The sequence below is a fragment of the Mycobacterium sp. 2YAF39 genome (assembly GCF_052114565.1).
Classification (GTDB): Bacteria; Actinomycetota; Actinomycetes; order Mycobacteriales; family Mycobacteriaceae; genus Mycobacterium.
Genome location: NZ_JBFREZ010000002.1, coordinates 57,059 through 112,322, shown reverse-complemented (window position 1 = coordinate 112,322; position 55,264 = coordinate 57,059). Strand labels below are relative to the sequence as shown.

60 protein-coding genes (2 of these 60 cut by a window edge) are annotated in these 55,264 nt (G+C 66.2%); 33 read left to right on the top strand and 27 right to left on the bottom strand.

Going from position 1 to position 55,264, the window contains the following annotated elements:
* On the bottom strand, positions 1–976 hold the 5' portion of the coding sequence (locus AB4Z42_RS06025) for an ABC transporter permease (protein WP_442008843.1). The gene continues 599 nt to the left of window position 1, outside the view; only the first 976 of its 1,575 coding nucleotides appear in the window; its start codon is at positions 974–976; the stop codon falls past the left edge of the window.
* 3 nt (positions 977–979) lie between these two features.
* Positions 980–1,996, bottom strand: coding sequence for an iron ABC transporter substrate-binding protein (locus AB4Z42_RS06020; protein WP_442008239.1), 1,017 nt, complete (start codon positions 1,994–1,996; stop codon positions 980–982).
* A 196-nt stretch (positions 1,997–2,192) separates the two neighbouring features.
* Here AB4Z42_RS06020 and AB4Z42_RS06015 point away from each other — a divergent pair, with 196 nt between their 5' ends.
* A complete protein-coding gene (locus AB4Z42_RS06015) occupies positions 2,193–2,582 on the top strand; it encodes a heme-binding protein (RefSeq protein WP_442008238.1) in 390 nt (129 codons plus the stop codon).
* An 18-nt stretch (positions 2,583–2,600) separates the two neighbouring features.
* Here the strand turns inward: AB4Z42_RS06015 and AB4Z42_RS06010 are convergent, their stop codons facing one another.
* Positions 2,601–3,419, bottom strand: a complete 819-nt coding sequence (locus AB4Z42_RS06010) for a DUF1206 domain-containing protein (protein ID WP_442008237.1) — start codon at positions 3,417–3,419, stop codon at positions 2,601–2,603.
* A gap of 120 nt (positions 3,420–3,539) precedes the next feature.
* Here AB4Z42_RS06010 and AB4Z42_RS06005 point away from each other — a divergent pair, with 120 nt between their 5' ends.
* From AB4Z42_RS06005 to AB4Z42_RS05980, 6 genes are all read left to right on the top strand, one after another.
* On the top strand, positions 3,540–3,920 hold the full coding sequence (locus AB4Z42_RS06005) for a YraN family protein (protein WP_442008236.1): 381 nt from the start codon (positions 3,540–3,542) through the stop codon (positions 3,918–3,920).
* Entirely contained in the window at positions 3,920–5,431 is a 1,512-nt protein-coding gene (locus AB4Z42_RS06000; protein ID WP_442008235.1) for a YifB family Mg chelatase-like AAA ATPase, read from the top strand. Before AB4Z42_RS06005 ends, AB4Z42_RS06000 begins: the two co-directional genes overlap by 1 nt.
* The gene (gene dprA, locus AB4Z42_RS05995; protein ID WP_442008234.1) at positions 5,428–6,555 is read left to right on the top strand and encodes a DNA-processing protein DprA; all 1,128 of its coding nucleotides are present in this window, start codon (positions 5,428–5,430) and stop codon (positions 6,553–6,555) included. Before AB4Z42_RS06000 ends, dprA begins: the two co-directional genes overlap by 4 nt.
* 67 nt (positions 6,556–6,622) lie before the next feature.
* The gene (locus AB4Z42_RS05990) at positions 6,623–7,474 is read left to right on the top strand and encodes a siderophore-interacting protein (protein WP_442008233.1); all 852 of its coding nucleotides are present in this window, start codon (positions 6,623–6,625) and stop codon (positions 7,472–7,474) included.
* A 24-nt stretch (positions 7,475–7,498) separates the two neighbouring features.
* Positions 7,499–8,659 carry an alpha-hydroxy-acid oxidizing protein gene (locus tag AB4Z42_RS05985; protein ID WP_442008232.1) on the top strand — a complete coding sequence of 387 codons (1,161 nt, stop codon included), beginning with the start codon at positions 7,499–7,501 and terminating at the stop codon, positions 8,657–8,659.
* A gap of 92 nt (positions 8,660–8,751) precedes the next feature.
* Entirely contained in the window at positions 8,752–9,654 is a 903-nt protein-coding gene (locus tag AB4Z42_RS05980) for a tyrosine recombinase XerC (protein WP_442008842.1), read from the top strand.
* Between the two features lie 61 nt (positions 9,655–9,715).
* Here AB4Z42_RS05980 and AB4Z42_RS05975 read toward each other — a convergent pair whose 3' ends face one another.
* Entirely contained in the window at positions 9,716–10,201 is a 486-nt protein-coding gene (locus tag AB4Z42_RS05975) for a M23 family metallopeptidase (RefSeq protein WP_442008231.1), read from the bottom strand.
* A 287-nt stretch (positions 10,202–10,488) separates the two neighbouring features.
* On the opposite strand from AB4Z42_RS05975, the gene rpsB reads away from it, so the two are divergent.
* From rpsB to AB4Z42_RS05955, 4 genes are all read left to right on the top strand, one after another.
* Positions 10,489–11,334: a 30S ribosomal protein S2 gene (gene rpsB / locus AB4Z42_RS05970; RefSeq protein ID WP_442008230.1), complete on the top strand. Its 846-nt coding sequence runs from the start codon at positions 10,489–10,491 to the stop codon at positions 11,332–11,334.
* Between the two features lie 12 nt (positions 11,335–11,346).
* Positions 11,347–12,162: a translation elongation factor Ts gene (gene tsf, locus AB4Z42_RS05965; protein WP_442008229.1), complete on the top strand. Its 816-nt coding sequence runs from the start codon at positions 11,347–11,349 to the stop codon at positions 12,160–12,162.
* 91 nt (positions 12,163–12,253) lie between these two features.
* Positions 12,254–13,696, top strand: a complete 1,443-nt coding sequence (locus tag AB4Z42_RS05960) for an amidase (RefSeq protein WP_442008228.1) — start codon at positions 12,254–12,256, stop codon at positions 13,694–13,696.
* A gap of 104 nt (positions 13,697–13,800) precedes the next feature.
* Positions 13,801–14,580, top strand: a complete 780-nt coding sequence (locus AB4Z42_RS05955) for a methyltransferase domain-containing protein (RefSeq protein WP_442008227.1) — start codon at positions 13,801–13,803, stop codon at positions 14,578–14,580.
* Positions 14,581–14,583: 3 nt separating this feature from the next.
* On the opposite strand, the gene AB4Z42_RS05950 is transcribed toward AB4Z42_RS05955, so the two are convergent.
* Entirely contained in the window at positions 14,584–15,711 is a 1,128-nt protein-coding gene (locus tag AB4Z42_RS05950; RefSeq protein WP_442008226.1) for a glycerate kinase, read from the bottom strand.
* A gap of 19 nt (positions 15,712–15,730) precedes the next feature.
* A complete protein-coding gene (locus AB4Z42_RS05945; protein WP_442008225.1) occupies positions 15,731–16,165 on the bottom strand; it encodes a MarR family winged helix-turn-helix transcriptional regulator in 435 nt (144 codons plus the stop codon).
* Between the two features lie 36 nt (positions 16,166–16,201).
* Here AB4Z42_RS05945 and AB4Z42_RS05940 point away from each other — a divergent pair, with 36 nt between their 5' ends.
* The 4 genes from AB4Z42_RS05940 to AB4Z42_RS05925 all read left to right on the top strand — a co-directional run bounded on the left by AB4Z42_RS05940 (position 16,202) and on the right by AB4Z42_RS05925 (position 19,243).
* Positions 16,202–16,879 (top strand): class I SAM-dependent methyltransferase, encoded by a 678-nt coding sequence (locus AB4Z42_RS05940; protein WP_442008224.1) that lies wholly within the window; start codon positions 16,202–16,204, stop codon positions 16,877–16,879.
* Between the two features lie 87 nt (positions 16,880–16,966).
* Positions 16,967–17,764: a UMP kinase gene (gene pyrH / locus AB4Z42_RS05935; RefSeq protein ID WP_442008223.1), complete on the top strand. Its 798-nt coding sequence runs from the start codon at positions 16,967–16,969 to the stop codon at positions 17,762–17,764.
* Positions 17,765–17,807: 43 nt separating this feature from the next.
* The gene (frr, locus tag AB4Z42_RS05930; RefSeq protein WP_442008222.1) at positions 17,808–18,365 is read left to right on the top strand and encodes a ribosome recycling factor; all 558 of its coding nucleotides are present in this window, start codon (positions 17,808–17,810) and stop codon (positions 18,363–18,365) included.
* Complete coding sequence (locus tag AB4Z42_RS05925; RefSeq protein ID WP_442008221.1) at positions 18,365–19,243, top strand: phosphatidate cytidylyltransferase; 879 nt, start codon at positions 18,365–18,367, stop codon at positions 19,241–19,243. The genes frr and AB4Z42_RS05925 overlap by 1 nt, the downstream gene beginning before the upstream one ends.
* Here AB4Z42_RS05925 and AB4Z42_RS05920 read toward each other — a convergent pair.
* Positions 19,227–20,150 (bottom strand): DMT family transporter, encoded by a 924-nt coding sequence (locus AB4Z42_RS05920; RefSeq protein WP_442008220.1) that lies wholly within the window; start codon positions 20,148–20,150, stop codon positions 19,227–19,229. The two genes, AB4Z42_RS05925 and AB4Z42_RS05920, sit on opposite strands and share 17 nt — an antisense overlap.
* Before the next feature lie 69 nt (positions 20,151–20,219).
* Between AB4Z42_RS05920 and rlmN the strand changes: the two genes are divergently transcribed.
* The gene (gene rlmN / locus AB4Z42_RS05915; protein WP_442008219.1) at positions 20,220–21,344 is read left to right on the top strand and encodes a 23S rRNA (adenine(2503)-C(2))-methyltransferase RlmN; all 1,125 of its coding nucleotides are present in this window, start codon (positions 20,220–20,222) and stop codon (positions 21,342–21,344) included.
* 7 nt (positions 21,345–21,351) lie between these two features.
* Here rlmN and AB4Z42_RS05910 read toward each other — a convergent pair whose 3' ends face one another.
* Genes AB4Z42_RS05910 through AB4Z42_RS05890 form a run of 5 tightly spaced genes read right to left on the bottom strand, consistent with a single transcriptional unit; the run spans position 21,352 to position 25,597 of the window.
* Positions 21,352–21,951 (bottom strand): hypothetical protein, encoded by a 600-nt coding sequence (locus AB4Z42_RS05910; protein ID WP_442008218.1) that lies wholly within the window; start codon positions 21,949–21,951, stop codon positions 21,352–21,354.
* Positions 21,948–22,361, bottom strand: coding sequence for a nuclear transport factor 2 family protein (locus AB4Z42_RS05905; protein ID WP_442008217.1), 414 nt, complete (start codon positions 22,359–22,361; stop codon positions 21,948–21,950). The genes AB4Z42_RS05910 and AB4Z42_RS05905 overlap by 4 nt, the downstream gene beginning before the upstream one ends.
* The gene (locus AB4Z42_RS05900) at positions 22,358–23,842 is read right to left on the bottom strand and encodes an aldehyde dehydrogenase family protein (protein ID WP_442008216.1); all 1,485 of its coding nucleotides are present in this window, start codon (positions 23,840–23,842) and stop codon (positions 22,358–22,360) included. The genes AB4Z42_RS05905 and AB4Z42_RS05900 overlap by 4 nt, the downstream gene beginning before the upstream one ends.
* 57 nt (positions 23,843–23,899) lie before the next feature.
* Positions 23,900–24,448, bottom strand: a complete 549-nt coding sequence (locus AB4Z42_RS05895) for a TetR/AcrR family transcriptional regulator (protein ID WP_442008215.1) — start codon at positions 24,446–24,448, stop codon at positions 23,900–23,902.
* Between the two features lie 45 nt (positions 24,449–24,493).
* Positions 24,494–25,597: a phosphotransferase gene (locus tag AB4Z42_RS05890; RefSeq protein ID WP_442008214.1), complete on the bottom strand. Its 1,104-nt coding sequence runs from the start codon at positions 25,595–25,597 to the stop codon at positions 24,494–24,496.
* Positions 25,598–25,652: 55 nt separating this feature from the next.
* Between AB4Z42_RS05890 and AB4Z42_RS05885 the strand changes: the two genes are divergently transcribed.
* Positions 25,653–26,834 carry a CaiB/BaiF CoA transferase family protein gene (locus tag AB4Z42_RS05885; RefSeq protein ID WP_442008213.1) on the top strand — a complete coding sequence of 394 codons (1,182 nt, stop codon included), beginning with the start codon at positions 25,653–25,655 and terminating at the stop codon, positions 26,832–26,834.
* 73 nt (positions 26,835–26,907) lie between these two features.
* Here AB4Z42_RS05885 and AB4Z42_RS05880 read toward each other — a convergent pair whose 3' ends face one another.
* Positions 26,908–27,462: a TetR/AcrR family transcriptional regulator gene (locus AB4Z42_RS05880; RefSeq protein ID WP_442008212.1), complete on the bottom strand. Its 555-nt coding sequence runs from the start codon at positions 27,460–27,462 to the stop codon at positions 26,908–26,910.
* Positions 27,463–27,515: 53 nt separating this feature from the next.
* On the opposite strand from AB4Z42_RS05880, the gene AB4Z42_RS05875 reads away from it, so the two are divergent.
* Genes AB4Z42_RS05875 through AB4Z42_RS05865 form a run of 3 tightly spaced genes read left to right on the top strand, consistent with a single transcriptional unit; the run spans position 27,516 to position 29,768 of the window.
* Complete coding sequence (locus AB4Z42_RS05875) at positions 27,516–28,754, top strand: cytochrome P450 (protein ID WP_442008841.1); 1,239 nt, start codon at positions 27,516–27,518, stop codon at positions 28,752–28,754.
* Positions 28,755–28,762: 8 nt separating this feature from the next.
* The gene (locus AB4Z42_RS05870; RefSeq protein WP_442008211.1) at positions 28,763–28,954 is read left to right on the top strand and encodes a ferredoxin; all 192 of its coding nucleotides are present in this window, start codon (positions 28,763–28,765) and stop codon (positions 28,952–28,954) included.
* Positions 28,955–28,997: 43 nt separating this feature from the next.
* Positions 28,998–29,768: a MarP family serine protease gene (locus tag AB4Z42_RS05865; RefSeq protein WP_442008210.1), complete on the top strand. Its 771-nt coding sequence runs from the start codon at positions 28,998–29,000 to the stop codon at positions 29,766–29,768.
* A gap of 4 nt (positions 29,769–29,772) precedes the next feature.
* Here the strand turns inward: AB4Z42_RS05865 and AB4Z42_RS05860 are convergent, their stop codons facing one another.
* Both AB4Z42_RS05860 and AB4Z42_RS05855 read right to left on the bottom strand, forming a co-directional pair.
* Complete coding sequence (locus tag AB4Z42_RS05860) at positions 29,773–30,588, bottom strand: thioesterase family protein (RefSeq protein WP_442008209.1); 816 nt, start codon at positions 30,586–30,588, stop codon at positions 29,773–29,775.
* Entirely contained in the window at positions 30,585–31,421 is an 837-nt protein-coding gene (locus tag AB4Z42_RS05855; RefSeq protein ID WP_442008208.1) for an SMP-30/gluconolactonase/LRE family protein, read from the bottom strand. Before AB4Z42_RS05855 ends, AB4Z42_RS05860 begins: the two co-directional genes overlap by 4 nt.
* A 49-nt stretch (positions 31,422–31,470) precedes the next feature.
* Between AB4Z42_RS05855 and AB4Z42_RS05850 the strand changes: the two genes are divergently transcribed.
* Genes AB4Z42_RS05850 through AB4Z42_RS05820 form a run of 7 tightly spaced genes read left to right on the top strand, consistent with a single transcriptional unit; the run spans position 31,471 to position 38,263 of the window.
* On the top strand, positions 31,471–32,175 hold the full coding sequence (locus tag AB4Z42_RS05850) for an NIPSNAP family protein (protein WP_442008840.1): 705 nt from the start codon (positions 31,471–31,473) through the stop codon (positions 32,173–32,175).
* 17 nt (positions 32,176–32,192) lie between these two features.
* Positions 32,193–33,407: a cytochrome P450 gene (locus tag AB4Z42_RS05845; protein WP_442008207.1), complete on the top strand. Its 1,215-nt coding sequence runs from the start codon at positions 32,193–32,195 to the stop codon at positions 33,405–33,407.
* Between the two features lies 1 nt (position 33,408).
* Positions 33,409–34,377, top strand: a complete 969-nt coding sequence (locus AB4Z42_RS05840) for a zinc-binding dehydrogenase (RefSeq protein ID WP_442008206.1) — start codon at positions 33,409–33,411, stop codon at positions 34,375–34,377.
* Positions 34,374–35,117: an HpcH/HpaI aldolase family protein gene (locus AB4Z42_RS05835; RefSeq protein ID WP_442008205.1), complete on the top strand. Its 744-nt coding sequence runs from the start codon at positions 34,374–34,376 to the stop codon at positions 35,115–35,117. Before AB4Z42_RS05840 ends, AB4Z42_RS05835 begins: the two co-directional genes overlap by 4 nt.
* Positions 35,114–35,833 carry an SDR family NAD(P)-dependent oxidoreductase gene (locus tag AB4Z42_RS05830; RefSeq protein WP_442008204.1) on the top strand — a complete coding sequence of 240 codons (720 nt, stop codon included), beginning with the start codon at positions 35,114–35,116 and terminating at the stop codon, positions 35,831–35,833. Before AB4Z42_RS05835 ends, AB4Z42_RS05830 begins: the two co-directional genes overlap by 4 nt.
* Complete coding sequence (locus AB4Z42_RS05825; RefSeq protein WP_442008203.1) at positions 35,815–37,332, top strand: flavin-containing monooxygenase; 1,518 nt, start codon at positions 35,815–35,817, stop codon at positions 37,330–37,332. Before AB4Z42_RS05830 ends, AB4Z42_RS05825 begins: the two co-directional genes overlap by 19 nt.
* A gap of 4 nt (positions 37,333–37,336) precedes the next feature.
* Positions 37,337–38,263, top strand: coding sequence for an alpha/beta hydrolase (locus tag AB4Z42_RS05820; RefSeq protein ID WP_442008202.1), 927 nt, complete (start codon positions 37,337–37,339; stop codon positions 38,261–38,263).
* A gap of 9 nt (positions 38,264–38,272) precedes the next feature.
* Here AB4Z42_RS05820 and AB4Z42_RS05815 read toward each other — a convergent pair whose 3' ends face one another.
* Together AB4Z42_RS05815 and AB4Z42_RS05810 are read right to left on the bottom strand one after the other, a co-directional pair.
* Complete coding sequence (locus tag AB4Z42_RS05815) at positions 38,273–38,752, bottom strand: SRPBCC family protein (protein ID WP_442008201.1); 480 nt, start codon at positions 38,750–38,752, stop codon at positions 38,273–38,275.
* A 17-nt stretch (positions 38,753–38,769) separates the two neighbouring features.
* The gene (locus AB4Z42_RS05810; RefSeq protein WP_442008200.1) at positions 38,770–39,423 is read right to left on the bottom strand and encodes a GAP family protein; all 654 of its coding nucleotides are present in this window, start codon (positions 39,421–39,423) and stop codon (positions 38,770–38,772) included.
* Positions 39,424–39,468: 45 nt separating this feature from the next.
* Between AB4Z42_RS05810 and AB4Z42_RS05805 the strand changes: the two genes are divergently transcribed.
* The gene (locus tag AB4Z42_RS05805) at positions 39,469–40,632 is read left to right on the top strand and encodes an acyl-CoA dehydrogenase family protein (protein ID WP_442008199.1); all 1,164 of its coding nucleotides are present in this window, start codon (positions 39,469–39,471) and stop codon (positions 40,630–40,632) included.
* On the opposite strand, the gene AB4Z42_RS05800 is transcribed toward AB4Z42_RS05805, so the two are convergent.
* Positions 40,629–41,561 (bottom strand): LLM class flavin-dependent oxidoreductase, encoded by a 933-nt coding sequence (locus AB4Z42_RS05800; RefSeq protein WP_442008198.1) that lies wholly within the window; start codon positions 41,559–41,561, stop codon positions 40,629–40,631. The genes AB4Z42_RS05805 and AB4Z42_RS05800 overlap by 4 nt on opposite strands.
* The gene (locus AB4Z42_RS05795) at positions 41,558–42,469 is read right to left on the bottom strand and encodes a MaoC/PaaZ C-terminal domain-containing protein (RefSeq protein ID WP_442008197.1); all 912 of its coding nucleotides are present in this window, start codon (positions 42,467–42,469) and stop codon (positions 41,558–41,560) included. Before AB4Z42_RS05795 ends, AB4Z42_RS05800 begins: the two co-directional genes overlap by 4 nt.
* 78 nt (positions 42,470–42,547) lie before the next feature.
* Between AB4Z42_RS05795 and AB4Z42_RS05790 the strand changes: the two genes are divergently transcribed.
* Positions 42,548–43,468 carry an LLM class F420-dependent oxidoreductase gene (locus AB4Z42_RS05790; RefSeq protein ID WP_442008196.1) on the top strand — a complete coding sequence of 307 codons (921 nt, stop codon included), beginning with the start codon at positions 42,548–42,550 and terminating at the stop codon, positions 43,466–43,468.
* A 14-nt stretch (positions 43,469–43,482) separates the two neighbouring features.
* On the opposite strand, the gene AB4Z42_RS05785 is transcribed toward AB4Z42_RS05790, so the two are convergent.
* Genes AB4Z42_RS05785 through AB4Z42_RS05770 form a run of 4 tightly spaced genes read right to left on the bottom strand, consistent with a single transcriptional unit; the run spans position 43,483 to position 48,269 of the window.
* Positions 43,483–44,673 carry a cytochrome P450 gene (locus tag AB4Z42_RS05785; RefSeq protein WP_442008195.1) on the bottom strand — a complete coding sequence of 397 codons (1,191 nt, stop codon included), beginning with the start codon at positions 44,671–44,673 and terminating at the stop codon, positions 43,483–43,485.
* Positions 44,666–46,207 (bottom strand): bifunctional 3-(3-hydroxy-phenyl)propionate/3-hydroxycinnamic acid hydroxylase MhpA, encoded by a 1,542-nt coding sequence (gene mhpA, locus AB4Z42_RS05780; protein WP_442008194.1) that lies wholly within the window; start codon positions 46,205–46,207, stop codon positions 44,666–44,668. Before mhpA ends, AB4Z42_RS05785 begins: the two co-directional genes overlap by 8 nt.
* On the bottom strand, positions 46,204–47,142 hold the full coding sequence (locus tag AB4Z42_RS05775) for a fumarylacetoacetate hydrolase family protein (RefSeq protein WP_442008193.1): 939 nt from the start codon (positions 47,140–47,142) through the stop codon (positions 46,204–46,206). The genes mhpA and AB4Z42_RS05775 overlap by 4 nt, the downstream gene beginning before the upstream one ends.
* Positions 47,139–48,269, bottom strand: a complete 1,131-nt coding sequence (locus tag AB4Z42_RS05770) for a VOC family protein (RefSeq protein WP_442008192.1) — start codon at positions 48,267–48,269, stop codon at positions 47,139–47,141. Before AB4Z42_RS05770 ends, AB4Z42_RS05775 begins: the two co-directional genes overlap by 4 nt.
* Positions 48,270–48,374: 105 nt before the next feature.
* Between AB4Z42_RS05770 and AB4Z42_RS05765 the strand changes: the two genes are divergently transcribed.
* Positions 48,375–49,037 (top strand): TetR/AcrR family transcriptional regulator, encoded by a 663-nt coding sequence (locus AB4Z42_RS05765; RefSeq protein WP_442008191.1) that lies wholly within the window; start codon positions 48,375–48,377, stop codon positions 49,035–49,037.
* 2 nt (positions 49,038–49,039) lie between these two features.
* Here AB4Z42_RS05765 and AB4Z42_RS05760 read toward each other — a convergent pair whose 3' ends face one another.
* Entirely contained in the window at positions 49,040–50,872 is a 1,833-nt protein-coding gene (locus tag AB4Z42_RS05760; protein ID WP_442008190.1) for an acyl-CoA dehydrogenase, read from the bottom strand.
* Positions 50,873–51,008: 136 nt separating this feature from the next.
* Positions 51,009–51,686, bottom strand: coding sequence for a DUF427 domain-containing protein (locus tag AB4Z42_RS05755; protein WP_442008189.1), 678 nt, complete (start codon positions 51,684–51,686; stop codon positions 51,009–51,011).
* Positions 51,687–51,801: 115 nt separating this feature from the next.
* Between AB4Z42_RS05755 and AB4Z42_RS05750 the strand changes: the two genes are divergently transcribed.
* Positions 51,802–53,232 (top strand): WS/DGAT/MGAT family O-acyltransferase, encoded by a 1,431-nt coding sequence (locus tag AB4Z42_RS05750; protein ID WP_442008188.1) that lies wholly within the window; start codon positions 51,802–51,804, stop codon positions 53,230–53,232.
* An 86-nt stretch (positions 53,233–53,318) separates the two neighbouring features.
* Positions 53,319–53,852, top strand: coding sequence for a hypothetical protein (locus AB4Z42_RS05745; RefSeq protein WP_442008187.1), 534 nt, complete (start codon positions 53,319–53,321; stop codon positions 53,850–53,852).
* Here the strand turns inward: AB4Z42_RS05745 and AB4Z42_RS05740 are convergent.
* On the bottom strand, positions 53,849–54,112 hold the full coding sequence (locus AB4Z42_RS05740; protein WP_442008186.1) for a DUF2631 domain-containing protein: 264 nt from the start codon (positions 54,110–54,112) through the stop codon (positions 53,849–53,851). The genes AB4Z42_RS05745 and AB4Z42_RS05740 overlap by 4 nt on opposite strands.
* An 89-nt stretch (positions 54,113–54,201) precedes the next feature.
* Between AB4Z42_RS05740 and AB4Z42_RS05735 the strand changes: the two genes are divergently transcribed.
* Positions 54,202–55,035: a mycofactocin-coupled SDR family oxidoreductase gene (locus AB4Z42_RS05735; RefSeq protein WP_442008185.1), complete on the top strand. Its 834-nt coding sequence runs from the start codon at positions 54,202–54,204 to the stop codon at positions 55,033–55,035.
* Here AB4Z42_RS05735 and AB4Z42_RS05730 read toward each other — a convergent pair.
* Positions 55,028–55,264, bottom strand: the 3' portion of a protein-coding gene (locus AB4Z42_RS05730; RefSeq protein WP_442008184.1) for a cryptochrome/photolyase family protein. It continues 1,056 nt past the right edge of the window; 237 of the gene's 1,293 nt are visible here — the last part of the coding sequence; its start codon lies off the right edge, out of view — the gene reads right to left on this strand; its stop codon occupies positions 55,028–55,030. The two genes, AB4Z42_RS05735 and AB4Z42_RS05730, sit on opposite strands and share 8 nt — an antisense overlap.

Here is a 55,264-nt window from a genome sequence, read left to right as displayed (position 1 = left end):
GGGCGAGCGAGTGACCGAGCTCGGCGAAGTCCCACACCTCGGCGCCACCGATCCACAGCCAGCGCAGCAGCGTCCATACTGGAACACCAAGCGACAGGACCGCCAGCGCGGTGAGCGCCGTCAGCGCGGGGATTGTGCTGTAGCCCAGTCGGTTCGGGGTGGCAGCTCGCGGGGCACCCGAGCCGATTCTGGCGAATCGAATCTTGCCGCGCGCGGCAGCCTCCGCGGTCAGCAGCACCAGGCACAGAACGACAAGCACGCCCGCGAGCATGCTGCCTGCCGCACCGTCGAACGTGACCTGGAACTGCTGGAAGATCGCGACGGTGAACGTGTCGAAGCGGATCATGGCGAATGCGCCGAATTCGGAAAGCAGGTGGAGACCGACGAGCAGTCCGCCGCCGAGGATCGCCAGCCGCAGCTGCGGGAACACGACGCGAAAAAACACACCGACCGAATCCGAACCGAGCGCACGCGCGGATTCCTCGACGGCAGGGTCGAGCCGGCGCAGAGTCGCCGCGACGGGCAGATACATGAACGGGAAATACGAAAGCGCGGTGATGAGGACTCCCGCCCACAGTCCGTGGATCGACGGGACCACACCGACCCAGGCGTAGCTGTTGACGAACGCCGGAACAGCCAGCGGCGCAACGAACAGCGGACGCCAGAAACTCCGTCCCGGCAGGTCTGTGCGTTCCGTCAGCCAGGCCAGGCCGACGCCGATCAGCACACACAGCGGCACCGTGATGCAGACCAGTCCGACGGTGTTGATCAGGAGTTCGCCGACCCTCGGCCGGACCACCAACTCGTAGGCGCGCGTCCACCCGACCGACACCGTGCCCCACACCACATAGCCAAGCGGGATGCACGTGGCGGCGACCAGAATCGCGACCGTCGCCGAAACCAGAGGACCGGGCCGTGTGGCCGCCTCAGACTGCGAAGACTTCGCAGCGGGTACCGGAACGGTGGGAGACGCAATCACCTACAGCAAGCCCGCCTTCGTCATCAGGTCCGTCACCTGCTGGGAGTTCAGCGTCGACGGGTCCACCGCGGGCGCCTGCAGTGTGTCCAGCGGTGGCAACGCCGGATTGGAGGGCACGTCGCTGGCGACCGTGTACTCGAAAGAGGTGCCGTTCTCCAGCACCTCCTGACCCTTCTTGCTGGTGATGAACTTGATGAACTGCTGCGCCTCGTCCTTCTTCTTGCTGGATGCGAGCACCCCGCCGCCCGACAGACTCACAAAGGCGCCGGGGTCGTCGTCCTTGAAGAAGTGCAGCGCCGTATTGGCGCTCATCTCTTTGGTTTTCGCCTGATCGCGGAACCAGTAATAGTGGTAGATCACACCGCCGTCGACCTCGCCAGCGTTGACGGCCTTCAGCGTGGCGATGTTGTCGCTGTAGAGAGTCGCGCCGGACTTCATCGCGGCGAGCCACTTCGAGGTTTCGGCCTCACCTTTGAGTTGCAGAAGCGCGGCGACAATGGCCTGGAAGTCGGCCTTGGTCGGCGCGCCGCCCCACCGGCCCTTCCATTCCGGAGCCTGGAGATCCAGCAGGGATTTCGGCAGCTGATCAGGACGCAGCTTGGAGGTGTTGTAGACGAACACGGTGCTGCGCGCCGCGACGCCGGTCCACTTGCCGGTGGCCGGGCGGTACTGGGCCGGAACCTGATCCAGGGTGGCGGGGTCGAGATCGGCGAACAGCCCCGCCTTCTCGACCGCTGCCATCGCAGGCGAGTTCTCCGTCAGGAACACGTCGGCAGGGGAGGCGTTGCCCTCGGCGACGAGCTGGTTTCCAAGCTCGGTGTCGCCGCCCTGCCGGTAAGTGACCTTGATGCCGGTCTCTTTGGTGAATGCGTCGATCCACTCTTTGGTCAGCGACTCGTGCTGAGCGTTGTAGATCAGCAGCTCGTCGCTCTCGCCCGAACTCGAGCATGAGGTCACTGAGAGCACGACGGCAACGGTCGACACGACGGCGGCGATCCGGCTCCAACGGGGGCGCATCCAGGCGGTCCTTCCCGCGCCAACCCGGGCGCTTTTAGCTGAGGTTTACCTAAATGAACATACCCTGCCCTGTTTGGTTCCGGTGCCGTGCCGAAAAGGCGTCTGTACTGCAGTTGCCGCGGCGTTTTCCGACAGCCAGGCTGTGGGTACGTTAGCTGTGAAATCGATCCGTCGGCACCGACCCTTAGGACACCGAATGAAGAAGTCAGCACACCTGCGCCGATCGCGCATCATCGGAACGGCGGCTGTCTGTGCAGTCGGGTTCTCAGCGGCCGTCGTCACCGCGCCGATGGCGAGCGCGGCCGACTGCACCGCCAGTGGGCTGGCCATCGTCGCGGGCCCCGTGCTTGCCGAAGCGGGCGGCTACCTGGGTGCCCATCCCGGCGCGAACAACGTGCTGACCGCGGCCGCCTCGCAACCGCCGGACGTGGCGCGGGACAACGTGCGGGGTTATTTCACGGCCAACCCCGGCGAATTCCTGGACCTCCGCAGGATCGCGGGTCCGCTTCAGGATCTGCGCAACCAGTGCGGCATCGCGGTCACTCCGGGACAGTTCGCGACGCTCTTCGAGGCGTTGCAATCCTGACGCAGCCCTGACCGCTCGTCACATTCGTCCCAAGCGGGCGCGCACGAAGCTGTAGGCACCGAACGCGGCGATGCCCAACGCCGCGAGGATCAGCAGGAATTTGCCGAACGGGGCCTGGCCGAGCGTCTTCACTGCGGCGTCGAGGCCGGCCGCCTTCGACGGGTCCGCCTGAAGCGTCGCGACGATCACGAGCACCCCCGCGCCGGCCAGTACCAAGCCCTTGGCCGCGTACCCGGTGATTCCGACGGCGTTGATCCCGGTGCCGCCCGAGACGCGCAGATCCTTGAGGAACTTCTTCGAAACGCCTTTGTACACGTGGTAGCCGCCCACCCCTGCGAGGCCCAAGCCCACCGCGATCAGAAGCGCCTTCCCCCAGCCGGATTGCATCAACTGCGCACTCATGCCGGTGTTCTGCTGACTGCTCTGCTGGCCGCTTCCCATCGCGAAGCGGGCGGCGGACAGCGCGATGGCGAAGTTCACGATCGCCAGCCCGAGGGACTTGCCGCGCTTCCATGCCGGTGTGTCGTCCTCGTGGTGCCCGGAGCCCTCACCGGGCTTCGACCCGACGATCGCTTCGGCCACCCGCCACAAGCCGAGCCCTACGAGACCGACCGCAGCGACCCAGAGAATCAGCGTGCCGCCGGTCTGCTTGGCCAGGGTTGCCAGGGCACCGGACTGATCGGCATTGCCGCCGGACCCGAACGCGATGCGGATGATGATGTAGGCGACCAGCAGATGCAGTACACCGCTGGTGACGAAGCCGGCGCGCGCGGTGTATTCGAACGCGTCGCTGTCGGTCGCGCGGTCTGCCACGCCGTGCAGTGTCTTGTCGGTCATGTCGTCATGTACCCGCTTTTTGACGGTCGCGAAACTCCTCGGTTGTGGATGAGGCGGCGATTGGGGATGAATCAGTTCTGACGGTCGATGCCTGTCGGAGTCGCACCGCACGGTGTGACCATGACTTTCTCGAAGACGTCGTGGACCCGCGCCGAAATCGGTGCACTCGGAGAACGTTTGGCCGTTGAGCATCTGCAGTCGGCGGGGCTTCGGGTGCTCGCCCGCAACTGGCGCTGCCGCTATGGCGAACTCGACGTCATCGCGGCCGACGACGCCGCCCGCGTCGTGGTGTTCGTCGAGGTGAAGACCCGCACGAGCGACCGGTTCGGGGGTATCGAGCAGGCCGTCAGTCCGGAGAAATTGCGCCGGCTGCGGCGCCTGGCCGGGCTGTGGCTGGCCAGGCAGGACGCCCGGTGGGCCGCGGTACGCATCGACGTGATCGGCGTGCGAATCGGGCGGCGACCCATCCCTGAGATCACCCACCTGCGGGGAGTGGGCTGATGTCGCTGGGGCGAGCCTTCTCGGTGGCCGTTCGCTGTCTCGACGGGCACATCGTGGAGATAGAAGCGGACATCACGTCCGGGCTGCCCGGCGTGCACCTGGTCGGCCTGCCCGACGCCGCGTTGCAGGAATCGCGGGACCGGGTTCGCGCGGCGATCACCAACTGCGGCAGCGACTGGCCGCAGGCGCGTCTGACGCTGGCACTCTCACCCGCCACTCTGCCCAAGATGGGGTCCGTCTATGACATCGCCCTGGCTCTGGCTGTGATGTCCGCGCACAGCAAGGTGGAGTGGGCGCGGCTGGAGGAGACGGTGCTGCTCGGTGAATTGGCCCTCGACGGCCGGGTGCGGCCGGTCAAGGGGGTGCTTCCTGCCGTACTCGCCGCCAAACGAGAGGGGTGGCCTGCCGTCGTCGTGCCGGTCGAAAACCTCTCCGAAGCGGCGCTCGTGGATGGAATCGATGTCAAGGGAGCGCGGACGCTCGGCCAACTGCGCTCGTGGCTCGAGGGCAAGGTGCAACTCGAGGCCAGCATCGACAAGCCGTGTTCAGCGCCACTGCCCGTGGCCGACCTGGCCGACGTGATCGGCCAGACACAGGCCCGATACGCGGTCGAGGTCGCCGCCGCGGGTGCACACCACCTGATGCTGACCGGACCGCCTGGCATTGGGAAAACCATGCTGGCACAACGTCTTCCGGGATTGCTCCCGTCACTGAGTGAGAATGAAGCGCTGGAGGTGACGGCCATCCACTCGGTCGCCGGCCTGCTGTCTGCAAGTACGCCATTGATCACTCGGCCACCGTTCGTGGCGCCCCATCACACCTCCAGCGTGGCGGCGATGGTCGGTGGCGGCAGCGGAATGGCCAGGCCCGGCGCCGTCAGCCGTGCCCATCGTGGCGTGCTGTTCCTCGACGAATGCGCCGAGATCGGTGTCAGCGTCATGGAGGCGTTGCGAACTCCGTTGGAGGACGGTGAGATTCGGTTGGCCCGCCGCGACGGCGTGGCGACCTACCCGGCGCGGTTCCAGTTGGTACTGGCGGCCAACCCGTGCCCGTGCGCGCCTGCGGACCCGCGCGACTGCATCTGTCCGGGGCAGATCAAGCGGCGCTATCTCGGCAAGCTGTCGGGGCCTCTGCTGGATCGGGTGGACCTGGTCGTCGAGATGCACTCGCAGCGCGCCGGGGCGTTCAGCGACCAGGAGGGCGAGTCCACCGCCACTGTCTGTGCACGGGTCGCCGCAGCGCGTGAGGCCGCGGACGAGCGATGGCGACCGCACGGGATCCGGACCAACGCCGAGGTCAGGGGATCGCTGCTGCGCAAGGAGTTCCGGTTACCCGCGCCCGTCATGAAACCGCTGAGCGACGCCCTCGACCGCAAGCAGATCAGCATGCGTGGTGCCGATCGAAGTCTGCGTGTCGCCTGGACGCTCAGCGACCTTGCGGGACGAACCTCGCCGGTGTTGGAGGACGTGTGCACCGCATTGAGCTTTCGCCAGAACGGGGGAGCGCGATGACCGATCAGGTCGCATATGCGTGGGCGTATCTGTCGCGAGTCGCGGAGCCGCCGTGCCCGGAGCTGAGAGCGCTGGCGAGACGGGTCGGTCCCGTGGAAGCGGCCGAACGCGTGCGCACCGGCGGCGTCGACGACGCCATTGCGCGGCGGACCGAGGCGAGACGCCAGATCGACTGTGCAGAAAGAGATCTGGATGTGCTGGACCGAATGGGCGGCAGGCTGATCACCGCGGACGACGCCGAATGGCCGTTGTTGGCGTTCAATTCGTTCCGCGGTGTGACCGACCGGCTGCGGCCACAGGCACACGAACCGATGGTGCTGTGGGCCGTCGGACCGGCGCGCCTCGGCGTGGTTTCCGAGCGTGCCGCCGCCATCGTCGGCACACGGGCTGCGACTGCCTACGGCGAATGCGTTGCCGCCGATCTCGCTGCGGGTTTGGCGACGCGCGATGCGGCGGTCGTCTCAGGCGGCGCATTCGGCATCGACGGGGCAGCTCACCGCGCGGCGCTCGCGGCCGACGGGGTGACCGTCGCAGTACTCGCGGGTGGTGTCGACGTGCCCTATCCCGCAGCCCATTCCGCGATGTTGCAACGGGTCCGCGATCTCGGTCTTGTGATCAGCGAGTATCCACCCGCCGAGCGTCCCGCTCGGCATCGCTTCCTGACCCGTAACCGGCTGGTCGCGGGCCTTGCCGGTGCCACCGTCGTCGTGGAGGCGGGTGCGCGCAGCGGCGCGGCCAACACCGCGGCCTGGGCCCGCGCGCTCGGCCGCAATGTGTGTGCGGTGCCCGGTCCGGTGACGTCGTCGGCGTCGGTGGGATGCCACGCCCTGCTGCGGGACGGCGCACATGTGGTCACCCGGGCCGAGGACATCATCGAACTGATCGGCCACATGGGCGAATTCGCGCCCGAAGACGAGCGCCCGACGTCTGAACTCGACGGGCTGGCAGACACCGAAAAGCGGATCTACGACGCGCTGCCTGCGCGGGGCGCCAAGACCGTCGACCAGATCGCGGTGGCGGCCGGTGTTCCACCCACGCAGGTGTTGGGTCCGCTGGCCGTGCTCGAACTGTCCGGCCTGGTAGTCCGGCGGGATGGGAGGTGGAAGCTGGCTCCCCCCACATGAGGTAGCCGACCTGCATTCTGCGGGCGCTCGTATCCTCGACAGGAGCGAGTAACCAACAGGAGGAATAGTGGCAGGACGTCCGGTCCACACGTTCGAAGTGGTGCGTACCGAGCAGGTGACCCCGCATCTCACGCGGGTGGTGCTTGGCGGTGACGGCTTTGACACCTTCACGCCGAACGACTCCACCGATGCGTACGTCAAGATCGTGTTCGTGCCCGACGGGCTCGACGTCGCCGCCCTGCCGCAGCCGCTGACGCTGGACAGTTTCAAGACTCTGCCGCCTGAGCAGCAACCGCCGGTCCGCACCTACACGGTCCGGCGCGTGGACCCCGAGCGTCGCGAGATCGCCATCGACTTCGTCGTGCACGGCGAGCATGGCGTCGCGGGACCGTGGGCGGCCGCGGCCGTCCCCGGGCAGCCGGCGTACCTGATGGGGCCGAGCGGCGGGTACGCGCCCGACCCCGCAGCGGACTGGCATCTGCTGGCAGGCGACGAGGCGGCCGTACCGGCGATCAGCACAGCGCTGGAAGCGTTGCCGGACAACGCGATCGGCCAGGTCTTCATCGAGGTGGCCGGACCCGACGACGAGATCGAGCTGACCGCGCCCCCTGGCGTCGACATCACATGGATTTACCGAGGTGGACGCGCCGACCTGGTAGCCGAGGAACAGGCCGGCGATCACGCGCCGCTGATCACGGCCGTGAAGGGTGCGCTGTGGATGCCGGGCCAAGTGCAGGTGTTCATCCACGGCGAGGCGCAGACCGTGATGCACAACCTGCGGTCCTACATCCGCAAGGAACGCGGGGTGGACGCCAAGTGGGCCTCATCGATTTCTGGGTACTGGCGGCGCGGGCGTACCGAGGAGACCTTCCGGCAGTGGAAGGCGGAACTCGCGAAGGCGGAACAGGCCAACGCGTGACCGCCGGACTGGCACGCTAGCCGCATGGCGTACAGCGATTTCGAGTTCGAGATCTACCTTCAGGGCCTGTCCGGCATCCTGCCGACGCTCCCCATGTCGTTCGCGGAGCTGGAGGCCAAGGCGCAGGCGGCGATGTCACCGTCGATCTGGTCATACGTCGCGGGCGGTGCGGGCGATGAACGGACCCAGCGGGTCAACGTCACCGCCTTCGAGAACTGGGGGCTGATGCCCCGGATGTTCGTCGGCGCCGCCGAGCGCGATCTATCGGTCGAGTTCCTCGGGCTGAGCCTGAAGTCGCCGGCGATGCTGGCACCCGTCGGCGTCATCGCCCTGTGCGCGGAGGACGGGCACGGCGACCTCGCGACGGCGCGCGCCGCCGCCCGCACGGGCGTTCCGATGATCGCGTCGACCATGTCCGCGGACCCGATGGAGGCCGTGGCCGCCGAGTTGGGGGACACGCCAGGGTTTTTCCAGCTCTACACACCCAAAGACCGCGATGTCGCGGCCAGCTTCGTGCAACGCGCCGAGGCCGCGGGCTTCAAGGGCATCGTCGTGACACTCGACACCTGGATTCCGGGCTGGCGGCCACGTGACCTGTCGACGTCGAACTTCCCGTTCCTGCGCGGCCACTGCCTGGCGAACTACACGACCGATCCGGTGTTCCTCGCCAGCCTGGCGCAGTCGCCGGAGGAGAACCTGCAGGCCGCGATCATGAAGTGGATATCGATATTCGGGAACCCGCTGACGTGGGATGACCTGCCGTGGCTGCGCTCGTTGACCTCGTTGCCGATTCTCCTCAAGGGCATCTGCCATCCCGACGACGTTCGGCGCGCGAAAGACGGCGGCGTCGATGCCATCTACTGCTCCAACCACGGCGGCCGTCAGGCCAACGGAGGGATACCGGCCATCGACTGCCTGCCCGGGGTCGTGGAAGCCGCCGACGGGGTGCCGGTGCTGTTCGATTCGGGCATCCGCAGCGGCGTGGACATCGTCAAGGCGATTGCGCTGGGGGCATCGACCGTCGCGATCGGCAGGCCCTACACCTACGGCCTGGCGCTGGGCGGGGAGGACGGAATCGTGCACGTGCTCCGGTCACTGCTCGCCGAGGCGGACCTGACGATGGCGGTCGACGGGTACCGGTCGCTGAAGGAATTGAGTCCCGAGGCGTTGCGGCGCGTCACCTGAACCGCGGAGTCGTTGTCTGCGACGGTTGATGCGTGGAGACCGATGGGCAGGAGCGGTGGGCCCACGCCCGAAGGGCAGGGGACGACCCGGGTATCGAGCACTGTCTCGAGGAGTTCGACGAGTACCTGGCGCTGGAGCGCGGTCGCTCCGAGCACACCCGTCGCGCATACCTCGGTGATCTGCGGTCGCTGTTCGACTTCGTCGGCGATCGTGCACCCGACGCCGGGATCGCCGGGCTGACGCTGCCGATGCTGCGCTCGTGGCTCGCGGCGCTGGCGGCGACGGGTGCGGCCCGGACGACGCTGGCCCGACGAACGTCCGCGGTCAAGACCTTCACCGCATGGGCGACGCGACGCGGCCTGATGGCCAGCGACCCCGCCGCACGCCTGCAGGTGCCCAAATCCCGCCGCACACTGCCCGCGGTACTGCGCCAGGACCAGGCGCTGGACGCTATGGCCGCAGCGAAATCCGGTGCACAACAGGGAGATCCGCTCGCGCTGCGAGACCAGTTGATCGTCGAGCTGCTGTACGCCAGTGGAATCCGCGTCAGCGAATTGTGCGGACTGGACATCGGCGACGTCGACACGTCACGGCGGCTGTTGCGGGTCCTCGGCAAGGGCAACAAACAGCGCACCGTCCCGTTCGGTGCGCCCGCGTTGGCCGCCCTGGGTACCTGGTTGTCCGACGGGCGTCCGGCATTGGCCACCGCCGCCTCCGGTCCCGCGCTGCTGCTGGGTGCGCGTGGGCGTCGGCTCGACCCACGCCAGGCCCGCACGGTCGTGCATCAGACGATGGCCGCCGTCGACGGCGCACCCGATATCGGCCCGCACGGCCTGCGGCACAGCGCCGCCACGCACCTGCTCGAGGGTGGTGCGGATCTACGTGTCGTACAGGAACTGCTGGGCCATTCATCGCTGGCCACCACGCAGCTCTACACCCACGTCACCGTCGCGCGCCTGCGCGCCGTGCACGACCAGGCTCACCCTCGCGCCTGAACATTGCGATTTCGGCGTGGCTGGTCACGCTGAGCGTGACCGCGCACGCCGAAATCACCCACTAGCGGACGGGCTTGAGGCGGATCGGCGTGGAGGCGACCAGGCCCAGCGGGTCGACATAGTCCGCGCGCGATGCCGGGCCCCACATCGCTCCCCAGTGCAGACACGCGGGCGCGGGGCAGCCGGCGTGGCCGGACCGCAGTTCGCCGAGAATCGTGCCCGCGTCCACGCGCTGGCCGGCCCGAACCGATGCGAGGACGGGCTCGTAGCTGGTGCGCAATCCGCCGGGATGGGCGACGGACACCACAGGCCTGCCCGCCAGCTCGCCGGCGAACACGACCGTGCCTTCGGAGGCGGCGAACACGGGCTGACCTGGGGTTCCGGCGAGATCGACGCCGCGGTGACCCGCCTGCCAGTTCGGTGACGGCGCGTCGAACGTCCGCAAAACAGCAGGCCGCGGCCGCAAAGGCCACTCCAGTCGCTCGCCATCGGCCGACGCGGGCGCCGCCAGGATGAGCGCCGCCGCGAACACCGCGATCCATCGCATATGTCCAGCTCAGCGCCACGGGCTACCGCCGCACCAGACGTCCGCCCCGATCTGTGGACCACCAGGTCACTGTGGAAAAAGCACCCCCTTTCAGCGTGTAAACTCCTATCCGCAGCTCGCTTGCGCGGGCTGACTTCGCGTGTCTGCACTTTGACCCGGTTCCAACAAGGTCATATCCGGATGCCAGCGGTCCCGTCTCACCGACGGGTTGGCATTCCCAGCAGGCACCAGGGTTCGGCATCAACCGACGCCGAGCGACAACCGACACAAAGGAACATGGCCCAACCATGGCTGTTGTAACCATGAAGCAGCTGCTTGACAGCGGCACCCACTTCGGGCATCAGACCCGTCGCTGGAATCCCAAGATGAAGCGGTTCATCTTCACCGACCGCAACGGCATCTACATCATCGATCTGCAGCAGACGCTGACCTACATCGACAAGGCGTACGAGTTCGTCAAAGAGACTGTCGCCCACGGCGGCAGCATCATGTTCGTCGGCACCAAGAAGCAGGCGCAGGAATCGATCGCCGAAGAGGCGACCCGCGTCGGCATGCCGTACGTGAACCAGCGCTGGCTCGGCGGCATGCTCACCAACTTCTCGACCGTGCACAAGCGCCTGCAGCGCCTCAAGGAACTCGAGTCCATGGAGCAGACCGGTGGCTTCGAGGGTCGCACCAAGAAGGAAATCTTGATGCTGACCCGCGAGAAGAACAAGCTCGAGCGCAGCCTCGGCGGTATCCGCGATATGGCCAAGGTGCCTTCGGCCATCTGGGTCGTCGACACCAATAAGGAGCACCTCGCGGTCGCGGAGGCTCGCAAGCTGAACATCCCGATCATCGCGATCCTCGACACCAACTGCGATCCCGATCTCGTCGACTACCCGATCCCGGGCAACGACGACGCGATCCGCTCCGCAGCGCTGCTGACCAAGGTGGTGGCCTCCGCGGTCGCCGAGGGTCTGCAGGCGCGTGCCGGCGCAGGCCGCGACGGCGACAAGGCCGAGGCTGGGGATTCGCTGGTTGCCGAGCCGCTCGCCGAGTGGGAGCAGGAGCTGCTTGCGGGCGCGACGGCGTCCACCGAGGCTGGTGGGGCCGACGCCGCCCCCGCCGCCGAAACCCCTTCAGAGTCATAGGGAAAGGCTGATATGGCGAACTACACCGCTGCCGATGTGAAGCGACTTCGCGACCTCACCGGTGCCGGCATGCTCGACTCCAAGAACGCGTTGGTCGAGTCGGGAGGTGACTTCGACAAGGCTGTCGAGCTCCTTCGCATCAAGGGCGCCAAGGACGTCGGCAAGCGCGCAGAACGTGCGACCGCCGAGGGTCTTGTCGCGGCGAAGGACGGCGCGCTGATCGAGCTCAACTCCGAGACCGACTTCGTGGCCAAGAACGCCGAGTTCCAGTCGGTCGCCGACCAGATCGTGGCGGCCGCGGCCGCGGCGAAGGCGACCGATGTCGACGCGCTCAAGGCCGCCAAGGTCGGCGACACCACGGTCGAGCAGACCATCGCCGACCTGTCGGCGAAGATCGGCGAGAAGCTCGAACTGCGCCGTGCGGTCTACTTCGACGGCACCGTCGAGACGTATCTGCACAAGCGTGCCGCCGACCTGCCGCCCGCAGTGGGTGTGCTGGTCGAGTACACCGGCTCGAACAAAGAGGCCGCGCATGCGGTCGCGCTGCAGATCGCGGCTCTGAAGGCCAAGTACCTCACGCGTGAGGACGTCCCCGAGGACATCGTCGCCAACGAGCGACGTATCGCCGAGGAGACCGCCAAGGAAGAGGGCAAGCCCGAGCAGGCGCTGCCCAAGATCGTCGAGGGTCGTGTGACCGGCTTCTACAAGGACGTCGTGCTGCTGGATCAGCCGTCGGTGTCCGACAGCAAGAAGACGGTCAAGGCACTGCTCGACGAGGCGGGCGTGACCGTCACGCGGTTCGTGCGCTTCGAGGTCGGCCAGGCTTAGCCACACGCCACAACTGCGAAGGCCCCCAGAGTTCTGGGGGCCTTTCGCATTGGCGGACCGAGCGTGCGGTACGACTTGGTACCGTCGCTGCATGACACCTGGTGATGACGCCCTCGGCCGAAGAACAGACGGCCGATGCCACGCCTTCGGCGACGACGCCCTCGGCGACCTCGACGCCGTCGGCCTCGTCGACGCCTTGCGGGCGGGCACGGTGTCAACCGCCGAACTCGTCGACGCGGCGATCGCCCGCACCGAAGCCGTCAACCCGGCGCTGAACGGCCTGGCGTACGAGGGGTACGACCGTGCGCGGAGACGCGCCGGTGCGAAGCACCCGTTCGGCGGCTACTTCGACGGGGTGCCGTCCTTCATCAAGGACAACGCGGCCGTCGAGGGCTGGCCCACGATGCAGGGCACCGATGCGTGGGATCCGCGACCGATGCCCGCCGACGGCGCGTTCGCGCGAGTGTTCCTCGGCGCCGGACTGATACCTCTCGGCAAGACTCAGATGTCGGAGTTCGGTTTCAGCGGTTCGGCCGAGCATCCAAGGATCGGCCCAGTCCGCAACCCGTGGAACCCCGACTACACCGCGGGTGCCTCGTCGTCTGGCTCGGCCGCGTTCGTCGCTGCGGGCGCCGTACCCATCGCGCATGCCAACGACGGCGGCGGTTCGATCCGAATTCCGGCCTCCTGCAACGGATTGGTCGGTTTGAAGCCGACGCGTGGCCGCATCCCGCTGGACAAGGAGGCGGCGAAGATGCCGCTTCACCTTGTCGTCAACGGTGTGGTGTCGCGGTCGGTGCGCGACACTGCTGCGTTCCTGCGCGAATCCGAGCGGATATACCGCAATCCCAAACTGGCGCCCATCGGTGACGTGACGCAGCCGAGCAAGCGGCGACTGCGCATCGGCGTGTGCACGGAGTCCATTTCGCGTGATGCGAGCCCCGAGGTCCGCGAGTTGACGCTGAAGTCGGCGGCCCTGCTGGAGGAACTGGGCCACCGGGTGACCGAGATTCAGAATCCGGTCCCGGCTCGCTTCAAGGACGACTTCCTGGCCTACTGGTCGTTTTTGGCGCTGGCGGTGGTCCGCGGCGGGCGACGGATGTTCGGACCCAGCTTCGATCGCACGCGTCTGGACAACATGACACTCGGACTCGACCGCAGGGCTGCGCGCAATCTGCACAAGGTCCCGTTCGCCATTCGCAGGCTGTCTGCGTCGTATCGCATCACCGCTCGGCTCGGTGAACAGTTCGACGTGGTGCTGATGCCCACCCTCGCCGAGGTCACCCCGCCGATCGGTTTCCTGGACCCGGAGCAGGACTTCGACATCGTGATGGAACGACTCATAGACTGGGCGGCGTTCACGCCGCTGCAGAACGCCACGGGCGATCCCGCGATCTCGTTGCCGCTCGCGGAGTCGTCGACGGGTCTGCCGGTCGGCATGATGCTGTCGAGTCCGCGTGGTCACGAATCCCGTCTGCTGGAGTTGGCATACGAACTTGAAGAGGCCCGCCCGTGGGCGCGCATCCAGTCATGACCCGCAACGTCGCGATGGGTGGCAGCTTCAGTCCAGCGGTCATGCGACTACTTGTATTCACAACGCGTGCAATGACGTACTGACCCGCACTCGTTGACAACGGTATGACGAGCGACAAGCGCGACTATCTCTTCGGTGCCGAGTTCGCCGAGGAGCGCAGCCGGATCACCGGCATGGAATCTTTGTGGGATCCGGGCAGCCGATCGCTGCTCGACGGCCTCGGCGTCGGCGATGGCTGGCGATGTCTCGAGGTCGGCGCCGGCGGTGGCTCCCTTGTCTGTTGGATGGCCGATCGCGGAGCACTTGTCACCGCCGTCGACATCGACACGCGATTCGTCGAGCATCTCGAGTCGGACAACATCGAGGTCCGGCGGCTCGACCTTCGCACCGATGAGCTTCCGTCCAACGCCTACGACCTTGTTCACGCACGCCTTGTGCTCGAGCATCTCAATGATCGAAGGAAGGTCCTCGCCAAGCTCGCGACCACGCTGCACCCCGGCGGGTGGATCGTCATCGAGGACTACGACATGCGCAGCTTCAGCTGGGGTAACCAGGAGCCACCGTTGGAGGCGAGCGGGAAGGCCGTCATCGCGGTGATGACACGGGCCGGCTATGAACCCGAGTACGGCAGGCGGATCGTCGCCGACCTTCTCGATACGGGATTCACAGATGTCCGCGGTGAAGGCAGGGCAATGATCATCGACGGCCGCTCACCTGGATTCGCCTTCTTCAGACTGACTTTCGAGAGTGTGCGGCAAACGGCCATCGACCTCGGCGTGCTCACGGTCGCCGACGCGGACGCGACCACTGCCCGCTTGAACGATGCGGACATGCCGATCTTCACCCCGGTGATGATGGCCGGGATCGGCCGCCGCCCCGCCTGATCGCTACCCGGCGATCTCGCGGCAGACGTCGGCCGTGGCGCGCGTCAGCGATTCGGCTCCCTCGCGCAGTGCCTGCTCGATGGGAGTGCCGTCCGCGGTGATCGCGACGAGGCGCTCCACCCCGTGCTCCAACAGCACCGAGGCGTCGGGCGCGACCCGGCCTGCGAAGATGACCACCCGCGCGCCTGCCCGCGCCGCGGCCTGCGCCACACCGAAAGGTGTTTTGCCCATGACGGTTTGGGCGTCCACACTGCCTTCTCCGGTGAACACCCAGTCGGCGCCTCGTAGTGCCTTTTCCAGGCCGACGGTCTCGGCGACCTCGTCGACACCCGGTTTGCTTTCCGCGTCGAGGAATTCGACGAGTGCGAAGCCCAGACCGCCGGCGGCACCCGCCCCACGACGTTGCGGGTTCGCCTGGCCGAGCGTTTTGGCCGTGACGGTCGCCAGTTGCGTCAGAGCGGATTCCAGAGTCTCCACATCGGCGGGTGTGGCTCCCTTCTGCGGCCCGAACACCGCCGAGGCGCCGGTCGGTCCCAACAGCGGCGCGGTGACGTCGGAGGCAACATGGATGCGGATGTCGCGCAGCCGCGGGTCCAGCCCGGACACGTCGATGTGATCGAGGTGACGCAGCGCGGCGCCGCCGGGTTCGAGCGTGGCGCCGTCGGCGCCGAGGAATGACGCACCGAGCGCGGTGAGCATTCCGGCACCGCCGTCGTTGGTGGCCGATCCGCCGATGCCGATCAGCAACTCCTCGGCTCCGCGGTCCATCGCGGAGCGGATGAGCTGTCCGACGCCGAAGGTGCTGGCGCGCAGCACGTCTCGCTGATCCGGCGGGATCAGTTCCAGCCCCGAGGCGGCTGCCATCTCGATGACCGCCAACTGACGAAGCGCAACGAAGCCATAGCGTGCGTTGATGATCTGGCCGAGCGGGCCAAAGACCTCTTGCTCGATGTGGCGACCGTGCAGTGCGTCGACGACGGCGTCCACGGTGCCCTCGCCGCCGTCGGCCATGGGAACACCGACGCATTCGGCATCGGGTATCACCGCTTGGACGCCGGCACGCATCGCGGCGACGGCTTCGGTCGCTGTCATCGACTCCTTGAACGAGTCCGGAGCGAGAACGATCTTCATCGGAGCCAGTCTCCCAGACCTAGTCTCTACCGAGCGCTATGAGAACGCGCTTGAACTCCTGTCGCTGTTCGGCGGTCAGACCCGCCATCAGTTTCCGCTCGGCGGCACGTACTCCCGAGTCGGTGCGCTTCAGCAGATCCCCGCCCTCCTGCGTGAGGCGGGCGGGAAGCGACCGCCCGGACTCAACACTCGCCGGCCGGGTGACCAGCCCGCGGCCTTCCAGGCGTCGCAACACCATGTTCATCGCCTGCGGGGTGACATTGGTGTCGCGGGCGAGATCTGCGTTGGAGCGGTCCGGGTATTTCGACAGGATCCGCATGCAGATGTATTGAGGGAATGCCAGTCCCACCGGATCCAGCGCCGTGGCGGTCACTTCGGCGCGCAGCGCGTTGGCCACGCGGGACAGCAGATAGCCCAGCGGCTGATCCTGGAGCATGTCGTCCATATCAACCATCTTGACACATATCAACTAGGTTGATATACCGGTTTCATGACGCAACCGACGAATGAGATGTTCGAATCCGCATACCGTGGCGAGGCTCCCGAGATGGCAGGCGTGAAGCCGCCGTGGAGCATCGGCGAACCGCAACCGGAGCTCGCCGCCCTCATCGAGCAGGGCAGATTCACCGGCGATGTGCTCGACGCCGGCTGCGGTGAGGCCGCCATTTCGCTGTATCTGGCCGAACGGGGGTTCACCACGGTCGGACTGGACCAGTCGCCGACCGCCATTGACCTGGCCCGAACGGAGGCCGCCAAGCGGGGTCTGACCAGCGCCACCTTCGAGGTCGCCGACATCAGCGATTTCGGCGGCTACGACGGCCGGTTCTCGACGATCGTCGACTCGACGCTGTTTCACTCGATGCCCGTGGAGCTGCGTGACGGCTACCTGCAGTCCATCGTGCGGGCGGCCGCGCCGGGCGCGTCGTACTTCGTGCTGGTGTTCGACAAGGCCGGGATGCCGGACGGCCCGGCCAACCCCGTCACCGAGGAAGAACTGCGCGACGCCGTCTCGAAGTACTGGACCATCGACGAGGTGAGGCCTGCGCGGATCCACGGCGTCTTCCCGGAGGGCTTCGAGGAGTTCTTCCCGGTGACCGACGTCCGGGAGGAGCCCAAGGGACGCAGGTCGGTGCCCGCCTTCCTGCTGACCGCGCATTTGCCGGGCTGAGACCGACGCGCGACCCCCACCTGGGGCCCGGGAAGCCGCCATGAGGCAGGATTAGGGGAATCTCAGCGAAGACCCCGAAGGAGTCGGATGGCGGAATTTGATGTCGCCGGCCCGGCGGCTCCCGAGCCAACCAGCCCCAACGGCGCTGACCCAGTTTCCTCCGGCGATAGGCCGCTCCGGCCGGTGTATTCCCGCGTGCTTCTCAAGCTCGGCGGCGAGATGTTCGGCGGCGGGCAAGTGGGCCTGGACCCCGATGTCGTCCACCAGGTGGCCCAACAAATAGCCGAGGTCGTTCGCAGCGGGGTGCAGGTTGCCGTCGTCATCGGCGGCGGCAACTTCTTCCGCGGTGCGCAACTGCAGCAGCGAGGTATGGAGCGCACCCGCAGCGACTACATGGGCATGCTCGGCACGGTGATGAACAGCCTTGCGCTGCAGGACTTCCTGGAGAAGCAAGGGATCGCGACCCGCGTCCAGACCGCGATCACGATGGGTCAGGTCGCCGAGCCGTACATCCCGCTTCGCGCCAGACGCCACCTGGAGAAGGGTCGCGTGGTCATCTTCGGCGCCGGCATGGGGCTGCCGTACTTCTCGACGGACACCACGGCCGCGCAGCGGGCGCTCGAGATCGGCGCCGAGGTGGTGCTGATGGCCAAGGCTGTCGACGGCGTCTTCACCGCCGACCCGAAAGTGCACCCCGACGCCGAGTTGTTGACCGCGATCAGCCACCGTGAGGTCATCGATCGCGGTCTCAAAGTCGCCGATGCAACCGCGTTCAGCCTGTGCATGGACAATGGCATGCCGATTCTGGTGTTCAACCTGCTCACCGATGGCAATATCGCGCGTGCGGTCGCAGGTGAGAAGATCGGAACACTGGTCACCACCTAACACCGGACGTGCCCGAGAAGGAGCACGTCATGAGGAGAACAACGTGATCGAGGAAAGCCTCTTCGATGCCGAAGAGAAGATGGAGAAGGCGGTGTCGGTGGCGCGCGACGACCTGTCGTCGATCCGAACCGGACGCGCTAATCCCGGCATGTTCGCGCGCGTCAACATGGACTATTACGGCTCGCAGACGCCGATCACGCAGTTGTCCAGCATCAACGTCCCCGAGCCGCGCCTCGTCGTCATCAAGCCCTATGAGGCCAATCAGCTGCGCAACATCGAAGATGCGATCCGCAACTCGGATCTGGGCGTGAACCCGACGAACGACGGGAACGTCATCCGGGTGTCCATCCCGCAGCTGACCGAGGAGCGCCGCCGCGACCTGGTCAAGCAGGCGAAGTCCAAGGGCGAGGACGCCCGGGTGTCGGTGCGCAACATCCGTCGCAAGGCGATGGAGGAGCTCCACCGCATCAAGAAGGACGGCGAGGCGGGCGAGGACGAGGTGAGCAGGGGCGAGAAGGACCTCGACAAGATCACCCACACGTACACGAACCAGATCGACGAGCTGGTCAAGCACAAAGAAGGCGAGCTGCTGGAGGTCTAGTGACCGATCAGCACAAGACTCCCGTGGCAGATACGCCGGTCGAAGGGCCACCGAAGAAGAAGTCCCGGGCCGGCCGTGACCTGCCCGCCGCCATCGGGGTCGGTGTCGTGCTCGGCGCGATCGCGATCGGCGTCCTGTTGTTCGCACCCGTCGGGTGGCTGCCGGTGCTCGCCGTGGCGATCCCGATCGCGATGTACGAGGTCATTCGCCGGCTCGGGGAAGCCGGGTACGCGCTGCCGGTGATTCCCCTCCTGGTCGGCGGGCAGGCCATGATCTGGCTGAGCTGGCCCTACGGCGTCGCGGGCACGCTGGGCGCCTACGCCGGAACGATCGTCGTATGCATGGTCTGGCGCCTGCTCCGGCAGGGGCTCGGCGAGCAGCCGTTGAACTATCTGCGCGACATCTCGGCCACGGTTCTGTTGGCGACGTGGGTTCCGCTGTTCGCCAGTTTCAGTGCGCTGCTGATCTTCCAGGACCACGGCGGATTCCGGACGTTCATCGTGATCGTGACCGTCGTGTTCGCCGACATCGGCGGCTACGTGGCCGGGGTGTTGTTCGGCAAGCATCTGATGGCGCCCGCGATCAGCCCGAAGAAGTCGTGGGAAGGGCTGGGCGGCTCACTGCTGTTCGGCGTCTCCGCCTCCGTGATCGCAGTGATCTTCCTGCTCGACAAGCCGTGGTGGGTCGGAGTTCCGCTGGGCCTGCTTCTGGTCATCACGGGCGTGCTCGGTGACCTGGTCGAGTCGCAGATCAAGCGCGACCTCGGGATCAAGGACATGGGCAAGCTGTTGCCCGGTCACGGGGGAGTGATGGACAGGATCGACGCGATGCTGCCCTCGGCGGTCGCCGGCTGGATCGTCCTCACGCTGCTCGCGTAACAGCGGCCTGCTCCGCGGCGGGCTCAGCCTGCCGGCGCGTTCCTTTGGAGTTGAGCCAACAGGCGGCGGCGCCGACGACGAGGCCCACCGCGACCCCGATATCGGGGCGCTGGCCCAGCATCAGCCACGACATCAGACCTGCCACCGCGGGGATCACCGCGAACAGCATCGCGACCGCGGCCGCGCCGTAGTCGTTGACCCCGCGCACGTACAACGTCATGGACAGCACCGCGTTCAGCAGCACCACCGCCGCGACGGCGCCCGCCGCCTTCCATGGATCGGTCACCGTCCACGGCATCACCGCGGCCAGCGCGACGACCGGCACGATGCACGCGGCGTTCTGCAGTGCCGCCGTTGCCCGGAAGTCCACGCCGGAGCAGAACTTCTGCTGGTAGACGCCGCCGGCCGCCACGCTGAACAACGACACGAGGATCAGCAGGACCGCGGGGTCGACGCCGCCGACGGAGATCAGCCGGCCCGCGCAGGCCGCGAGAACCGCGACCACCCCCAGCGCCAGCGCTCCGATCCGAACCAAGGTGAGCGACTCGCCGAGGAACACCGCGGCCAGCACCGCCGTGACGACGGGATTCATGGAGATGATCACCGCGCCCAGTACCGCTGGGGCACCGTGCATCAGCGCCACATAGAGGCAGGTGAACAGCAGGCCCTGGGCGAGTAGTCCGCTGATCAACACATGCACCAGCGTGCGGCCTGTGGGCCAGGTCACCCGGGTCAGTTTGGCCCACACCGCCAGGATGACGGCGGCGAGACCGAACCGGAACACCAGCACAGCCATCGGCGACATCACCGAAACAGCAAGCGCGCCAACGGGATAGCCAAGCGCATAGAAGAACGTCAGCGCTGACGCGGCTCCTAGCGGCATGGTCCTGGCAGGCATATGAACCATAGTTGCGGGCAACGCCGAAGTTCGCGAATTAATTTCGGGCGGTCGCCAATGAGATACTGACAACAGCTCATGGCCACCTCCCTGCCTCTCGTTTTCGATCCGCCGCGACGCGCGAAGCCGCCGCGTCACCTTGCCGACCTCGACGAAGACGCCCGCACCGCCGCCGTCGCGGAGCTGGGTTTGCCCGCATTCCGGGGTAAACAGCTGGCCAATCAGTACTACGGCCGGCTGATCGCCGATCCGCATCAGATGACCGATCTGCCAGCGGGGATTCGCGATCAGATCGCGGATGCACTGTTCCCGAAGCTGCTCGACGCGGTGCGTGAGATCGAATGCGACTCGGGGGAGACCCGCAAGATGCTGTGGCGCGCGGTCGACGGCTCGACGTTCGAGTCGGTGCTGATGCGCTATCCGCAGCGCAACACCGTGTGCATCTCGTCGCAGGCCGGCTGTGGAATGGCTTGCCCGTTCTGCGCGACGGGCCAGGGCGGGTTGCAGCGCAACCTGTCGACCGCCGAGATTCTCGAGCAGGTACGCGCGGCGGCCGTCGAGTTGCGCGACCGCGACGGTGACGGGATCGCGCCGCCAGCTCGCGGCGGCCGGCTGTCCAACATCGTGTTCATGGGTATGGGTGAGCCGCTGGCCAATTACAACCGCGTGCTCGCGGCGGTGCGCCGCATCACGGCGCCGCCACCTCACGGATTCGGCATCTCCGCGCGTTCGGTCACCGTGTCGACGGTCGGGCTTGCCCCCGCGATCCGCAAGCTGGCCGACGAACGCCTCGGCGTGACGCTGGCGCTCTCGCTGCATGCACCCGACGATGAACTCCGCGACACCCTGGTGCCCGTGAACAGCCGCTGGAAGGTCTCCGAAACACTCGATGCGGCAAGGTATTACGCGGATACGACCGGACGACGGGTGTCGATCGAGTATGCACTCATCCGCGACGTCAACGATCAGCCCTGGCGCGCCGATCTGCTGGGCAAGCGGCTGCACGGCGCACTGGGTCCACTGGTCCACGTCAACGTCATCCCGTTGAACCCGACTCCCGGCAGTGAGTGGGACGCAAGCCCCAAACCGGCGGAACGGGAGTTCGTCAAGCGGGTCCGCGAGCGTGGAGTGTCATGCACCGTTCGCGACACCCGTGGCCGTGAAATCGCCGCCGCTTGTGGTCAATTGGCGGCCGAGGGCTGAGTAGCCGTCAGAGCCGCTGGATCGAGATCCGCGCGTTGATGTGCCAGATGGAGCCGTTGGCGTTGGACTGCAGGAACAACCCGTCGACCTCGTCGCCGACCTGATGCTCGACGACCAGCTTGGCCTCGTCGTCGACGTGCACGTACGTCTCCATGAAACTCGGAAGCGCATTGGCGTCGCTGCCCGTGCCGACCGAAAGCGCCTTGGCGTTGCTGGCGTCGATGACCTCGATCGTGGGGACGGTGTCGGGCGGGAGCGCATCCTCGAGATAGCGCAGCCGCGCGTAACCGGCGGGCGGCGTCGGGGACGTCGGGATGATGACGGGATTGGCCGTGTCGTAGTAGTTGACGAGCGACATCGCGGTGACGTGGTAGTCGCCACTCTTCAGAGTGACGACGCCGGTCTTGTCGTCGAGGCTGATGTGGTCACCCTCCTCGACCTCCCGCTTGTTGAACACCCTGGTGTTCCACCCGGCGACCATCGGCTTGTTCGTGAGCGAATACTCCGCGTACACCGCGTATTCGTGCTCCGACGCGTCGCGGCTGCATCCCGAGGCGGCGGTGAGCGCGAGCAGCGCCACGGCGACGATCCACCGCCCTCTGCTCATGGCGCGCTTGTCGGGGCGTTGGTGAACCAGACGTTCTCCTCGCGCAGGTTGCGGCTGCGCCAGCCGTCCTGCGTGCGCACCAGCTCGTGGTGGTAGTAGCCGCCGCAATAGCTCTGTTCTGACATGCCGGGCAGCTGCATCGGGTTGTAGAACATCGCCCGCACCGTCGCGGCGTCGCCGGTGATATCGCTTTCGATGTTGGTGATGTAGTGCATGCTCCACGCGATGACGCCGAAATTCGCCGCGAACCAGTCGACGACCTCATCGCGACCGCCCACGACAGCACCCGCCGACGAGTAGTCGATATGCGCGTCGTCGGTAAACAGCGACCGGTACAGCTCCCAGTCCTTGGTGTCGACGGCGCGGGCGTATCGGTAAAGCAGCCGGGCGATTTCGGCCTCGTCGCTCATTCAGGCATGCCGATGGTCTTCGCCTCGAGGTACTCCTTATAGCCCTCTTCGCCGTTGCGGTAGCCCAGCCCGCTCTGCTTGGTGCCGCCGAAGGGACTGCCGATACCGAAATGGCTCTTGCCGTTGATGGTGACGTTGCCCGTCCGCATCCGCTTGGCCACCTCCAGTGCGCGGTCAACGTCGCCGCCGGACACCTCACCGGAGAGGCCGTAGATCGAGTTGTTGGCGATGGCGATCGCCTCGTCGTCGCCTTCGTAAGGAATGACCGACAGCACTGGCCCGAAGATCTCTTCCTGTGCCACTTGCGAATTCGGGTCGACGTCAGCGAGCAGTGTCGGCTGCACGTAGTAGCCCGTCGGCAGATTCTCGGGGATGCCGCCGCCGGTGACCAGTCGCGCGCCCGAGTCGATGCCGCTCTTGACCAGACCGAGCACCTTCTGCCGTTGGGTCTCGCTGATCTGCGGGCCCTGCATATTGTTCGGATCCCACGGGTCGCCGACCGGGAAGTTCTCCATCATGGTCTTCATGATCTCGATGCCTTCGTCATAACGACTGCGCGGCAACAAGACACGGCTCGGCAGTATGCAGCTCTGCCCGGACATCACACAGGCCATCAACGCCGCCATCGGCAACGCCATATTGAAGTCGGCGTCGTCGAGCACGATATGGGCGGACTTTCCGCCGAGTTCCAACAGTGTCTTTTTGACAGTCAGTGCACCCGCGGCCAGAATCGCGCGTCCCGTCGCCGTCGATCCGGTGAACGTGATCATGTCGACCCGCGGGTCGCTCGACAGCGCGGCGCCGACCTCGTTGGCGTTGGAGACGACGACGTTGAACACCCCTGCGGGAATGTCAGTCTCCTCGGCCACGATGCGGCCGTACTCACTGCCGGCCCACGGAGTCAGCTGTGCGGGCTTGAGGACCACTGTGTTACCGGCCATCAGAGCGGGCACCGTCTCGGCGACGTTGAGATAGAACGGAACGTTCCACGGGGTGATGGCCCCGACCACCCCGACGGGTTCGTAATGGATCTTGCGGCGCGCGGGCCCCAGCGGCGTGTCGTGGACGCCGTTGTCGGCCAGATACTCGAAGTTCTTGCCGTGTTCGGCCCAGTGCTTGACCTCCTCGATCGGACTCTCGATCTGAGAACCGGTCACCTTCACCGGACAGCCGACCTCGGTGATCAGCACTCGTCGCAAGTGCTCTTTGTTGCGTTCGAATGCCTCGTGCAACTGGGTCAGGCAGTGGTAGCGGAAGTCCAGATCACGAGACCACTCGCCGGCGTCGAATGCCCGCCGGGCCGCTCCCACCGCGCGTTCCATGTCGGCGACGGTCCCGTCGGTCGCCTGGCCGGCGACCTCCTCGCTGGCGGGATGAATCACGTCGAATTTCGCACCGCTGTCGGTGAACTGCAGCTCGCCGTCGATGAGCATCCGCTCTTCGCCGGCCAATACACCCGTTTCGTCCTGCACGCTGGTCATGCGCTCAGCATTACAAACTTCTGCGTAAGTGTCACTACCCCGGCGGATCCGAAAAGATCAGCCGGGTTGTTTGATACCCGCCGCGTGCCGGAGCTGCGCCAGGAACTGGTCGTCGTCGTCGCTGCGCACGATGTAGTGCGAGATCGCGACGCGAATTGCGGTGGCCGCCTTGACGCCTCCGTTGGGACCGGTCAACAACTTCTCGAGGCGCGCGCGCATGATCGGCAGGATTTTTCCCAGCTGGCCGATTACGACCTCGGGTTCGATGTCGATGAGGCGCACGCCGGAGTACGAGTGCTGGTATTCGACGATGAATCGCAATGCGGCGTCGAGTTTCTCGGTACCGCGTAGCCCGGCCGTCGCCTGGCTTATCCCGTTGTCGAACATCTCGCGCTCGTAGATCCCGAACGCATCGAGCAGTTCCTGTTTGGAGGCGAACCAGCGATAGAGCGTGGGCCGGGAGACCCCCGCCTGCAGTGCGACCTCCGAGAGGCTGAGCTTGGTCTGTCCGCTGCGGGCGAGCACTTCGGCGGTCGCAACGAGGATGCGGTGTCTGGTCGAGGTGTCCTCGACGGCTCCGGATACATCGCGCAGCGGTTCGTTCACTTGCTGGGCCTCAATCGTTGGGGTTCTCTGATCCTAGTTCGTCGGTCATAGCGACTTCTTGAGGACCGCGACCGTGTCGAGGTCTTCCAGCGCCGTGACCGCACGCCGCAGACCCTTCAACGCGATCCCTTCTTCCTGCATGCCACCCATCCCGGCGGTGATCAGGGCGGCGACGTAGGCGTACATCGCGCTTTGCCGGTAGCGCTTCCACAATTCGTCGCGATCCAGGTCCGGGCCACCTGCGGCGGCCAGCGCGCGGCGGTAACCGTCCAGGATGTCGCGCTGGCCGGCCTGCCGGTCGGCCGCCGTCATGCTCGTGATCAGGGTGTAGGCAAGTTCACGGCTCGGATGTCCGCGTCGCATCGCCTGCCAGTCCAGGAGGCCGGCCGCGCCATCGCGGAAGTAGACGTTTCCGGGGTGGGCATCGCCGTGCATGACGGTGTGCGGCGGCGTATCTATCAAGCGCGCTACGGCGCGGTAGTTCTCGTCGACGAAACGGCCGCTCTCGACGGCGATGTCGGTGCGCTCGGCGATCCGGCGTGCCGACGTCTTGAGCAGGGGACCTGTCAGCAGCGAAGAGCTGTCCGCAGAGGCGGACAGGAGCCAGTCGGGGATTCGGCCCCAGAACGTCCCGTGTAGCCGAGCCAGGAGTTCGACGATCAGGGGGGCCCTGTCGGGGCTGAGTGGATTGAGTGTGTCGGGAAACTCGCAGTCGTGGACCGCGAGATCTTCGAGTATCAGGACGAAGCGGCCGGTCAACGGGTCGAAGGCGGATCCATAGGACTCCGGCAGCCCGCTGAGTCGGGGTGCCAATTCGCGGTAGAACCGTGTCTCGGTCTCGGCGAGCCTGCCCACCTCACCCATCAGTCGAGTCGCGGCCGTTGCGGCCGCCATCTTGACGAAGACCGAATCCGGCACATCGGCGCCGGTCAGTGCGAGGCGGGCGCGGGACGACGTTCCGGCGTCGCCCCCGATCAGTGTCACCGACGTCACCGTGCGGCCCATCACCTGGGACAGGTACGCCGTGTCGAGGTCCTCGACCGTGCGGGGCACCGACCGAACCCTGCCGATCGCGGCGTCGGTGACGATACGTTGGACACCGCGTCCGAGATGCGATGCGAGGCCGACGATCGGCGCGACTTGTTTCACCACGGTAGTTTACAAATCTGGCCGAATTTGTAAAATTCGTGCGGAAGGATTCCCGATGACCGGACCGTTGGCAGGCGTCAGAGTCGTCGAACTCGGCGTGTGGGTCGCGGGGCCGGCGGCAGGTGGGATCCTCGCGGACTGGGGCGCCGACGTCGTCAAAATAGAGCCACCGGCGGGCGATCCGGCGCGGATGTTCGGCCGGATGCTGGGCATCGAGGACGGATCAAGTCCGCCGTTCGAAATGGACAATCGTGGCAAGCGCAGCATCGTGCTCGACGTGACCACCGAGGACGGACGATCGACAACCCGTGAGTTGTTAAGCGACGCCGATGTTTTCCTGACCAACGTGCGGCCGTCGGCGCTTGCGCGGATGGGTCTGGACTTCGAAGCGGTGGCGTCGGACAACCCTGCGCTGATCTATGGCCTGATCACCGGGTTCGGCGAGCGCGGTCCCGACGCCGATCGCGCCGCGTTCGACGTGGCCGCATTCTGGGCCCGATCGGGGCTGGCGCATCTGCTGACGCGACCGGGGGACACCCCGCCGTTTCAGCGCGGCGGGATGGGCGACCACACGGCGGGTATGACCCTGGCAGGCGCGGTGTGCGCGGCGCTTGTCGCCCGCGGGCGGACGGGCAAGGGGCAGATGGTCAGCACGTCGCTGTACCGGCAGGGCGCTTACACGGTCAGCTTCGACCTGAACACCTTTCTGATGACGGGCAATCCGATCGCGATCGGGCAACGCGAGTCGATGGGTAATCCCTGCATGAACAACTATGCGTCCGGTGACGGGCGACGGTTCTGGATTGTCGGCCTGCAGGCGAGCCGCCACTGGCCGCCGCTGTGCCGCGCCGTCGGCAGGCCCGACTGGTTGGCCGATGCGCGCTTCGATACGCCGATCAACCGCGCGATCAACGCTCGGGAATTGATCGCCGAACTCGACGAGATCTTCGCGACGAAGCCTCTTGACGAGTGGGCGAAAATCTTTGCGGGCGAACCGGATTTCTTCTGGTCGCCGATCAACTCACTCGAAGACGTCATCGGCGATGAGCAGTTCCACGCCGCGGGCGGCATCGTGAACGTGCCCGACGAACAGGGCGGTGTCGCGATGGTGGCCTCGCCAGCGGACTTCCACGGCACTCCGTGGGAGCCGCGTTCGACCGCACCGCAGCTCGGCCAGCACACTGACGAAATCCTCGCCGAACTGGCAGGACGTCAGGGCACGAATCGTTCGACGTAGGGCGGAATGGACTGCGGCGGAGGGACGTCGGTGAACCAGCCGGGCGTCAGGTCGTCCACCATGGACGGAATGCTCACTGCTCGGTCTCGGGGGCGAAGTGCTTGATACGGGCGGCGTGCCGAAGCTGATCCAGGAAGTCGCCGTCGTCGTCGCTGCGTACCAGATAGTGCGAAATCGCCACGCGCACAGCCGTTGACACCGCCAGGCCGGGATCGGGCCCCTGCGCCAGCCGCTCGAGCCGTTGCCGCATCAGCGGAATGACGCGCGACAGCCGCTTGATGACCTGCGCCGGTTCGATGTCGATCATGCGCAGCCCGGGATAGGACTGCTGGTAGTCGACGATCACCCGGAGGGCCGCGTCGAGCTTTTCGCACGCGGGAAGGTCGGCGGTCGCCTCGGCCACGGCACGTTCGTAGAACTGCCGCTCCCACACCACGAATGCTTCGAGCAGGTCCCGCTTGGAGGCGAACCACCGATAGAGCGTGGGGCGCGACACCCCGGCCTGCGTGGCGACCTCCGAAAGGCTGAGCTTGGTCATACCGTTGCGGCCGAGAACCTCCGCTGTGGCGGCGAGGATTCGCTGACGGGTCGAGCTGTCGTCCTCGACCACTGGTTCGTCCACCGCCATAGCTTTACAAATTTTTGACGAAGTGTCACGCTAAATCCGTGACAGCCCCACCCATGCCGGTACGTGAGCACAGTCGGTTCGACATCACGTCCCGTGACTTCTGGAGCCGGCCCTTCGACGCGCGCGACGAGGTATTCGCCCAGCTGCGGGCCGGTGACGGCCTCACATGGCACCGCCCTTTCGACTCGCTATTCCCGATGGAGGAACCGGGGTTCTGGGCGTTGACACGTCGCGCCGATATCGCGTTCGTCAGCCAGCATCCCGAGCTGTTCACCTCGGCCCAGGGGGTGGCGCTGAACCCGATGCCTGCTGAGATCCAGCGGTTCGCGTCGTTCTTCCTGAGCATGGATCCACCGCAGCACACCGTGTACCGGCGGCTGATCAGTTCCGCGTTCACGCCGCGCAACGTGCGTCAGATCGAGGAGCAGATCCACACCAACGCCATCGCGATCGTCGACGATCTCGTCGGGGCCGGCGACGTTGATTTCGTGGCCGCCTGCTCGGCGCGACTGCCGATGCTGACGATCATGGACATGCTCGGCGTGCCGACCGCCGACCAGCCGGCGGTGGCGTACGCGGCCGAAAAGCTGTTCGGCATGAGCGATGACGAGTACGCCACACCCGAAGAGCGGGCCGACGACCCCGTCGCCCAGATCACGCTGCTGTCCAACACCGGCGTGGAGCTCGCCCGGTTCCGCCGGAAGAATCCGGGCGATGACCTGATGACCGGAATCGTCAATGCGGAGGTCGACGGACACCGGCTCACCGATGAGGAGATCGGTGCTTTCCTGATCTTGTTGGCGTCCGCGGGAAACGACACCACCAAACAGTCCACCACGCACGCGATGCTCGCCCTGGTCGAGAATCCCGCGCAGCGGGAGTGGCTGATGGAGGACTTCGAGAACCGGATCGGGCCGGCTGTCGAGGAATTCGTCCGGTGGTCCTCGCCGGTGCTGCAGTTCGCCCGATTCGCCACCGAGGACACCGAGATCAACGGAGCGCCTGTGCGGGCGGGCGACAAGGTGGGCCTGTTCTACTGCTCGGCCAACAGGGACGAAGCGGCCTTCGCCGATCCGGGCGTGTTCGATCTGTCGCGGTCACCCAATCCGCACCTCGGCTTCGGTGGCGGCGGCCCGCACTTCTGCCTCGGCAACCAGCTGGCCAAGGCCGAGCTGCGAAACCTGTTCCGGGAATTGCTGACTCGCTTGACCAGCGTTGAATTCGGCGAGCCCGACCTGCTGTACAGCAACTTCGTCCACGGCGTCAAACGCCTGCCTGCCTTTGTTCGATAGGAGTGATCATGAAGGTGGAAGTCGATCTGGACAGGTGCACGGGCCACGGGATCTGCGAATCGATCGCCGACGAGGTGTTCGAGGTGGCCGATGACGGCGTCGTCGTGATCCACGACAACGAGCGGCCCGAATCCGACCGCGATCGGATGCAGCAGGCCGTCACCCAGTGTCCTGTCTCGGCGTTGCGACTCGCCGACTGAGCAACGGGCTGCCGCACGGCGCGTTGGCGTCTATCGTTTCGCCATGAGGTGGATTCAGCTCGCGTTCGCGCTTCTCGCGGTCACGCTGGGGCTGGGTGCGTTGGCCGGACGGGGCCAAGTCCCGGAGGCGGTCCACGCCGCCACCGAGTTGACCGAGCAGGTCGTCCCATTGGTCGAACCACCGGATGCGGCGCTTGCGAGCGACGCGGCGGTCGTCCACGCAGCGCACAGCGTCGTCAAGGTGACGAGCACCGCCTATTCCTGCCTGACGGTCACGACGGGCAGCGGGTTCGTCGTCTCGAAGGGCCGCGTGATGACCAATGCCCACGTGGTGGCGGGTTCGGACAGCGTCGCCGTATCGGTCGACGGTCAGGACCTCGTTGCCTCCGTCGTGGCCTACGAGCCGAACGAAGACATCGCCGTCCTTGAGGTGCCCGATCTACAGGCGCCGCCTCTGGACTTCGCCCGCGATATCGCGTGGCGGGGCGCCGACGCCGTGGTGCTGGGATATCCCGGCGGGGGACCGTTCGCCGCCTACCCGGCGAGGGTTCGTGAGGTCATCGCACTCAACGGTCCAGACATCTATGACACGAAGACCGTCTACCGCGAGGTCTACTCGATCAGAGGCAAGATGGTGCGCGGCGATTCCGGTGGGCCGCTGATCGACAGGCACGGACGGGTGCTGGGCATGAGTTTCGGGGCGGCGATGCACGACCCGGAGAACGGCTTCGTCCTCACCACGAACGAGGTCTACCCGCACGCCGTCGCAACGGGTTCAACGGAGCCGGTCGCGACCGGCTCGTGCGTGCGCTGAAGGCTCAGCGGCCGGGCATCGGCCGGACCAGCACCGACTCCTGAATTGCGCCGACTGCGCCGGTTTCGTCGAACAGCGTCCCGATCGTCGTGCCGATTCCGTCGGGGCCGTAGTTGGTTTCGGCCCGGATACCGATCCACTCGCCGTCGGGGATCCGGTGCACGTGCACGACCAGGTCGGTGTTCATGAACGTCCACCGCCTGATGTCGAGCTTGGTGCCGATGCCGTTGGCGTCGTCGGCGACGGCGAACAGCCGCTCGAGCGCGGTCATGGACTCGCCCTTGACGAGGTCGACCTCTGGGCGGATCCAGGACTCGCCGGGTCCGTCGCTCATCGGCTCGGTCAACCACCGCCAATCCAGGCTGTGCACGTAGTTGCGATCCCAGTCTTTCTTCATGTCGCGGCTGCGCGCTTCGGCAAGCGGCTGCAGCGGCGGCGCCGATGTCCGCACGACCTCGGAAGTGTCGATGGTCTTCAGCCGCCATCCGCTCGCACGCGCTACCGCCCGTGGCTCACCGTCACGTCCGGGGGCCAGCAGTTCGGCGCCGACCAACTCGATCTGCTTGCCGGAGCGCTCGATTCGCGACCGCACCCACAGATCGCCCTCGGCGGGAACCGCGCCCAGCAGGTCGATCATCACGCGGCTCAATCGCGTGTCGTCGCGGGCTTCGCATCTCTCGAGCGCGCGCACCAGCAGCGCCGAGGGTGGGGCTCCGTGTTGTATGTCGGCCGACCATGTGCTGCGCACCAGATCCGTCGCCGCGAACCTCTCGCCGAGCGGGTCGTCGCCGTCGACCAACTCGTAGTAGGAATCGCTCACGGCAGCCCGGCTCCCGGGATGTCCACAGTCATCGCGTCGAGGCGGGACTGCTTCGTGCCGATCAGCCGCTGTGGATAGGCGTCGGTACTGGACAGCAGGAAGAGGGTGCGCCGCTCCGGGCCGCCAAGCGTGCAGGCGATCGCGGCGCGGTCGCCCATGTCGATCCGGTCGGTGATGACGCCACCCTCGACGATGCGCTCGAATGCATGGGCCAGGGTCATCGCCACCCATACGCCGCCTTCGGCGTCGAGGCAGATGCCGTCCGGAGGTCCGTCCAGCCCGTCGGCGAATATCCTTCTGTCGCATAGTGATCCATCGGCGCCGATGGTGAAGGCGGTCAGCCGCCTCCCGGTCGACTCCGACACGATCAGCGTGGCGCGGTCCGGCGTAATCACCATTCCGTTGGGAAAATCGAGATTCTCGGCGATGATCTCGACCGAGTTGTCGACGTCAACGCACGCGATGACGCCGCCCTCGCGTGCCTGCGATCCGACGTATGCGCGGCCTGCGTCGTCGACGACGACGTCGCCGAGGTCGGCGGGCGCGAGATCGGACAGTTCGGCGACGGTTTCGACGGTGTACCCGTCATATCGCAGCAGCTGACGCTTCACCGAGGAGGCGATCAGCAGTGTCCCGTCCGGCCGGAAGCCGAGTCCGGACGGGTGGTGTCCGGGCAGCGGCAGCGTGGTCACGTCGCTCTGCAGGTTGACCGTGTGCACCGCCTCGCCGAGCATGTCGGAGAACCAGAGCAGTCCCTCGAACCACCGTGGGCCCTCGCCGAAGCAGAAACCGTCGGTCAGTGTCGTCAGCGTGTCGGCACCTTTACAAATCACGGCACAAGTGTCACGCTCCCAGGGTGCGACTGTCAACTGGGTGCGGGTTGTGAAGACGTTCTACGGCCACACGCTTCTTTATCTTCACGAGACGATTGCGCTGGGTGAAGGCCGAAGCGAGCAATTCACCAAGGTGTTCGGCGATGTCTATCACCCGATGATGGAGGCCCTCGGCGCGCGACTGTTCGCGATGTGGGAGACCACCCCGTACAACGGGCACTGGCCGCAGGTGACGATCATCTGGGAGATCGACGCATTCTCGGACTACGCGCGTATCGGCAGGGCGCAGGCGCCTGGCGGCAGCCACGCGGAGGCGGCGGCGACATGGTCGACGTTCCTGGCCGAGATCCGGGCTTCGGGTGAGGGCCGGATCATGTACGCAGGAAAGTTCAACAGGACACTGGCCCAGTTGAAGGAGGCCGGTTTCGGGGCGGGTCTGGTGATTCAGGAGATCATGCAGACCAAGCCGGGCCGTCAGGACGACTACATCCGAGAGCTCGAACGCCTCTACGTGCCGTGGTCGGAGAGCACCGGAAAGCGGTGGCTCGGATCGTTCATCACGACCTTCCGCTTCAACGAAGTGATCCATTATTGGGCGTTGGACGGTGACTGGGACTGCTTCGATAACCACTATCCGTCGTGGAAGGACAGCCCGCCGCCCGAGATCGTCACCTGGATGAGCGTCGCGCCCGCGCTGCGCGACGGATGGGAGGATTCGATCCTGGCCGCACTACCCCCGTCTCCGCTGCAATGAGCCCCCAAGCGACGCAGATGACGAAGAACTTCTCCTACGATCCATTCGCTCCCGAAGTGATGGCCGATCCGCCGTCGTACTACCGGGTGCTGCGTGACGAACATCCGGTGTACTACATCGACAGGTGGGACACCTTCGCGTTGTCGCGGTTCGACGACATCTGGCAGGTGCTGGGAATCAACGACGGAACCTTCGTCGCATCTGAGGGAACCCTGCCCGCGGCAACGGTTCTGGCGATGCGAAACGACGGGCCGGTGGCCGATCCGCCGCTGCATCCGCTTCCGTTCCACGCGAACTTCGACGCCCCGATCTACGACTCCGTGCGGCGGTGCACCTCCAGTCAGTTCCGGCCGAAATCCGCGGCGACATGGGCGGACCGGATCCGCGCCCTGGCCAACGAGCGGCTGGACGAACTGCTGCCGCGAGGCACGTTCGACCTGACCCAGGATTACGGCGGATTCGTCGCCGCCTCCGTGGTCTGCGAATTGGTCGGGCTCCCAGCTGATCTGGCGCCCGACGTGTTGGCGACCGTCAACGCCGGGAGCCTTGCCCAGCCCGGCAGCGGCGTAGAGGTGGCCAACGCCCGACCCGGCTATCTCGAGTACCTGGTGCCGATCATCGAGCGCAGGCGTTCCGGTGACGGCGCCGCGCTGCCGATCGCAGACAACCTGATCGGGTACCGCTTACCCGACGGTTCGGCGCTATCCGATATGGAAGCCGCCGTACAGATGCTCGGTGTCTTCATCGGTGGCACGGAAACCGTGCCGAAGATCGTCGCGCACGGACTCTGGGAGCTGGGCCTTCGTCCAGACCAGATGGCAGCCGTGCGTTCGGATCTCGACGCCAACATTCCCGTCGCGCGCGAAGAGATGATCCGCTTCTGCGCGCCCGCGCAGTGGTTTGCACGCACCTTGCGCAAGCCGTTCACCATCCATGACACGACGATGAATCCGGGCCAACGGGTCATCACGCTGCTTGCATCGGCGAACCGCGACGAACGCGAGTATCGGGAACCCGACGAGTTCGTCTGGGACCGACGCATCGAACGGCTGCTGGCGTTCGGGCGCGGACAGCACTTCTGTCTCGGTGTCCACCTGGCCCGCCTCGAAATCACCGTCATGGTGACGGAATGGCTGAAGCGGGTGCCGGAGTGGCGGATACTCAGCGAGGGCGCTGCGCGCCCGCCGTCGAGTTTCCAGTGGGGCTGGAACAACCTTCCAGTGGAGGTGTGAGGTGTGGGCCTACCGACTCGTCGCGCCGTACACCTTTGAGCGACTGGATGTTCCCGACAAGACCGCCGACGACCTCGACGACAGGCAAGTCCTGCTGCGCTTCATGGCCGCCGGGGTCTGCGGCAGCGACCTGCCCCCGTTCCGTGGTGTGCGCGGCAAGATCTCCGGCGACACCGGGCGCAATGCTGCCGAGATGGTGGGCTTTCCGGTCCACGAGGTCGTGGGGGAGGTGTTGGCGAGCCGGCACAGCGGCCACCGCGCCGGTGACCGCGTCGTCGGCTGGGCCTCGGGCTTCGACGGTCTGACGGGACTCGTGGTGGCAGACGGCGACGGTCTGGCTCCCTACGATCCCGCCCTGAGTGCCCAGCACGCCGTCGCGCTGCAACCGCTGGCCTGCGTTCTGTACGCCATGGAACAACTCGGCGATCTCACGGGGCGACATGTCGGCGTCATCGGGCAGGGCTCGATCGGGTTGTTGTTCTCCTATGCCGCAAAGGTTCTGGGTGCCCGTCACGTGACCGGTGTCGACCCCGTCGACCGCGACGGGCTCGGCAAGGAGTTCGGCGTCGACACCATCGTCCGCGCCACCAGCGACAGATGGGTGAGTCACCTGGACCCCGCCGACCGGCCCGATGTCGTCGTCGAGGCCGTCGGCCACCAGGTCGCGACACTCGGTCACGCCATCGACGCCGCGGCACCGGGCGGCACCGTGCTTTATTTCGGGGTGCCCGATGACGACAGCTACCCGATCAGCATGCGCGCCATGCTGCGCAAGAACCTGACGCTCAAGTCCGGTGTGACGCTCGACCGGCGGCGAGTTCTGGATGCCGCCAACGCATTCGCGAAAGAACACCCCGATCTGCTCGTCGCCTACGTCACCCACACCTTCGGCGTCGACGAGGTCCAATCGGCGTTCGACCTGGCCTGCAGGCCTGACCCGGAACGCGTGAAGATCGCGATCGCCCAGTGACCGGCAGACTGCAGGACGCGCTCGCCACCAAACGGCACGTCTGGGGTGGATGGGTGGTCGGGCCGACAATCCTCGGCCCCGAGGAGTTTGCGCGGGCTGGTTACGACTACGTCGGATTCGACGTGCAGCACGGCTATCTCGACGATGCGGACGTCGCGCTCCTGTTGCGTCGGCTCGAGCATGTGCCGATCGCGACCGCGGTCCGGCTGCCCTCGGCGGATCCCGCGCCGATCGGTCGCGTCCTCGATGCCGGTGCCGATGCGGTGATCATCGCGATGATCGAGTCGGCCGAGGCCGCCGCCGCGGCGGTCGCCGCAACCCGGTACGCGCCCGCCGGGGTGCGCAGTTTCGGGCCACTGCGTGCCGACATCGGGCTCGACCCGGCCGAACACGAGGCCCGCGCGAGCGTGTTCGCGATGATCGAGACCGTGCGAGGACTTTCCGCACTCGACGAGGTGTGCGCCGTACCCGGGCTGGCGGGTGTGTACGTGGGTCCCGCCGACCTCGCGATCACGATGGGAGAGGACCCGATCACAGCGTTGTCTGCGCCTGCAGTGCTCGATGCCGTGGCGCGTATCAAGTCGGTCGCATCGGATGCGGGCCTGGTGCCCGGAATCCACGCCAATGCGGGTAAGCCGGGAAAGGCCATGTCCGAAATGGGCTTTCGGATGATCACGCTGGCATCGGAGTCTGCGGCCCTGCGGCGCGGTGCGGTCGAGCATCTGAGGGAGGCACAGTGACGGACCGGGTGGCTCTTGTCACTGGCGCGGCCCGCGGGCAGGGCGCGGCGATCGTCGAGCGATTGCACGCCGAAGGCTTCCAGGTCGCCGCGGGTGATGTGCGCATCGATGAACTGAGATCGAACACCGAAGCCCTTGGCGACAACGTGATCGCCGTCGAGCTCGACGTGACCTCCGCGCCGCACTGGGACGATGCGGTGCGCGCCACCGTCGACCGATTCGGCGGGTTGTCGGCGCTGATCAACAACGCCGGGGTGCTCCACCGGGCGTCGCTCGACGATGAGACGGCGGAAGGTTTCGAAGGCAGTTGGCGGTTCAACTGTCTCGGACCGTTCCTGGGAATTCAGGCGTCGCTGCCGGAACTGCGGCGGGCCGATGGGGCCGCGATCGTCAACACGGTGAGTACCGGTGCCATTCGGCCGTTCCCGAACCACACCGCCTACGGATCGTCGAAATGGGCGCTGCGCGGACTGACCCAGGCCGTCGCCGCCGAACTCGCCCCCGACGGCATCCGTGTCAACGCGGTCTTCCCCGGTCCGATCGCGACACCGATGCTCGACGATGCGACGCAAAGCAGGTTGACCGCCACGTTCGGGCGCCTGGGGGAGCCGGCCGAGGTCGCGAACGTGGTGGCGTTCCTGGTCTCTGACAAGGCGTCCTTCATGACGGGTTCCGAAATCGTCGTGGACGGAGGGCAATGTCTGCGGATGGGATGAGCCCGTCGGTGGGAATCATCGGCGCCGGCCCCGGCGGCCTTGCACTGGCAATTCTTCTGAGGAAGAACGGTTTTCGTGACTTCACCATCTTCGACCGTGAGGACGGGGTCGGGGGAACGTGGCGGATCAACACATATCCGGGACTGGCCTGCGATGTGAAGTCGCACCTCTACTCGTACTCGTTCGACCTCAACGCCCGCTGGTCACGGCTGTGGTCCGGACAGCGGGAGATCCTCGGCTATTTCGAGCGCTGCGCAGAGCGCTACCAGCTGGCTGGGCATCTGAAGCTGCACACCGAGGTCGCCTCGGCGCGCTGGGACGCTCACACCAGGACGTGGCTGCTGACGACGACAGCCGGTGAGCGATACACCTTCGATCTGGTGGTTTCGGCGATCGGGCTGTTCACCCAGCCGGTACTTCCCGATCTCGCCGAGGAGGAGCCGTTCACCGGAACGCTCATGCACACGGCGCGGTGGGACCACTCCGTCGACCTCTCGGACGCACGCGTGGCCGTCCTGGGCACCGGATCGACGGCGGCACAATTGATCCCCGCGGTCGCCAAGGTCGCGAAGAAGGTCTACTCGGTGCAGCGATCGCCGACATGGATTCTGCCGAAACCCGACCGCCCATACACCGATCGCGAGAAGTGGCTGTTCGCGCACGTTCCGTTCGCCAAGAAGATCTACCGGACGCGGCTGTGGCTGCGCAGTGAGTCCAACATCGGTGTGATCGAGAACGAGAGCGAGAAGACGCACGAGTTCAGGGATATCGCATTGCGCACCCTCGAGGCCGCGGTGCCCGATGAGGAGTTGCGCCGCAGGCTGACTCCGGAGCATCCGTTCGGGTGCAAGCGACTGGTGTTCGCCACCGATTACCTGCAGACCCTGTCGTTGCCTCACGTCGAGGTGGTGTCGAGCCCCGCCAGAGCGCTGCGCGCGCGCTCGTTGGTGACCGCCGACAGTCGCCAGCTGGACGTCGACGTGGTGTTGTGCGCGACGGGCTACGCGGCGGCGGACTACCTCGGGCAGATCGACGTCGTCGGAGAAGGCAACGTCACACTGCGCGAGACATGGAGTGACGGGGCATATGCGTATCTGGGTATGGCCGTCCCGGGATTCCCCAACTTCTTCATGCTCTACGGTCCGAACACCAACGTCGGGTCCAACAGCGTCATCTTCATGCTCGAGGCGCAGGCCCATTACATCGTGCGCGCGCTGAAGTACATGCGGCGCAAACGCAAGGCGTACGTCGCGGTGCGCAACACGACGATGACGGATTTCATCGCCAGAATCGACGAGTGGATGCAGGGCACCGTGTGGCTTACCCGCTGCAGCAACTACTTCCGCGCCCCCAACGGTCGCGTCGTCACGCAGTGGCCGCGCAGCGCACGCGCGTTCTGGGAGATGACGCGTCGCTTCCGCCCCGGCGAATACATCTTCGAACCTCCTGCGCGGCCGCCCGCCGTCGAGGTGGGATCGCACGCGGCGGCGAAGCGATAGCGGCGTGGACGCGGACTTCGTGGCGCGGCTCGATCCCGCACTGCGTCACCTTGCGGCGGCCCGAACCGATCTGTCGCCGAGCGTGCTGGGCTTCGTTCGTGACTCCTTGAACCAGCGCCGTGCCGAGAGCGCCAGAGATGTCAACACCGCCGGGGTGGAGATCGAGCAGCGTGACGGGGGGTCGGTGCCGGTGCGGATCTATCGAGGCGCGGGACCTCCGTCGCCGGTGGTGATCTACTGCCACTCAGGGGCTTTCGTGCTGGGCAACCTCGACACCGACCACCGCCAGTGCGTCCAGTTCGCCAGGCAGGGGAGCTGCACGGTGGTGTCCGTCGACTATCGACTGGCTCCCGAACATCCGCATCCCGCAGCGCTCGACGATGTGTCGACCGTGCTCACCTGGGTTGCGGAGAATGCTTCGGAACTGGGCGTCGACGTCGGTCGCATCGCGGTGGCCGGCAGTAGCGCCGGTGCGGCGCTGGCCGCGCGTGTGGCGCAGTGCGCGGCGGATGGCGCGGTGCCGTCCGTCATGTTCCAGCTGCTGCATCAACCCGTGCTCGACGACCGGCCGACGCCGTCCAAGGACGAATTCCTCGCGACCCCGGGGTTCGACGGACCCGCGGTCGAACAGATGTGGCGGCACTACGTCGGGGACGGATCCGTCTCCGTCGACGCCGCTCCCGGGCGCGCACGCGAATTATCCGGTGTCGCAAACGCGTTGATCACCTGCTCGGAACTCGACCCGCTGCGTGATGAAGCGATCGACTACGCGCTGAGACTCATGTGGGCTTCGGTAGCCGTCGAACTCCATGTCTTCCCCGGCACGTGCCACGGGTTCGACTCGCTGATGCCCGACTGGGAGACGAGCGTGCGCCTGTTCGATCTCCAGGGGGCCGCGCTGCGGAACGCGTTCTCGCGACCGTCACCCTGAACCGATCGTCTAGGTTGCTGCGAGCTCGCGCGCTACCGCGGCGTGGTACGCGTCGATGTGGGACGGATTGACCATCCGGAAGAAGCCGTCGGTCAACGGGGCATGTCGGTAGGCCTCGATCGTCATCGTTCTGCCGAAGAGGGTGAGGCCATCACCGGGCTGGGTGAAGCGGTACTCGATCGTCATCCGTCCTTCGAGTCCGCCGTTGCCCGCACTGTCGTGGCCAAGGCGCCCGACCGAGCTGAACACGAAAAGGCTTGGCCACACCGCCATCGAGAGCTGCCATGTGAAGACGCGGTCCTTCGCCGGATCGGGGTGGGCCTCGTCCCACGTGTCACCGACCTGCAGCGGTAACCGGTCCGGAAGGTTGCGGATGTCCGGACCGCCCGGATACGTCTTGGTCCAGTTCGCGGGGTTTGTCACGAAGTCGTAGATGGCCTCGGGTGATTGGCTGAATACGGTCTCCGAGCTTGTGGTGACGATGCCCACGGTTATTCTCCTTCTGTCTACAGCTCGCTGATTCCCATGACCAGCACGGTGATTCCGATCGCCACGAGGATGACGGCCGAGACGAGTCCGCTGCGTCGGTGCAGCCACTGCCTGAGTCGGGTGAGTTGGCCTTCGGCCCGCACGCCGACGGCCAGATAAACGAGCACCGGGACGGCGACCGTCGAACTGGCCACGACCGAGTAGTACACGACCGCGCCGCTCGCGCCCGCGATGCTGACGCCCGCGGTGCCGATCAGCAACCCGGCCGCCGCCGAGGCGGCCAGCATCTTCGGATTCGACACGACGAGCAGCGCCCCGATCGCCAGGGCACCGACAGGTGTGAGCCGGTTGAATCTGGTCAGCCACTTAGGCTCCTCGGTCATCCGGTCGCGCCGCAGCCAGACCCATACGCCCATCACGAGGAGGATGCCGCCCGCGGCGATCAGCACCGGCGGTGAGACCGGCCGGTTGAGGCTGCTCACCAACCTCGGTACCTGGAGGAAAACCGCTGTCACAGCAGCTAGAGCCAGCAGCCTGCCGACCAGGAATGCCAAGCCGTTGGACAGGGCGCGATCGGTGTGGAGCACCAGGAAGATGGCGACGATGATCGAGAATGGCGATATAGCCACCACCATCGCCGGTGCCAGAAGTTGGCTCAGAAGTGACCACATCAGGCGTGACTTTACAGATCAATCGGAAACTGTCACGCTCAGTGAGTGGACTTCTCCCGCGTCGAACTGTCCGCTGACGACCAGGCCTTCCAGGACGAGCTCCGGGCACTGCTGAAGACTCTCGTGACCGATGAAGTCATCCGGCGAGACCGCGAGACCGGCGAGAACTTCGACGAGGACGTTCATCTCGCGCTCGGCGAGGCCGGCTACCTTGCCGCGGAGTTCAATGACGAAGCCGACGGCGGCTTCAGTCGGCTCAGACGGCGGCTCTGGAATCTCGAGATCGGCCGTGCCCACACACCGTGGTTCCACTGGGGCACGACGGCGATGGTCGCCCGCGCGGTGCGGCAGTTCGGATCAGCCGCGCTCAAAGAAGAGGTGATGGAACGAGCGCTGTCGGGGCGAATCCGGCTGTGCCTCGGATACACCGAGCCGGAAGGCGGATCCGATGTCGCGACGTGCAAGACGCGCGCGGTACGCGACGGTGAGGACTGGATCATCAACGGCTCGAAGATGTTCACCTCCAACGCGCAGAACGCGTCCTACGTATTCCTGATCACGAACACCGATCCGACCGCGCCCAAACACCAGAGCCTGACCATGTTCCTCGTGCCGTTGGACTCGCAAGGTGTCGAGATCCAACCGATTCGCACCGTGGACGGCGACCGCACCAACATCACCTATTACAGCGATGTCCGCGTCGACGACAGGTACCGCATCGGTGAGGTCAACGGCGGCTGGACCGTACTGCGTGACGCACTCAACGACGAGCACGGCACCGTCGAACGCGGCGCCGACGGTCTGCAGAAGGTCGCCGCCATGGCCGAGCATCTCGTCCTGCTCGCCGAGGCCATCGACAAGGTTGCCGCAGTGGCGGCCGACGACGATGCCGTGAGGTACCGGCTGGGTCGCGGCATCGCCCGCATGGAGGCGGCGATGAGCACTCCGGACATGTTCGGCCGAGTTGCCAACGCGCAGACCATGCGCGATGTATCGCTGGACCTGATGGACATCCAGGGTGCGGTCTCCACGCTTCCTGTCGATGCCAACGGCGCCCAGGCCGACGGGGGAGCCGAGTACGTCTTCCGGCTGGCTGGGCCTACGGGTATCTATGGCGGCACCCTCGAGGTGTTCCGCAACATGATCGCCCAGCACGCGCTGGGTCTCGGGCGCCCGGCATACGCGCCACCGGTGAAGAAGCCGACCTAGAGTTTCGAGATCACCTGCGAGGCGAGCAGATCGAGGGTCTCGTCGGATCCGCGGTCGTGGGTGAACAACACGATCTGGCCGAATCCCAGCTGCTGCAGCTCGTGGAGGCGGTCGACGATCGCGGGCGGCGTGCCGACGAGACCGCCTTCCTTGAGCCCGAATGCCGGTACGCCGAAGCGCTTCTCGGCCAGCTGCCGCACGTCGGGCAGTGATGCGTCGTCCGCCGCCAGGGCCATCACCGCCTCGATCGACAGCACGATCGTCGACGGGTCCCTGCCGACCTCATCGCATATCGATCGCAGTACGGAGACCTTGTGCTCGAGGTCGCCGAGCGCATACGTCGGGACGTTCCAGACGTCTGCGTAGCGTGCGACCAACGGCAGTGTGTACTTCTCGCCGACGCCGCCCACGACGATCGGCGGCCGGGGCCTGCGGACCGGACCCGGTTTGATCGGCATGTCCTTGACAATGAAATGCGTTCCGGTGAAGTCGATCACCTCGTCGGCGAACGCCTGATGGAGGATCTGCAGCGTCTCGCCGAGCCGCTCGGACCGCTCGGCGAACGTCCCCCACGCCAACCCGACGCGGGAATGTTCGTCCTCGATCGATCCGCTGCCGATGCCGAGCTGCAATCTGCCCGCCGAGATCTGGTCGAGTGTCGTCGCCATCTTGGCCAGCACCGCGGGATGACGGAACTGGTTGCACAGCACCATATGTCCGATCTGGATACGTTCGGTGCGGCTGAGTAGCGCGGTGGCCAGAGTCCAGGCCTCCAACGACGGGTAGTCCGGCATGCCCGGTGCGTAGAGATGGTCGTAGAGCCATACCGAGTCGATACCGACCTGTTCACAGCGCAGCGTGCGGTGCAGGACCTGCTCGTAGCTCAAGCCCATCTGAGGCAGATAGACACCGATCTCGGTCTTGGTCAAGTCCGTAGCTCCAATCTTCCGTGGGTGATGGTTGTCGCTCCGCCGGCGACGGCCTCGAAGGCAATCGAATGTTTTGATATGCCAAAGGCGTTCACCGTCAGATCACAGTCCAGCGGTGTGGGCGATGCGAAGCGCACGGCGATCCGCCGGACGCGGCCTGGATCGACGACGCCGAGCAGATCGAGCAGGCGGTGTGCGCAGATCGCCATGGTGCTCAGGCCGTGGGTGAAGACGAAATCGAACCCGGCGGCGCGGGCTGCCTCGATGTCGAAGTGATGCGCAGACCAGTCCCCGGACACCTCCGCGTAACGGTGTGCCGTGTCGGCGCCGATGTGGTGGGTGGCGGATCCGATCAGCCGTGTTCTGGCATCGTCGGGGAATCGGTGATCCGCGGGCATGCCGCCGAGATCCGCGACTCCGGAAAGCCCGAGCAGCACCATCGTCCACCACTGTTCGACGGCGACGGCCCCGTCGGCGCCGATCTGCTCGAACCGCATCACAACCCGGGTGCCCGACCCCGATGTCCGCACTGCGCGTATCTGCGACCAGGTGTGCAGCGGCTCGCCGGGGACCAGCGGCCGGTGCAGCACGATGTCGTGTGCGCCGTGGACCCCGCCGCGGACATCACGCCAGACCGACGCCGGGAGGTCCCCCCTGGCCGCTTCGTTCGGCGTGAACACCAGGATCACCGGAAACACCGCGGGAACCGCGTGTCCGTCCAGCACCGAGGCCGTCCGGTCGCCGGTGGCGTCGGCGTAGCGCGCGATGGTCTCGGGGTCCAGGCGGCCTGCGAACGGCCCGTGCCGGACCGAGGCGACGGTCGTCTCGCCGGCCGGCTCGCTGGTCGTCTCGCTCATCTCCGGTGGACCCTTCTGCGGCGCGAACGCTGTACTTTCCGTGGTTCGCATGGTAACGACATTCTCAGAAATCGAGAAGATTGTTCTAGTGTTGAATGCGCGGCTCGCCGCGCGGAAGCGGAGCACGACATGCGGTTCACTTTCACCCATCCGATGCACAGCCATCCGTACAACCCGGAGCTGGTGACCGGTTCGGGCATCGCCACGGTTGCGGCGGCGGCCGAGGCGGCGGGCTTCCACGGCTTCGGGTTCACCGACCATCCGGCGCCGTCGCAACGGTGGTTGGAGTCCGGCGGACACGACGCGGTGGACCCGTTCGTCGCGATGGGTTACGCCGCGGCGCGGACCACGACGCTGCGGCTGATCCCGAACATCGTCGTGCTGCCGTACCGCAACCCGTTCGTGGTGGCCAAGGCGGGCGCGACGCTCGATCTCCTGTCGGAGGGGCGGTTCACGCTCGGGGTCGGTGTGGGCTACCTCAAGCGCGAGTTCACCGCACTCGGTGTGGAGTTCGACGAGCGCGCTGCGCTGTTCGAGGAAGCCCTCGAGGTGATCCGGGGGATCTGGACCACCGACGACTTCTCCTTCGAGGGCCGGCATTTCAGCGCCAAGGGCATCACGGCTCATCCGCGGCCGGTGAGCACACCGCATCCGCCGATCTGGATCGGCGGTAACACCTCCGCTGCCCGCAAGCGTGTTGTCAACCACGGTGACGGCTGGTGCCCGTTCCCGGCGCCCGCGATGCTCGCTCAGACCGCACGCACCGCGGTCATGGACTCAGAGGCACTGGCATCCGGCGTCGAAGACCTGCGTCGCCGGTTCGACGTCGCCGGCCGGGATTTCACGGGCATCGACGTCACGTTCACCAACGCCGACGGCGGCAGTCCCGGAAGCGACGACTTCAACGCCGACGCCTATCTGACCGGCCTGGAAAATCTTGCGGCAGTGGGTGTTACCTGGGTACAGGTCGGGCTGCCCGGTGACAACCTCGCGCACGTGCTCGAGACGATCGAACGTTTCGGCAGTTCGGTGATCAAGGCCGCGAGTTGAGCGAGGCTGGTCGGTCAGGCCGCGATCAGCTTCAGCGGTAACCGCTCGTGTCGGCGGATGATGTTGTTCAGCGCCCACGCCGGGGGTGCCACCAGCTCGATACGGTCGACCCGTTCGGCGAGAGCCCGCAGCATCGCCTGGGTTTCCAGCCGTGCCAACCCTTGTCCCGCGCAGGCGTGCGCACCGTGGCCGAAGCCCAGCTGGCGGGTGGCATCGCGCCGAATGTCGAAGCGATCAGGTGCTTCCCACTCGCGATCGTCGCGATTGGCTGACGCGTAGACGATCAACACCCGTGCACCGGCCGGGATCCGGTGTCCGGCGATGTCGGTGTCATGGAGCACGTGGCGCGAGAACGCGCGCAACGGGGATTCGTAGCGCAGGACCTCGTTGACGGCGCCGGGTATCAGGGCGGGGTCGTCCTTGAGGAGTCGCCACTGATCGGGGTGGGTGGCGAACAGGTGCAACGCATTGGAGATGGCGCTGATCGTGGTGTCCAGCGACGGCGCGATGTAGTCGATCATCAGGGGTGCGAGTTCGTCGTGCGACACCCGGCCCTCATCGGCGGCCAGAAGAACTTCATGCCCGACGCTGCCCTCGATGAGGCTGCGCTTGCGGACTACACGGCGGGCATAGCCCAGCATGCGCAGTGTCGCGGGCAGCGATTTCAGCGCCTGCCGGTTCATCGGGCCGAGAAGGTCGAATGTCGCTGCACCCCAGCGTAAGAGGTTCTTGCGTTGGTCGCGGGGCCAGCCGACCAGATCGGGCACGACGGCCATCGGCAACGCGAGCGCCAGATCCTCGACACCGTCGATCTCACCGCGTACGAGCGCGGCGTCGACCACGTGGTCGGCCTGGGCCTGCACATCGTCGTCGATGCCGCGTAGAGCGCGGGGGAGCAGCCGATGTGCGACGAGCTTGCGTCGCTCATCGTGTTCGGTGCCGTCGCTGCTCAACGTGGTGCCGCGGGACAGCCGATTGGTGAACGGGTTCAGCGCGACACCTTTGCTGGAGATGAACGTCTTGTCGTCACGCAACACCGCCTTGCATTCGGTGTACCTCGGCAGCGCATACACCCGGTGCCTGGACAGCCACACGACGGAGCCGAGCCTGCGCAGGGCCGTGTAGTGCGGGTAGGGGTCGACGATCGCAGCGGTCGTGTAGATACTTGGTCGGTAAACGGGAATACCGTTGGGCGCTCTAGACATTCGATCGAATCCTCGTGTGCAGACGTACGGTCGGGAACTGGTCGCAGATCTTGCCAAGGTCACGACCCGCGTGCATCACGGTGCGGTCGGGCCGGACGACCGCCGCAGTGACGTGGGCGTCCTTCAGCCATGCGGCGAGCTCGCTGTCGGCAGTGGCGACGTGCACGGTGGCGCCGCGCTCGTCGAGCACGGCGCGCTGCGCGGCCGTCGGCGACACGGTGGTGACGAGTGCGAAGCCGTCACCGAGGGCGCTGTCGAGCCTGCGGCCGTCGGCAAGCACTGAATTGGGGCACAGCGTTCCGGCTGGATGCCGCGGGGTGCGGCGGCGGTGGACGAAGGCGGAGCTGCCGAGGGCAGGTGTGCGGCTGTCGATGATCTTGCTACGCAGACCAGGGACGTACTTCATCCGCGTGACGACGAGTCGCCGCATGAGATTGCCGAACTGCCCGCCTGCAGTCATCGCCCATCCGACGGCCAACGCGAGCCGGATCATATGGCGGGTGTGAGGCTTTCGTTCCTGCTCGTAGCTGTCCAGCGCGGAGACCGGAAGGTCGCCCCCTATGACGCCGGCGAGCTTCCACGCGAGGTTCATCGCGTCGCGCACGCCCGCGCCGAGCCCCTGGCCGATGAAGGGCGGCGTGAGGTGAGCGGCGTCGCCGAGCAGAAAGACGTTGCCCGCGCGCCACCGATCGGCCAGTTGCGCGCGGAAGGTGTACTCGGTGACGCGGATCAACCGAAGGTCGGCCTCGGCGACTCCCGCTGTCCATGGCGCGATGAGCGGTCTCAACGACCGTAGGCTGCCGAAGTCGTCGACGGTCTCGCCGGGCAGAAGCCGGAACTCCCAGCGGTAGCGGGACGATCCGATGCGCATGTACGTCGCCGCACGGACGGGATCGCACACCTGGTACACGCCATCCCACTGGCCGAGGTCGGAATCGGTTGCCATATCGATGACGAGCCAGCGCTGTTCGAATCGCATGTCGGCCATCGACGATCCGATGTGGGCGCGCACGATGCTGTTGGCACCGTCGCAGCCGAGGACGTAGTCGGCATCGACCATGTGCTCAGATTTGTCCGTCCGGTCGATGAACGTGACCCGGATGCGTCCGTCGGTCCCCTCTCCCATACCGGTGACTTCGACGTCGCCACGAAGTTCTGCCTTCGGGTAGCGCTCGAGATTGGTTCGCAACAGCGCCTCGAGGTCCGGTTGGTCGAACATGTTCGCCTGGGGGAAACCGTTGGCGCCCAGCGCCGTTCCGCGGCGGAATTCGGCGAGCACCCGCAGCGCAGGGCCCAGAAGACGCAGACCCTGTGCGGGCCGGGAGATCGCGGCGAACTGGTCGGCGATTCCGAGCCGGGCCAGGATGCGATAGATCTCGTCGTCGAGATGGACCGCGCGTGGCTGCGGGTAGACGTCGGCCCAGCGGTCCAGGACGAGACAGTCGATGCCGTACTGCGCCAACAGTGTCGCCGCAGTCACGCCGGTGGGACCGGCGCCGACGATGACGACGGGACGCGGGGCCGGCTCGGTCACGTGTACCTCACGGTGGTGCGCTGGGTGCCCAGATCGATGGCGCCGTCATCGGTCGCGACGGTCAGCTCGACCACGTCGCCGTGCTTGAGGTACTTGGGGTTGGTGGCTTGCCGCTTGAAGAATGCCTTCCACTTGACGGCAGGAGGCAGCAGCGACCCGATGACCTCGACCACCTTCGGCGGTGCGCTGAGTGCTGTGCCTGCCGGCGTACCCGTCATGATGAGATCGCCTGCGGCGAGATCCTGAAACCGGGCCAGCGAGTCCAGCGCCTGCGTCGGCGGATAGATCATGTCCTCACCGACGACCATGTTCTGCCGCAGCTCGCCGTTGACGCGCAGCTGCAGCCGCAGGTCGCTGAACCGCTTCAGTTCGTCGGCGTCGAGCAACACCAGCGCCGGTCCCACGGGTGTGAACGTCGGATACGACTTGCCCTCGTAGAACTGTGTCTGGGGGAGTTGGATGTCGCGGGCCGAGACGTCGTTGGTGACAACGAGTCCGGCGATGTAGTCGGACAGCCTGGATTCGGAGATCGTGGTGCCGACGGGGATGTCCTGGCCGACCACCAGGCCGATTTCGACCTCGTAGTCCAGCAGTTTCACATGGGCGGGCTTGACGATGTCGGCGAACGGGCCGCTGATGGAGGCCGACGACTTGCGGAAGAACGTCAGGGGAATTGACCGGGGGTCCATGCCCGCGTCCTTGACGTGCGACGCGAAGTTGGTCATCTGCGCCACCACACGGCACGGCCTGGTGACGGGGGAGAGCAGATCGAGGGTGTCCACCGGCACGGTCTCCGTGCTGTAGGTCGCCCATTCGATGGCCTCGCGGTCCGCGATCACCTCACGGGTGGTGGTTGCCGTGGTGGCGATTTTGGCGGCGCCCGTTGCCGTCTGGACCCACCACGCGTCGGCCGTGCGGAGAATGGTCGTCGTCATGAGTTGGCAACTTTCAGCAGGCCGCGAAGGCGGGTCCAGGTGAACTCGTTGTTTTCACGTAGGGATCTGATCGTCGAAAGGGCTTCGTGTGGAATGGCTTTCGGGGTGAGGCCGAGGAAGTCCTTCGTCACCGGCGGACCCCACTGGGACAGGCCGGAAGCCGTGAACGGTGCCCAGCCCGGCTCCAGGGTGTTGTCGAACATGTCGCCGTCGGCGAAGTGCTCGACGAGGAAGCCGTCGGGATCGCGCCAGTAGTCGAAGAGCTGACTGCCCTGAATGTGGCGGCCGATGCCCCAGGAGCGGAAATAGCCTTGCTCGCAGAGGTATTCGCCGCCTGCCGCCAGTGCGTCGAGGTCGCAGACCTGGTAGGCCGAGTGCACATAGCGGTTGCTCGGTCCCAACGCCATCGCCAGTGTGTGGTGGTCGCTGGGGACGGGTCCCCGGTCGCAGCGCATGAAGCTCATCACCGGCCCCCGATCCCGTTGGCCCGGGTAATAGAGGAAGTCGCTGACGATCATGCCGAGGTTGTCGAGGTACCAGTTCAGTGCCTGGGTGTACCTGGTGGTCTGGACGACGACGTGGCCGAGGCGCCGAACCCTGGCAGGCGCTCTGGTCGGACGCTGCGTGGCGTTGGCGCGATCCAGGCGGTCGCCGAAGTTGAAGAGGTGCGCATTCTGGCCGGGCAGGGCGGGCAGGTCATGCATCCCCGCGACCACCTTCACGGGAAACCCGCTCGGGTCCGCCATATCGACCGTGACGCCCCCGATCGCTTCGGGAAGCGCCCGCACGGATGCGCCCGCGGCGTCGGCGAGCCGAAGGACGTCGGCCTGGTCCTGCGCGGCGAATGCGATACCGGCGAATCTCGACCGTGGTCCGCGGCGCACGATCACACACGGCGCGCCGGGCTCGGTACCCCGCAGAGTCAGCTCGTCGGCGGTGCGCAGGGCGACGGCGAAGCCGAAGGCCTTCGCAAATGCCTCGGCGCGCGCAAGGTCCGGTTTCGCGAACTCGAGCCAGGCGATATCGGCGACCTTGATCACGGGATTTCGTGGCCGCCCGGTGTGCTCACCACCTCGTGCTCCCTGCTCGCTGTGCAGGTCACTGTGGCTGCCGACCGTGTGGCTCATACGCAACTCCTCATATTCTGACGAAATCGTCACATACGACGCAACGCTCAGTCAAGCAGTTCTGACGAAATCATCAAAAGTGAGGAATTCTGCTACCTTGGGTGGGTGAGTGATCAAGCGGAGGCGTCGGTGAACCGCCTCGAGCGACGCAAACAGCGCACCCGCGCCGCGTTGATCAAGGCGGCGCAGGGCTTCATCGTGGCGGGCAAGGTCAATGCGCCGGTGCTGGAGATCACCCAGTCGGCAGATGTCGGGATGGGGTCCTTCTACAACCACTTCGAGAGCAAAGAGCATCTGTTCGACGCCGCGATCACCGAGGCGCTCGACGCCCACGGTGCGCTGCTCGACCAGCTCACCTCCTCGATTGAGGATCCCGCAGAAACCTTCGCCTGCCGCTACCGGCTGACCGGGCGGTTGTTTCGACGTCGGCCGCAGGAGAGCCAGATCCTGCTCGCGAACGGCTTGACGCTGTTGGCATCCGAGAAGGGTCTGGCTCCACGCGCGCTTCGCGACATCAACGAAGCGATGCGGGCGGGGCGGTTCACGGTCGATGATGCCGAACTCGCGTTGGCTGTCGCGGGCGGTGCGCTGCTCGGGCTCGGCAACCTGCTGCGCAATCAGCCCGACCGTGACGACGCCGAAGCCGCTGACACCGTGACCGAAGACCTGCTGCGTTTGTTCGGCCTGCCCGCTGACGAGGCCCGTGAAATCTGTCTGCGCCCACTGCCCGACCTGGACAGCGTGGCCCAACCGAATTCGGCAGCCTGACCCTAGAAGGCCGCCTCCGGCAGACGCATGATGTCGTCGTCGATGTTCTCGACGATCCTGCAGGTCGTCGTGATCCTCGGCAGCATGTTCGACGCGAAGAACGCGGCGGTTGCGATCTTGCCCTGATAGAACGCCTCGTCGTCGGCTCCCGGTCCGGCGGCCAGCGCCGCGTGCGCGATGTCGGCCTGCGCCAGAAGCCGCCACCCGATGATCAGATCTCCGACTGCCATCAGGTAGCGCACCGAGGACAGACCGATCTTGTAGATGTCCGACGGTTGTTCGGACGCCGCCATCAGGTATCCGGTCAGCGTGCCCGTCATCGCCTGCACGTCGGCGAGCGCCACCCGCAGCAGATCCGCATGCGGCTTCAGCGCTGCGTCGCAACTTTCAATGGTCTTGCTGATCTGCGACGCCACGTGCGCCAGGGCCGCACCGTTGTCGCGGAAGATCTTGCGGAAGATGAAGTCCAGCGCCTGGATCGCGGTGGTGCCTTCGTACAACGAGTCGATCTTCGCATCGCGGATGTACTGCTCGATCGGATAGTCCTGCAGAAATCCGGAACCGCCGAGCGTCTGCAGCGATTCGATCAGGACCTCCGAAGCGCGTTCCGAACCGACCCCCTTGACGACTGGGAGCAGCAGATCGTCGACCCGATGTGCCAGATCCGGGTCTGCTCCCGAGACATGTTGGGCGACATCACTGTTCTGATGTGCCGCGGCGTACATGTAGAGCGCGCGCAGACCTTCGGCGTAGGCCTTCTGAGTCATCAGGCTCCGCCGAACGTCGGGATGGGCGATGATCGCGACCCGCGGTGCGGTCTTATCGGTCATCTGGGTCATGTCGGCGCCCTGGATGCGCTCCTTGGCGTACGCCAGCGCATTGAGATATCCCGTCGACAACGTGCCGGCGGCCTTGACGCCGATGGTCATCCGCGCGTTCTCGATGACGGTGAACATCTGCGCGATGCCGTTGTGAATGTCGCCGACCAGATATCCGACGGCAGGCACACCGTCGGCGCCGAACGTCAGCTCGCACGTCGGCGACGATTTCAACCCCATCTTGTGTTCCAGGCCGGTGGTGAAAACGCCGTTGCGCGCACCGAGTTCGAACGTTTCGGGATCGAAGTGGAACTTGGGAACGAAGAACAGGCTCAACCCCTTCGTGCCCGGTCCCGCGCCCTCCGGGCGGGCGAGAACGAGGTGGAAGATGTTCTCCGCGGTGTCGCCGACGTCACCGCCGGAGATGAACCGTTTGACGCCATCGATGTGCCAGGTGCCGTCCGGTTGTGGAACGGCCTTGGTGCGGCCCGCTCCGACATCGGAACCGGCGTCGGGCTCGGTGAGCACCATGGTCGACGCCCAGCCGCGCTCCACACCCGCTGCGGCCCAACGCTTTTGCTCGTCGGTGCCCTCGATGTAGAGCGCGTTGGCCATGGTCGGCCCCAGCGCCCACCAGAAGCCGGCCGACGGATTGGCGGACAGCAGAATCTCGTTGATGGCCCAGACCAGCGGTGCAGGCGCTGGTACTCCACCGATCTCCTCGGCGATTCCGATGCGCCACCATTCGGCGTCCTTGACCGCCTGTACCGACTTGGCCAATTCGCCAGGCACGCTGATGGAGTGCGTCTGCGGGTCGAACACGGGCGGATGACGGTCGGCGTCGGCGAACGATTCGGCGACCGGTCCTTCGGCGAGCCGGGTGACCTCGTCGAGCATGGTGCGCACGGTGTCCACGTCGAGGTCGCCGTAGCCGCCGGAGTCCAGAACGCTGCCAAGTCCCAGCACCTCGAACAGGTTGAACTCGATATCGCGCACGTTGGCGATGTAGTGCCCCACCGCTGTTTCCCTTCCCTTCAGCCCATAGAAGTGTGGCTGAGCAGGGAAAACGTACGCAACCGTAAGTTACGGTGACGCAACCGTAGGAGGCGAGGTCATGGCGCGCGGTGTGATGTGGCTCATAGCCCGCCGACGCTCACGGTTTCGGCAGTCCCGCCACGACGTCCACTCGGTCGGGGTCGAAGCTCAAATACCCTCTGATGGGCAGGGTTTCGGGTAGCGGTTCCTCGTAACTCCATGCGACGTCCTCGACGATGCCGTCGCCCTCGATCGCGGACCAGTAGGTCGCATATCCCTTGTAGTTGCAGTAGCTGCTCGTCTGCGATCGCTGAAGCCGGTCGGTGCGCACCAGCGAGGGTGAGACGTAGAGGCGGGGTTCCAGGGCCGTTTCGAAGACGATCACCGTGTCAGTGGTGTCCACCAGAGTCTCGCCGCCGAGCGCGACGCGCAGTGCGCGATCGGTCGGCCGGCAGTCGACGCGGTGATAGGGATTCGGCGGGTAGTGCACGAGGCGACGCCCTTCATCCACCCACGCCTCGACCGCATCCCATGGGACCTGGACGTGGCCCGGCGCCTCGGGCACCGGCTCGCCCGGAAGATCCGCGATCTCGTCGACGGGAAACGCATAGCTCAACGGTCGGTCGGGCCGGTGCACCAGCAGCGCCCGTTCGGTGTCGATCACCGCGCGACCGTCGCGGATCGCCTGCACTCGCCGAGGGTGAGGTTCGACAAAAACGGTGCCCGAGGTCAGCGGCGGAGTGAACCATCCGGCAGGATCCTTACTCAGCGGACCACGCCCGGTAACGAGACTCATGAACACAGCCTTACAAAGGCGTGGAGAAGTGTCATTTCTTTGGCGAAGTCGCATGACAACGTCATCGAAGGAGTGCAATCGGGGGATTGCAGAGTTCGTTGTCGAACGGGGGGATATGAAACGACTCAACGGTGTCGACGCTTTGATGCTGTACAGCGAGACGCCCGAGGTCCACATGCATACGTTGAAGATCGGCATCCTCGATGTTTCGGGTGTCGACGGCTTCAGCTTCGAGATGTTCCGCCAGGTCGCCTACCCCCGGTTGATGGCTCTGACGCCACTGCGCTACCAGCTCGTCGACATCCCCATGAAGCTTCATCACCCGATGTGGACGGAAAACGACGACATCGACCTCGACTATCACCTGCACCGGGAGCGTGTACCGGCACCAGGCGGTCGCCGCGAACTCGATGTGCTGATCGGCGAGATCGCCAGTACACCGCTGGACCGCGACCGTCCGCTGTGGCAGATGTATCTCGTCGAGGGATTGGCGGACGGCCGAATCGCGATCGTTCACAAGGTCCACCACGTCCTTGCCGACGGCGTCGCGTCGGCCAACCAGATGGCCAAGGCGATGGAGCCCCATGATGCCGTCGACGTGGCGCCGCCGTCCATGGACGAGGTGCCCCGCGCCCGGGGCCACCTGCTGGCGGCCGCGGGCCGCGATCATGTGGGGCTGATCCGCAAGCTGCCCCGGTTGGTGAGTGAAACCGCCGCAGGGATCTCGCGGGTCCGCAGGCGATCCAAGGAACGCGGCGTGCATCCGGAGCTGGCCCGCAATTTCGCGCCGCCGCCGTGCTTCGTCAATCATGTGGTGACCCCGGGACGGCGGTTCGCGACGGCGCCGCTGGCGTTGTCCGATGTGAAGGAGACCGCCAAGCACCTCGGTGTGACGTTGAACGACATCGTGTTGGCGACGGTCTCAGGCGCGCTGCGCACCCTGCTTCTGCGCTACGACGGAAAGGCTGAATCGCCACTGATCGCGGGCGTACCGGTGAGCACCAATCCGTCTCGGGAGCGGTTGGCGGGCAACGAGTTCACTTACATCACACCGTCATTGCCGGTGCACATCGACGATCCGCTCGAGCGGGTGAGGCTGACGGCGGTGTCCACGGGTATCGCCAAGGAGAACCACCAGCTGCTGGGACCGGCGCTGCTGCCCGCCTGGATGTCCTATCTTCCGCCCGCGATGTCGCCGGGGATATTCCGTCGCCAGGCAAGGCGAGTCGAGTCGGCGAGCGTGTTCAACCTGACGGTGTCGAACGTGCCCGGCCCCCGCGACCGTGGCTCTATCGAAGGCGGCATGGTCACCGAGATCTACTCGGTCGGCCCTGTGGTGGCCGGCAGCGGGATGAACATCACGGTGTGGAGCTATGTGGACCAGCTCGCGATCTCCGTGCTGACCGACGATGTGACGCTCGCCGATCCTCACGAGGCGACCGACGCGATGATCGACGCCTTCGTCGAGATACGTCGGGCGGCGGGCATGTCCGTCGACCTCACCGACGTGGGCGCCGTCATGCCGTTCGCCGCGGCGGCGGGCTGAGCAAGGTTTACAGATTTTCTGAATTCGTCATGTCGGTGCCAAAACTGATTCTTTACAGATCCTCAAGAAAGTGTCACGCTTCGTAGGTGCCTCTGCCTCTCGACGAATCGAACTCCATCGGGAGCCGTCGCTATCAGCTGACCGTGGTCGCCTCGAGCATTGCCGACCTGGTCGGATCCGCCGGCGGATGGATGTGTGACAAAGCGAGAGCCGGGTGGGACGTCAAGGTGGTGCTCACCGACGACGACGACACCCGGCCCCTCGCGATCCTTGGTGCGTCGCCGCTGGATGCCGACGCCGAGCTGTCCGACGTGATGAAGGCCGCCTTCCGGGGCGGCGCACTCGCGGTCAGCGCAGGTGTGCTCGCGGACGAACGGATCCGCGCAGGTGTGCTCGGAATCTTGAAGCGCGGCCTGACCGAGGTGACGGTGTGGGGTCAGGACTGGCCGACCGAGCTCAGCCGCAAGGCCGACCCGATCGAGCACAAACTGAGTGCAGCCGCCAAGGCGTTCAAGGCGCACGCCCTCGGCGCCGCGACGGTGCCGAAGGGACCGGTCTCGGGGACCGAGACGCTCTTCAGCCTCGGCCCGGACGCGCTTCGCCCGCTGTACTCGGTCTAGCGGATCCAGCCGCGGCGGCGCAGCCACCAGTCACGGCCGACCGCGATGAAGATCAGTGCGGCGAAGCCGATGAGGAATCCGTCCTCGACACGTCCGACGTGATTGCCGCGCAGCATGGCCAGCAGAAACAGCGCCGCCACAATGCCGCCGATGTGGATCGCCTTGTGGTTCTCCGTCGACCATCCCCATGCGGCGGACGGCACATCCTCGACGTCAACAGTGTTGCTGCCGGTGTGTCGCTCGACCTCAGTCGTGGCCACGGCTGCTCCTCACGGTGGGCGGACAACTGCCGATATTCTGGCATACGCGCCTTTTCGGGGTGCTGCGAGCGGCCGTAGGGTCATGCGTCATGGCCAACCAGTTCGCGGGAAAAGTCGTCTTCGTCACCGGCGCGGCGCGAGGTCAGGGCCGCGCGCACGCCGTGCGGTTCGCCGAAGAAGGGGCCGACGTCATCGCGGTGGATCTGTGCGACCAGATCGACACCGTCGCTTATCCGATGGCGACACCCGAGGATCTCGACGAGACGGTGAACCTGGTCGAGAAGACGGGGCGCCGGATCGTGGCCGAGCACGTCGATGTCCGCGATCTCGAGGGCCTCAAGGCCGCCGTGGCCAAGGGTGTGGACGAATTCGGCCGGATCGACTTCGTGCTCGCCAATGCGGGGATATTGCCTGCGGCGGGTGAGCAGGGCAGCCAGATCGCGGCGTTCGTCGATGCGGTGAACGTGATGCTCAACGGTGTCTATTTCACGATCGTGGCCGCGCTGCCCGCCATGCTGTCGCACGGAGACGGCGGGGCCATCGTGATCACCAGCTCGGCTGCCGGGTTCAGACCGGTCACCGTCGACTTCGGCACGGCCAGCCATGGCGCAGCGGGTTACACCGCCGCCAAGCACGGTGTGATCGGGGTGATGCGTCATTTCGCAATAGCGCTGGCCGAGAAGGACATTCGTGTCAACACGGTGCATCCCGGTGGTGTGGCGACGCCGATGATCTACAACGAGGCGATGGCCGAATGGGCGGGGCAGCACCCGTCCTTCAGTCCGTCGCAGCAGCCGCTGCTGGACAGTCCGCCGGTCGAGCCGGAGGTCATCAGCGACACAATGGTGTACCTGTGCGGCACATCGGGCCGGTTCGTCACCGGGGTGGCGTTACCGGTGGACGGCGGCCAGATCGTCAAGTGATCTCGCCGTAGCGGCGAAGCGCCTCGGCGCGTTCGGCCTTGTGGTCGACCATCGGGTCGGGGTACTCGTCATCGTCGATTTCGGGCACCCACCGGCGGACGTATTCGCCGTCGGGATCGAACTTCTCGCCCTGGGTCGTCGGGTTGAACACCCGGAAATACGGGGCGGCGTCGGTGCCGCACCCCGCCGCCCACTGCCAGCCGTGCTGATTGTTCGCCATATCGCCGTC

Coding starts and splice junctions, on each gene's coding strand:
- AB4Z42_RS06005 (WP_442008236.1), top strand. CDS start 3,540: ATGACTTTCTCGAAGACGTCGTGGACCCGCGCCGAAATCGGTGCACTC.
- AB4Z42_RS05845 (WP_442008207.1), top strand. CDS start 32,193: ATGACGAAGAACTTCTCCTACGATCCATTCGCTCCCGAAGTGATGGCC.
- AB4Z42_RS05950 (WP_442008226.1), bottom strand. CDS start 15,711: ATGAAGATCGTTCTCGCTCCGGACTCGTTCAAGGAGTCGATGACAGCG.
- AB4Z42_RS05785 (WP_442008195.1), bottom strand. CDS start 44,673: ATGTCTAGAGCGCCCAACGGTATTCCCGTTTACCGACCAAGTATCTAC.
- AB4Z42_RS06000 (WP_442008235.1), top strand. CDS start 3,920: ATGTCGCTGGGGCGAGCCTTCTCGGTGGCCGTTCGCTGTCTCGACGGG.
- AB4Z42_RS06020 (WP_442008239.1), bottom strand. CDS start 1,996: ATGCGCCCCCGTTGGAGCCGGATCGCCGCCGTCGTGTCGACCGTTGCC.
- AB4Z42_RS05825 (WP_442008203.1), top strand. CDS start 35,815: ATGTCTGCGGATGGGATGAGCCCGTCGGTGGGAATCATCGGCGCCGGC.
- AB4Z42_RS05795 (WP_442008197.1), bottom strand. CDS start 42,469: ATGCGAACCACGGAAAGTACAGCGTTCGCGCCGCAGAAGGGTCCACCG.
- dprA (WP_442008234.1), top strand. CDS start 5,428: ATGACCGATCAGGTCGCATATGCGTGGGCGTATCTGTCGCGAGTCGCG.
- AB4Z42_RS05770 (WP_442008192.1), bottom strand. CDS start 48,269: ATGAGCCACACGGTCGGCAGCCACAGTGACCTGCACAGCGAGCAGGGA.
- AB4Z42_RS05750 (WP_442008188.1), top strand. CDS start 51,802: ATGAAACGACTCAACGGTGTCGACGCTTTGATGCTGTACAGCGAGACG.
- AB4Z42_RS05900 (WP_442008216.1), bottom strand. CDS start 23,842: ATGACCAGCGTGCAGGACGAAACGGGTGTATTGGCCGGCGAAGAGCGG.
- AB4Z42_RS05905 (WP_442008217.1), bottom strand. CDS start 22,361: ATGAGCGACGAGGCCGAAATCGCCCGGCTGCTTTACCGATACGCCCGC.
- AB4Z42_RS05885 (WP_442008213.1), top strand. CDS start 25,653: ATGACCGGACCGTTGGCAGGCGTCAGAGTCGTCGAACTCGGCGTGTGG.
- rpsB (WP_442008230.1), top strand. CDS start 10,489: ATGGCTGTTGTAACCATGAAGCAGCTGCTTGACAGCGGCACCCACTTC.
- AB4Z42_RS05940 (WP_442008224.1), top strand. CDS start 16,202: ATGACGCAACCGACGAATGAGATGTTCGAATCCGCATACCGTGGCGAG.
- AB4Z42_RS05920 (WP_442008220.1), bottom strand. CDS start 20,150: ATGGTTCATATGCCTGCCAGGACCATGCCGCTAGGAGCCGCGTCAGCG.
- AB4Z42_RS05955 (WP_442008227.1), top strand. CDS start 13,801: ATGACGAGCGACAAGCGCGACTATCTCTTCGGTGCCGAGTTCGCCGAG.
- AB4Z42_RS05810 (WP_442008200.1), bottom strand. CDS start 39,423: ATGTGGTCACTTCTGAGCCAACTTCTGGCACCGGCGATGGTGGTGGCT.
- AB4Z42_RS05870 (WP_442008211.1), top strand. CDS start 28,763: ATGAAGGTGGAAGTCGATCTGGACAGGTGCACGGGCCACGGGATCTGC.
- AB4Z42_RS05880 (WP_442008212.1), bottom strand. CDS start 27,462: ATGGCGGTGGACGAACCAGTGGTCGAGGACGACAGCTCGACCCGTCAG.
- rlmN (WP_442008219.1), top strand. CDS start 20,220: ATGGCCACCTCCCTGCCTCTCGTTTTCGATCCGCCGCGACGCGCGAAG.
- AB4Z42_RS06015 (WP_442008238.1), top strand. CDS start 2,193: ATGAAGAAGTCAGCACACCTGCGCCGATCGCGCATCATCGGAACGGCG.
- AB4Z42_RS05755 (WP_442008189.1), bottom strand. CDS start 51,686: ATGAGTCTCGTTACCGGGCGTGGTCCGCTGAGTAAGGATCCTGCCGGA.
- AB4Z42_RS05960 (WP_442008228.1), top strand. CDS start 12,254: ATGACACCTGGTGATGACGCCCTCGGCCGAAGAACAGACGGCCGATGC.
- pyrH (WP_442008223.1), top strand. CDS start 16,967: ATGGCGGAATTTGATGTCGCCGGCCCGGCGGCTCCCGAGCCAACCAGC.
- AB4Z42_RS05875 (WP_442008841.1), top strand. CDS start 27,516: ATGCCGGTACGTGAGCACAGTCGGTTCGACATCACGTCCCGTGACTTC.
- AB4Z42_RS05975 (WP_442008231.1), bottom strand. CDS start 10,201: ATGCGATGGATCGCGGTGTTCGCGGCGGCGCTCATCCTGGCGGCGCCC.
- AB4Z42_RS05735 (WP_442008185.1), top strand. CDS start 54,202: ATGGCCAACCAGTTCGCGGGAAAAGTCGTCTTCGTCACCGGCGCGGCG.
- AB4Z42_RS05865 (WP_442008210.1), top strand. CDS start 28,998: ATGAGGTGGATTCAGCTCGCGTTCGCGCTTCTCGCGGTCACGCTGGGG.
- tsf (WP_442008229.1), top strand. CDS start 11,347: ATGGCGAACTACACCGCTGCCGATGTGAAGCGACTTCGCGACCTCACC.
- AB4Z42_RS05985 (WP_442008232.1), top strand. CDS start 7,499: ATGGCGTACAGCGATTTCGAGTTCGAGATCTACCTTCAGGGCCTGTCC.
- AB4Z42_RS05910 (WP_442008218.1), bottom strand. CDS start 21,951: ATGAGCAGAGGGCGGTGGATCGTCGCCGTGGCGCTGCTCGCGCTCACC.
- AB4Z42_RS05945 (WP_442008225.1), bottom strand. CDS start 16,165: ATGGTTGATATGGACGACATGCTCCAGGATCAGCCGCTGGGCTATCTG.
- AB4Z42_RS06010 (WP_442008237.1), bottom strand. CDS start 3,419: ATGACCGACAAGACACTGCACGGCGTGGCAGACCGCGCGACCGACAGC.
- AB4Z42_RS05790 (WP_442008196.1), top strand. CDS start 42,548: ATGCGGTTCACTTTCACCCATCCGATGCACAGCCATCCGTACAACCCG.
- AB4Z42_RS05775 (WP_442008193.1), bottom strand. CDS start 47,142: ATGACGACGACCATTCTCCGCACGGCCGACGCGTGGTGGGTCCAGACG.